Origin of the sequence: Ohessyouella blattaphilus (assembly GCF_024721265.1) — a bacterium.
Taxonomy (GTDB): domain Bacteria; phylum Bacillota; class Clostridia; order Lachnospirales; family Lachnospiraceae; genus Aequitasia; species Aequitasia blattaphilus_A.
In genome coordinates this window covers 1-54,923 of sequence record NZ_JAMXOC010000015.1, presented here as the reverse complement: position 1 = coordinate 54,923, position 54,923 = coordinate 1, and the positions used below count along the sequence as shown (strand labels likewise).

Below are 54,923 nucleotides of genomic sequence, written 5' to 3'. Positions count from 1 at the left end.
ATGGATGTGGGCTATATCACCTATAAAGAAAATAAAAAAAGACGCTTCGCCGTTAGTGCAGGGATTGGCTTTGACGCGGCGGTTTGTCACGAGGTCGTAGTCTCTAGGCTTAAGAAGTTTTTTAATAAGTTAGGGCTAGGGAAGCTAGCGTACACTGGTGTTGCTTTTTCCCAAATCATCAAGTCCAGGCCCACGACGATGACCATCACTGTAGACGGCATCCGACATCGTTATGAGAATGTGCTATTTGCCACAGTGATGAATCACCCCTACGAGGGTGGCGGCTTTAAATTCTGTCCCAAAGCCGATTCTACCGACGGGGAACTAGACGTTATCATCGCCGCTAATATTTCCAAGCTACGGTTTCTAACACTGCTGCCTTTAGCCTTTAAAGGATATCACACCTTTGCCAAAGGAATTTACCTTCTAAAAGGAAAGACCGTGGAGATTGTCAGCGACTGCCCCCTGCCTGTCCACACCGACGGGGAACCCATCTTTCTGCAGCGAGAATTATTCGCAACCTTAGAGCCTAAAAAGCTAAAAGTTGCCCAAAACAAGTAAAGGATGACGGTACTTATGTTGCTTTTAATCGGTCTCTTTCTCGGTCTCTATCTCTTTCTCCTTTGGCCCCGTCTTTCTAAAAGGAAGCAAATGAATAAGTATAAAGGAGTGGGGTTTGCCCACCGAGGTTACCACAATATCCACCAAGGTATTCCCGAAAACTCCCTTCCGGCCTTCACGGCGGCCATTACGGAAGGCTATGGTATCGAACTGGATTTACACCTAACCTGTGATCAACAACTGATTGTTTTTCACGATGATAGTCTAGAACGGGTCTGCGGCGTAGATAAGGCCCCTGAATCCCTAACGTATGCCCAGATACAAGACTTGCGCCTCCTAGGAACGAACGAGCAAATCCCGTTATTTGCCGATGTCTTAGCCCTAGTCGATGGTCAGGTTCCGCTATTAGTGGAGCTAAAGGCGGGCGATCTAGATATCCGCTTGTGTGCGGCCACTTATGAAATACTCAAAAATTACACTGGTGATTATTTAATCCAAAGCTTTAACCCGCTAGTACTCCGTTGGTTTAAAAAGAACGCGCCCCAGATTTTAAGAGGCCAGCTCTCTACCAAAATGAGTGCATCTAAGGTAATTCTTCACGAAAGCTATAAATTCGCGCTAACTAGGCTCCTTACGAACGTGGTGGCAAGACCGGACTTTATTTCCTATAACCTGCGCTATACGAAGCGCTTTACCACCTTTATCTTGCACCGGCTCTTCCATGTGCCTTACGCCGTTTGGACCCTTCGTGACAAGACCAGTTACAAGAAGGGATGCACCAACTTTGAAATGGTCATCTTTGAGGATCCTGAGATAATTATGAAGAAGTGATGAAGAAGTAATGAAGTCTATTGTTGATGAATATTTTTCATGTTATAATCTCAAGATAGCGCAGAAAACGTCAGTTTCATGCAGAGAGAAGGCTTTTTATGCAACTTAAGAGTAGATTAGTAGCACTTTTTCAAAAATATAAACACGCCTGGGTATTTTTATACTTTTTTATTTATATGCCTTGGTTTACGTACCTTGAGCGACGTGAGGGAAGTATGAAGCATTACCTCATTCACTCGCCTCTAGACGATTATATCCCCTTTATCGAGTATTTTATCGTTCCGTATCTACTTTGGTTTATCTTCATGGCGGTTATGGTGCTTTATTTCTTTTTTACGAATAAGAAAGAGTTCTACGACTTATTCTTATTCTTAGCCCTAGGAATGACGATTTTCCTCATTATTTCAACGTTCTATCCTAACGGACTTGAGCTGCGACCAACGACTTTCGCCAGGGACAATATCTTTGTTGATATGGTGAAAGCCCTGTATGCCAGTGATACGCCGACGAACGTGCTACCTAGTATTCACGTCTTTAATTCGGTAGCCATTGCGATTGCCGCTAAAAGGAGTAAGTCCCTTAAAAAACACCCTGTATGGCGCTTCAGTTGCTATATAATCGCCGGATTAATCGTACTATCGACCATGTTCTTAAAGCAACACTCGGTTACTGATGTGGTCGCCGCCTTTGTCTTGATTGGGATTCTTTATCAGGTCATCTACGCCTCTCAAGATCGACGTCACGCGGCAACTCAGAAGCGACCGATTATTACATAAGGTAACTAATGTCTTATTTTACACACCATGAGGAGGTAGAAGCTATGTATGTAGAATTTACTGATGATTTATTAACTGGAAATGAAATGATCGACGAGCAGCATAAGGAATTAATCGGTCGCATTCACAAGTTTCAAGAGGTTCTCGATTCGGATAAGACCGGCGAAGGCCAGCTTACAGCAATCAGTACGTTAGATTTCTTATCTGATTATGTAAACTACCATTTCGACGCGGAAGAAGTTTTACAATGGGAAATTGAATATCCCGGTCTCGATGGTCACTTAAAGCAACACGCCGAATTCAAAAAGACCATCGCCGAGCTGCAAGAATGGCTAAAAGAAGAGGACACGCCTTCTGAAGAATTTGTCAATAAAGTACAGGAAAAAGTTGTAGATTGGTTCTTACATCACATTCAAACAGCGGACCGCTCCGTAGCTGAATATAAGAATATGCGTTTGGATCCAGAGAATATATAATAAGCAAAAAACGGGAGAGAGGCACTTGCCTATCTCCCTTATATTTTATCCCTATAAAAAGCAAACGCGCTAGGAAGAGGGTAATTATCCTGAATTTCTTTCTTCGTCAAAAACAGATAGTCATTCTTCCTACTCACTGGCGCTACCTTCACTTCATATCCCGTCATTTCCCACTCTACGTGGCTAAAGATATGCTTCGCCTCTGGTAACTTCTTGATCTTTAGCACTTCTAGTCCTTGCCCTTCCAGGTAGTGAAGCACATCTTTCCGCGTCAGTTTTCCGTCCACACTGGGGAACTCATACATCCCCGCTAGTAAGCCTTTCTCTTCCCGCTTCGTAATGGCGACCCGTTCACTATCGCGAATGAGAAATACCGTCCTTTTTTCCAGCCGACGCTCTTTCTTTTTCCCCACCTTCGGATAGACAGCTACCGCCCCTGTTTGATAGGCCTCACAGTAAGTAGCAAGAGGGCAAATTTGACACTGAGGTTCCTTATTCGGGCCACAGATAGTCGCCCCTAATTCAATTAATCCTTGATTAAAGTCGCTGGCTGCCTCCTCGGGAATAACAGGCTTTAACAGCCTTTCCACATAAGTCTTCGTACTTGCCTTCTTGATATCCCCTTCTAAGCAGATCAGTCTTGCTACCACCCGTAATACATTGCCGTCTACGGCCGGATAGGCCTTATCAAAGGCAATGGCACTAATGGCTCCTGCCGTATAACTGCCAATCCCTGGTAGTTCTCTAATCTGGTCATAATCAGCCGGAAACTGGCCTTCATACTGGCTATCAATCACCTGAGCCGCTTTTCTTAAATTACGGGCACGGTTATAATACCCTAAGCCTTCCCATAGCTTAAGTAACTCCTCATCTGTCGCCTGGGCTAAGTCGTGAATATGAGGCAATGCCGCGAGAAAGCGACGGTAATACTCTTTCACAGCCTCCACTCGCGTCTGCTGCAGCATAATCTCCGAAAGCCAGATACGATAAGGCTCCTTGGTTCTTCGCCAAGGTAGATCCCGGGAATTTTCTCGGTACCAAGTCACTACCGGTTTCCCGATTTCGTAAAGCTTAGGAGCTTCCAGGCGCACAGGCACCTCCTGATTAATGGCTAGCGTATCTGCTGTCACTTGGCAGTCGTAGGCGCGGATATTAACTCCTGCGGCTACCGCTTCTACAAGGGCCTTCGCAAACTCTGGGTGCATCTTTTTATTAGGCGTAAAATAGCGCACTCCCTCCATCTGAATCACAAAGATAATATACGTTTCGTACCCAGCTTTATGGGCCTCTATAAGTTCCCGGACATGCTTAACGGCCCGTTCAGACGGTGCATCGGGAAAGAGGGTTCTATTATCCTCTTCTAAGGTAACGCCTTTTACTTCGATTAGTATTTTCTCATTGGCACCCTCAGCGTAAAAATCAAACCGGGATTTGCCGTAGGTATACTCTGGGTGAATCCGATTTAGCTCTTTTCCCAGTCCACCTGCCACGAGCCACTCCTTCACAACCATATTTGGCGCATTTGCATCCATATTAATTAATCGCTGCCCTTTATAGACAGCGATTAAATCCCACTTTGTTTTGCGGTTTTTATTTTCCGGAATATCCAAAATCACCTTGGCTCCGGGCACTAATAGCTCTTTGCAGCGCCCTGTGTTCTTCACGTGAACCGTCTCTTCTCGCCCCTCAATTTCCACTTTAGCGATAAAGCGGTTGGGGCGTTCTTTAAAGACGCCTGGCACCGTTTCTTGATACTTCATAACTCACCTATAATACTTTCGAAAGGAAATCCTGCAAGCGAGGTTCCTTCGGGGATCCGAAGAAGCCTTCCGGTTCTCCCTGTTCTTTGATCTGGCCTTCATCCATAAAGATAACTCGAGTAGCCACCTCTTTGGCAAAACCGATTTCGTGGGTTACCACCGCCATCGTCATGCCTTCTCTGGCTAGCTCTTTCATTAGCTCTAACACTTCGCCTACCATCTCGGGATCAAGGGCCGAAGTGGGTTCATCAAAAAGCATAACGTCCGGTTCCATCGCTAGCGCTCGCACAATAGCGATTCGCTGTTTCTGACCGCCCGATAGCTTGGCTGGATACGTAGTCGCTTTATCCTCTAAACCAACTCTCCTAAGAAGATCCAGACCTTGTTTTTCTGCCTCTTCTTTACTGAGACCTTTTAACTTAATCGGTCCTAACGTAATATTTTCTAAAATTGTCTTATGGGGAAAGAGGTTGAAATGCTGGAACACCATCCCCATTCTTTGGCGGTGAGCATCGATATTCACCTTTTTATCGGTGATATCCACACCTTCAAATAAGACCTGGCCTTTATCGGGAACCTCTAAAAGGTTAAGGGAGCGCAAAAAGGTCGACTTTCCTGAACCTGATGGGCCAATCACCACCACCACTTCCCCGGGATAGATTTTCTCCGAGATACCGTTAAGAGCGTGCAGTTCGCCGTAAACCTTATGCAGATCCACCACTTCTATAAGGGGTAACTTATCGTTCATTGCTGCGCAACCTCCTTTCCAGAATACTTACAAGCTTGGTGAAAATAACCACCATCACCAGGTAAATTGCCGCAGCGATAATCAGCGGCGGAAAGGCGTCATACGTCTGGCTCCGGATAATGTCCGCCCCTCGCGTTAGATCCTGAAGGGCGATGTAGCCAGCCACAGAAGTCTCTTTTAAGAGGACGATAAATTCATTACATAGAGCCGGTAAAACATTTTTAAAAGCCTGAGGCATAATAATCAAGCGCATCGTCTGGGAATAGGTAAAGCCGAGACTTCTACCAGCTTCAAACTGACCCGCGTCAACAGCCATAATTCCCGAGCGGAAAATCTCCGCCACATACGCTCCTGAGTTTAACCCAAAGGCAATAATCGCTGCTAAGACCTTCGGGATGTTAACACTGGCAAAAACCACGTAAAAAATAATCATCAATTGGAGAACCACTGGGGTTCCCCGTACCACTGTTAAGTAGATACGACAGATTAAATCCGGTAAAAAACCTTTCCCAGTACGGTCGTAAGTGGCACGAACCATCGCTACGATAAAGCCGATCAAAATACCGATTAGTACCGCAAAGAAGGTGATAAATAGAGTATTGCCTAGACCCGATATAATGTATTTATAACCACCACCGTCAATCAAGGCGTCATATAATCGTTCTCCCATAGTTTCGTCTCTTCCTACTCAGCACTGATGTATTTGGCGATAATCTTATCTAGTTCCCCAGATTCCTTTAACGTCTTAAGCGCTTTGTTTACTTTATCTAGTAACTCCGTGTTACCTTTTTTGATGGAAATTGCATACTCTTCATCAGCAAATTTCTCGTCTAAGATAACTAAGCCTTCATTCTTTTCCACGAATACTTTCGCCGGCTGGTTATCGATAATCACGCAATCGATTTTTCCTTGAGCTAATGCCATAACCGCTTCTGTACCTTTATTAAAGCGTTCCATCGTCACGTCTTCAATATCCGCTGCTAAGATATCCCCTGTGGTACCTAACTGAACGCCTACAGACTTCCCAACCAGATCATCAACGCCTTTGATATCGCTACCCTCTTGAACGATGATCACTTGAGTGGCGGTGGCATATGAATCACTAAAGTCTACATTCTTTAAGCGCTTTTCCGTTACTGTCATGCCCGCTGCCCCAATGTCAGCTTTTCCGCTATCAACAGCTACGTTAATCGAATCAAAAGCCATATCCTCAACCTTAAGCTCTAAGCCTAATTCTTTAGCAATCGCTCCGGCAATCTCCACATCGATGCCCACAATCTCGTCACCATCATAGTACTCATACGGTGGGAACTCCGCATTTGTGGCCATTACTAGCTCTTTACTCTCTTTCTTTCCGCAAGCGGCAAGCGACATCGTCATCATCACAACCAATAATACATACACTACTTTTTTCATTTTCTTCTCTCCTTTTCCTTTTAGCCTACAATAACAGAGGCCAACATAGATAGTAAAATTATCACGCCCAAGATGATTCGGTAATAACCAAATACTTTAAAATCGTGGGTCTTTATATATTTCATCAGGAACTTGATGGCAAAAATTGAAACGGCAAAAGCCACCACCATGCCCAGAATTAACAAACCAAACTCGCCGGCCGTAAAGTGAAAACCGTACTTAACTAGCTTTAAAAGACTGGCGCCAAACATAACAGGTATCGCCAAAAAGAAGGTAAACTCAGCCGCCGCGGCCCGGGATACGCCGATCATCAAGGCTCCCACAATGGTCGCACCAGAACGGGAAGTCCCTGGTATCATCGCCAGCATCTGGAACACCCCAATAATCAGGAGCATTTTTGGCGTAAGCTGGGAGATATTTGTTGCAACCGGCTTATGTCCCTGGTTGCGAATCTCCACCAGGATAAAAAGGATACCATAGATAATCAGCATCAAGGCCACAACGCCCTTTTTGAAAAACACCCGGTCGATAAAATCATCAAAGAGAATACCGATTACGGCTGCCGGTAAACAAGCGATTACTACCTTAATCCAAATCTGCCAAGTCATCATCTTTTCCCGCTGACTCTTCTTAGGCGAAAAAGGATTAAGCTTGTGGAAATAAAGCACCACCACGGCCATAATCGCCCCTAGCTGAACCACCACGTTAAACATCTCCATAAAGGCATCTGAAAGATTCGGCTGTAATAGATCGCCGACGAGAATTAAGTGCCCTGTACTACTTACCGGTAGCCACTCCGTTATTCCTTCTACTATTCCTAGTATTATTACTTTTATCACATCTAACATCTTCTACCCCTCCATTAAAAGCTGCTGAACTAGCACCTTGGCTACGCCGTCCTCATTGTTCGTCACTGTCACATAATCGGCTTTCTCTCGGAGCTCAGGAATTCCGTTTTCCATAGCGACGCCTGTGCCTACCATGGCAATCATTTCCAAATCGTTATCGCCGTCTCCAAAGGCCATAATCTCGTCTCTAGCAATGCCTAGTCCTTCGGCAAACTCGCACAAGACACTACCCTTTGTCACGTCCTTAAGATTAATTTCCAAGTTATTGACTAGGGAGGTAGTAATGGCTATCTCCGGTATCTGGGCTAGTTCTTCATATGCCCGCGCTTTTTCACTTATTTCTCTAAAGACCCCTTGGACCTTATCCACCGGTCGGTTTTCCTGGTAGAATTTATCCCACAAATCCGGAACGGGTTGACGGGAACCGAGAAAATACTGAACCACTGCTGGCGAGCGATGGTACTGGGCCACTCGGTCATACCCGGCTTGCCCCACTACGCCTTCGCCGTCATAGTAGAGTTCTCTAAGGCAATCATACTTATAAAAAATCTTTAGCACCCGCTCAGCTAACGGTACAGGTATTAACTCTTCCCGGAGAACTTTCTTCTCCTTTACATCTACTACCCGAGCACCATTGGCGGAAATCAAGTATCGAACCCCTGGAAACTGAACCAGCTCCTCAGGAATGCCACTCAAAGGCCGTCCCGTACAAGGTACCAAAAGAACCTCTCTTTTAGCCAGCTCCTTAAGGGCTTCCCAAGTTGCCTCGGTAATCTGCTTATCATCTGTTAAAAGCGTGCCGTCTAGATCAAAGGCGACCAGCTTAATATTCTTCTTCATAGGACTCTAGCACCTCTTTTTCTCGGCTAAACACGTATAGTTGCAAGCTAATCTTCTGGGCACTCAAATCATACACGCTCTTCCCGTGATCTAACATATCTTGCAAAAGCCCTTGCCCATTTTTCGGAATAAATAACACCGTATTATTAGCCGGCACTAACACCAAGAGGTCATCGGCTAATTTTTCCGCGCACATCGTCCAAATCTGTTTAAATAAAAGAGCACTTGCTTCAAACTCATCATCGCTAAAAATGGCAAACCCACCATAGGGGGTGTGGACAATCGAATAATCGATAATTTCACTCAAATTCTGTAGAGAAGCTTGGTACATTAAAAGCCCATCTGCATCACTTGGCAAATCCTTATCCCGTAAATACTCGTACACGCCGCCCTGTTCTCTAACAAACAAGACATCTAGACCGGGGAGAAATTTTACCACTGGATATTCTTTGGCAGAAAAGCTATTTTCCTTACGGACAACTGGATATATCCCATTATATTTCGTCATCTTTTCTTCCTTTCTCTAACAACCTTATCCATTGTACCAAATCTTGCTTTTGTTTGCAATTTGTAGTATAATTCAAAAGCATTTTTTGGTTGCCACCTAGCCATGTAAAGCGATGTATAATTTGCCTTTGGGAGCTTGCTCACTAAAGACAAATTATACATCGCTTTATAGGGCGAAGCCCGTGCAGCTCGGTTTCGCTACCTGAGTAGCGAAATCGAGCTACATGGTTAGGTGATAACCATCTACAGGAAAGGAAAACTGTATGATTATCAAAAAACGTTTCGCACTTCCACTAACAGCCCTAATTTTAGGTCTTGCGTTAGCCCTCGGAAGTATCTCTGTTACTGCCGCTCCTAGCGGTGAAACCACCTCGAGCATTCAGAGTCTTTCTACGGATTTAGAAACCCTGAAAAATCAGCTCCAAGAAATCACGACTGAGCTAGAAGGCTTAAAAGCAGAAACTGAGCAAGCCCAGATTAATCTGGCTTCAGCGAAGCTTTACGAGGAACAGCAGCTACAAGCGATGGAAGCTCGCGCTAAAATCGTTTACGAAACCGGTGATTTTGGTTACTTTGAACTTTTAATGAATTCCCAAAGCATTTCTCACTTTTTAGCTAATGCTGAGTACGTCAATTCGGTTACCACCTATGATAAGGAAATTCTCGATAACTGTAAGAACGCCCGGGAACTAGTCGAAACTCGTCAGCAAGAGGTCGATGTGAAGCAGGAACACCTCACTCAGGCACAAGCTGATTTAACGACACAAATTGCGGATTTAGAGAGCCAGTTAGAAAGTGCTAGCACCGAACTCCAAGGGGTTATCGGCGAAGCTAAAAAGGCCAGTGATCCTGTCCAAGTACCTGGGGATGAGTTAATTCTCTTTGCTGCACTTTTAGAAGCTGAATCTGGTCAAAACTACGATGGCAATCTCGCTGTTGGTACTGTAGTTATGAACCGGGTAGCCCATCCAAGTTATGCCAATTCCATTACCGAGGTAATCTTCCAAAGCGGTCAATTTAGCCCCACTTGGAACGGTGCCTTAAATCGTATTTTGGAAAAAGGCCCTGCTGGCGTCTGTCTGCAAGCAGCTAATGACCTAGCCGCTGGTATACGCCACTCGGCGGTTATCAATTGTTATAGCTTCAACTGTGTCGGTTCCGGTGCTGTGGGCATCAATATTGGCGGAAATATTTTTTACTAAAAGTAAATACTGTAAAATCAAAAGCGATAGAGACTATTTATGAACTTAAGATAGTCTCTATTATTTTTAGACTTTTTTAACTTGTAAAACTAAAGGAAACGGTCTATGATATAAGCAAGGAACTAATTGAGAATCAAAATCAAAATCTTTATATAAGGAGGTAACAACATGGATTTTACACAGATTGAAAAAATAATCGGCCGGGAAATCATCGACTCTCGGGGAAACCCTACCGTAGAAGCAGAGGTCCATCTAGTTGATGGCACCGTGGGCTTTGGAGCGGCACCTAGTGGCGCTTCTACTGGCGAATTCGAGGCTTTAGAGTTACGCGACGGCGATGCTAGTAAATTTGGCGGCAAAGGGGTCGAAAAGGCCGTTTCAAATATCAACACGACGATTAATGATGTTTTAGTGGGAATGGATGCGGCGGATACGTACGCTATCGATCAGGCGATGATTCGCGCTGACGGTACGAAGGATAAATCAAACCTAGGTGCCAACGCTATTTTAGCCGTTTCTATCGCGGCGGCAAGAGCCGCAGCCACAGCAATTGGCGAACCTTTATACCGCTTCTTAGGCGGCGTCAATGCCAACCGCTTACCGGTACCGATGATGAACATTTTAAATGGCGGTGCTCACGCGGATAATACGGTGGATGTGCAAGAATTTATGATTATGCCGATTGGCGCGCCGAATTTTAAGGAAGCTTTACGCTGGAGTACAGAAGTCTTTCACGCTCTCGCGAAGCTTTTAAAGGGCAAAGGCCTAGCTACTAGCGTTGGTGATGAAGGCGGGTTTGCCCCCAATCTTGCTAGCGACGACGAGGCCATCGAATACATCTTAGAGGCTGTAAAAGCTGCTGGCTATGAACCTGGCAAAGATTTCTTTATCGCTATGGACGCTGCTTCAAGCGAATGGAAAACTGGTAAGATCGGCGAATACAAGTTACCAAAATCAGGTAAGACTTATACATCTAAAGAATTAGTCGCTCATTGGAAAGCGCTAATCGATAAATACCCCATCTTCTCTATTGAAGACGGTCTAGACGAGGAAGACTGGGAAGGTTGGCAATATATGACCGCTGAACTCGGTAACAAAGTTCAGCTTGTTGGCGACGACCTCTTCGTAACGAATACCACTAGACTACAAAAGGGCATTGAAGAAGGTAGTGGCAATTCTATTCTCATTAAGCTTAACCAAATCGGTTCTGTCTCTGAGACCTTAGAAGCCATTAAAATGGCCGCCAGAGCCGGTTATACATCTATCGCTTCTCACCGCTCCGGTGAAACAGAGGATACTACTATCGCTGATCTCGCGGTAGCCCTTAACACTGGACAAATCAAAACCGGTGCTCCAAGTCGAAGCGAACGCGTAGCAAAATACAATCAACTGTTAAGAATTGAAGAACAATTAGGTGCTAGCGCAACCTACGGCATCTAATCTGATGGGGAGGTCGTTTTTCGCAAGAAAACGACCTCCCAAACGAGAAAAAAGTGTGTCCCCTATGAAAGGTGGCACACTTTTTTCTCATTTAGTCTGTTAGTGAGTGGATGAAGATTCCACTTAGAAGCTTCGGTTCAAACCAGGTTGACTTTGGCGGCATTAATAGTCCGCCATCTGCCACTGCTAGGAGCTCCGTCATCGAAGTAGGATACATGCCAAAAGCACAGAGTGCCCCTTCTTTAACTTGCTTTTCTAATTCCTTAAGGCCTTTGATACCGCCGACAAAGCTGATGTTTTTATCAGTTTTTGGATCTTCAATCCCAAAGATGGGGCCGAGTACTTCCCGCTGTAGATAAGATACATCCATACCATCTACCGGACCTGATAGCACATAGTCGCTCTTTTCTTCTAACAAATACCACTCCTCACCAATAAAGAGCGCCACTTGGCCTTTCTTCTCTGGCTTTAAAGGTGCGCTGGCACTTTTAAGGAGGGTAAACTTCTCTAATAGTTTTGCCATTGTTTCGTCTTCGGTAAGACCGACACTTCGCTTAATCACCCGGTTATAATCCATGATTTCCAGTTCATCGGCAGCGAATAATACGCTTAAGAAATAATTGTATTCTTCTTTTCCTGTATGCTCCGGATTCTCTTCTCTAAGCTTCTTACCAACAGCAACGGCACTAGCTGCTCGGTGATGTCCATCAGCAATATACGTGGCCGGAATTTCCTCAAAGATTGAGGTTATCTTGGCAACCGTCTCTGGTTCGTCTATGAGCCATATGCGCTGTCTAACCTCATCAGCATCGCTAAATTCATAAAGAGGTGTCTGCGTTTGCTTAATCTCTTCTTGTAGTCCTTTCATCGCCTCTACACCCTTATAAGCTAAGAAAATCGGACCAGTCTGAGCGCCTAAAGCAGTAATATGACGAATGCGATCTTCTTCTTTGGCTTTTAGAGTATTTTCGTGCTTTTTAATAATATCGTTTTCGTAATCACTGATCGCTGAACAGGCCACAAGCCCCGTCTGGCTTCGCCCTTTCATCGTTAGTTCGTACAAATAATAAGCTGGTGATTCTTCACTCTGATAATAACCTTCTTTTTGTAGCTTCTTTAAATAATCGGCACCTGACTCATATACTTCCGGTGCGTACATATCCGCATCCGCCGAAAAAGCGGTCTCTGGGCGATCGATATTGAGAAAGGATAGAGGCCTTCCAGCCACCGCTTTCTTCGCCTCCTGACGGGTATATACGTCGTAGGGCAAGGCCGCCATTTCTGCTACATGTTCTACCTGGGGACGTATTGCCTTAAAAGGTCTAATTTCTGCCATCTCTTCATTCCTCCTCTTTGCTATTCGTGCAGTTCTAAGGGCAAACCATCAGGGTCAAAGAAAAAGGTCATCTTCTTGCCTGTGATTTCATCCGTGCGCACATCTTCTGTCTCAATTCCCATTGCCTTTAATTCTGTAATTACCCCTTCAATATTGGTTACAGCAAACGCTAGATGCCTTAGCCCATAGGCTTCTGGATAGCTTGGTCGCTTCGGATTCCCCTTTCCCGAAAAGATTTCCAGCTCACAACCGTCTAACTGTAAATCAAGTTTATAGTCTCCGCGCTCCTGGCGGTAGTTCTCCCTAATAATCTCTAAGCCTAGCTTGTTTACGTAAAAGTCCTTCGACTTCTCATAATCAGAGACAATAATCGCCAGATGATGAATTTTACTTAGTTTCATAAACACCATCTCCTAAGATTGTAAAAAAAATATGCCCACTGGGGACACACTTTTTTCAATTGAGGAGGTCGTTTTTCTAAAAAAACGACCTCCCCAACCAATTAATTATACTAGTTCAATTAGTACTTCCATAGCTGCATCACCTTTACGTTGACCAATCTTAACGATTCTGGTGTAACCGCCATTTCTGTTTTCGTATTTAGGAGCAACCTCATCAAAAAGCTTTGCTACTAAATCTATTTCTTTTGTATTTTTCTTGCGTCCAGCTTGAGCTGTTGGCACATCTTTTACTGGGTAAAGAACCTTAAGCATTTGACGACGAGCATGCAATCTGCTTGGCTTGTCTTTCTTAATGGTCTTTTCAACTTCGTCATAAACGGTTACTTTCTTGCCATCTACAACTTCTTTTACGCGTTTTCCGTCTTTATCTTTTCTTGCTACTTTCACTTTGATAGTAGCTTCTTCATAGTTATCTTTTTCCTTAACTGCCATAGCAATCAACTTTTCAGCTGTTTTTCTAATCTCTTTTGCTTTGGCGTCAGTAGTCTTAATCTTACCATGATTTAATAAAGCGGTTACTTGATTTCTTAATAAAGCTTTTCTTTGGCTAGAAGTTCTGCCAAGTTTTCTGTATTTTGCCATTATTCTTATCCTTTCTTAAACACCCTTTCTGCGCTCTTCGGGCTTACCATGAAAAGGTGCGTCTCCATGCATCTTCGGGCTTACTGGAGGCTCATTTTATTTACGCGTCGCCGTCCTTGTTAAGGCTTAATCCAAGTTCGTCGAGCTTTGCTAACACTTCTTCTAGGGACTTACGTCCTAAGTTTCTTACTTTCATCATATCTTCAGAAGTTCTGTTGGTTAACTCTTCTACAGTATTGATGCCTGCTCTCTTTAAGCAGTTGTAAGAACGTACGGATAATTCAAGCTCATCAATGCTCATTTCCAGTACTTTTTCTTTCTCATCATCTTCTTTTTCAATCATTACTTCCGCAGACTGAGCCACTTCCGAAAGATCAACAAAGAGACGTAGATGTTCACTTAATACTTTTGCAGCTAAGCTAACCGCTTCGTCTGCTTCTAAAGTACCGTTGGTGTATACATCTAGAGTAAGTTTATCAAAGTCAGTAATCTGACCAACACGAGTGTTCTCAACTGCTAAATTCACACGTTCTACCGGTGTGTAAATAGAATCAATTGGGATCACCGCGATCGGTAGTTCATCGTTTTTGTTCTTGTCGGCACTCACATATCCTCTACCACCTGTGATGGTCAATTCCATGTAAAGCTTTGTGTCGGCACCGCCACTTAACGTAGCAATTACGGTCTCGGGATTCATAATCTCGATGTCTGAATCCACCTGGATATCAGCGCCCGTAACCACACCTTCACCCTCATATTCGATGTAAGCAATCTTAGGCTCATCTGACTCAGATGTGTTCTTAATTGCTAAAGACTTTAAGTTCATTACGATTTCCGTAACATCTTCCTTAACGCCTGGAATCGAACTGAATTCGTGTAAAACGCCATCGATTTTAACCTGACTGATTGCCGAACCTGGCAAGGATGATAGCATAATTCTACGAAGAGAATTTCCCAGTGTTGTTCCGTAACCTCTCTCAAGAGGCTCAACAACAAATCTTCCATATTTTTTGTCTTCAGAAATTTCTGCAATTTCTATATTTGGTTTATTAAAATCAAACACTAAAGCCACCTCCTGTGGGGTTTCGGATTATTTAGAGTATAACTCGACGATTAACATCTCATCTACAGGCACATCGATTGCATCTCTAGCTGGAAATTCTTTAATCGTTCCTTTTAAACCTTCTTGGTCTACGTCTAACCACTCAGGTACAAGACGTCCACCTGTCACTTCAGTGATTGCCGCATATCTTGGCGATCCTTTGTGTTTTTCGTTGATTTCGATTACATCACCAACACTTACTAGGTAAGAAGGGATGTTCGTAACTTTACCGTTAATCGTTACGTGCTTGTGATCGACGATCTGTCTAGCTTCACGACGAGTACGAGCAAGACCCATACGGAAAATTACGTTATCAAGACGGGTTTCGAGAAGTTGCATTAAGTTCTCACCTGTCATACCATTCATACGCTTAGCTTTTTTGTAGTAGTTTCTGAATGGTTTTTCTAAAACGCCATAGATAAATTTAGCTTTTTGCTTTTCGCGAAGTTGAAGACCGTATTCGCTCATTTTTCTATTAGCTCTTTTTAACTGTCTGTTAGATTTTTTATCAATTCCTAAGTAGATTGGATCCATACCTAAGGATCTACATCTTTTAAGAACCGGAACTCTGTTCACTGCCATTAAGTTTTCCTCCTATATTTTAAAATCAGATTGAAGTCGTATTAATTTCCTAATAATGAAATTAGACTCTACGACGTTTCGGTGGGCGACAACCATTGTGTGGTACAGGTGTAACGTCCTTGATGCTTGTTACATCGATGCCGTTTGCTGAAAGCGCACGAATCGCTGCTTCTCTCCCTGAACCTGGTCCCTTAACCATAACGTCTACTGATTTCAAACCATGTACTAATGCTGCTTTAGCTGCTGTTTCAGCTGCCATCTGAGCTGCATAAGGAGTAGATTTCTTTGAACCTCTAAATCCCAGACCACCGGCACTTGCCCATGAAAGAGCATTTCCTTGCGCATCTGTTAACGTAACGATAGTGTTGTTAAAAGATGATTGGATATGAGCCTGTCCGCGTTCAACGTTTTTCTTGACACGTTTTTTTGTCACTTTTTTCGTAACTTTTTTTGCTGCCATTAAACTAACCTACTTTCTATTTTCTTCTCTATGTTTCGATTTCTAATAATGTAGTTCGCTTGCGTTCGCTAAGTGCTCTACTTTTTCTTATTGGCTACTGTTCTCTTCGGTCCTTTACGAGTTCTTGCATTTGTCTTAGTCTTTTGACCACGAACTGGAAGACCTCTTCTGTGACGGATACCTCTGTAACATCCAATTTCTTGAAGACGCTTGATGTTAAGAGCGATTTCACGACGTAAATCACCTTCAACCTGTTGCGTTTCGTCAATTACTTTACTAATTTTCTTTTCATCGTCAGTTGTAAGATCGCGACAACGAATGTCTGGATCTACTCCTGCTTCTTGTAGAATACGAGTTGCACTTGCTCTACCAATTCCGTAGATGTATGTAAGTCCGATTTCTACACGTTTGTCTCTTGGTAAGTCGACACCTGCTATACGAGCCATGTGATTTCCTCCACTTTCTTTGTTCTAATTGATATTGTCTCAAATTGGGGTAAGTATTTTTCCCTACCCAGGCATGTCGGTATTCATGCCCTTTCCGACCACTGCTTAGCAGTTAATGACCGGTCGGTATTGTAAGCAATATACGAGGCCATCTAATGCTCCAGTGTCCTTGTATATTAAATATGCTGTGAACACTTAGCGAGGTTTTACCCGAGCTTAGTGTGAAAACACACCTGGTCACTTAACGAGGTTCTCTCGAGTTTAGTGAACACGGTGTTTCATTATAAAGCTGGTGCCTCATCCTTCACAGTCATATCAGCCGCCTAAATTGGTTGCATATTGCAAAGTTCCTCTTATAAGGAAGTTCGATTCACTAAATTCGAACTGCGCGCCTAGCGCTTGTTCTCATTAAGTGCTCTAACCCTGTCTTTGCTTATGCTTTGGATTTTCACAAATAATGCGAACGCTACCTTTTCTTCTGATAACTTTGCATTTTTCGCAAATTGGTTTTACTGATGATCTAACCTTCATGGTGATCCTCCTTTCATCCATTGCAATGCCTTTATTTCTCACGCTTTTCCGTCATTACACACCTATAATTAGACAGAAACACGCTTATCTATTATAAGGCAAACGGCTATGGAAGTCAATCCTTTTTCTCTATTTATCTCGCCAAATAATTCTGCCTTTTGAGAGATCGTATGGAGAGAGTTCTAAGGTAACTTTATCTCCTGGTAAAATCTTAATAAAATTCATACGTAGCTTGCCACTGATATGAGCAAGCACTTGATGTCCATTCTCCAGTTCTACCTGGAACATGGCGTTCGGTAATTTTTCTACTACTATTCCTTCAATTTCAATTACATCGTCTTTAGACATCTTATTTCTCCTTCGTATTTGTACATGTCAGTAATTCTGGTTCACCTTTGGTGATTAATACTGTATTTTCATAATGGGCCGATTTGGAAGAATCTCTTGAGATAACCGTCCAGTCATCGTCAAGCCACTCCACTTCCCAAGTACCGGCGTTAATCATCGGTTCAATCGCTAGGGTCATCCCCGCCTTTAAAGCGAGTCCTCGTCGTGGAACTTCGTAGTTAGGAATCTCTGGTGACTCATGTAACTTCGTCCCAATTCCGTGACCGACAAGATCTTTTACCACGCCGTAGCCAAAACTCTCCGCATAATTGCCGATCGCCTTGCTGATATCAAAAAGATGATTGCCTTCTTTCGCATACTTGATGCCTTCAAAGAAAGATTGACGAGTCACTTCTATCAGTTGGCGATCTGCCGCTGAAATTTCACCTACTCCGTGAGTTCTAGCAGCGTCAGAGTGATAGCCATGATGAATAACCCCGGCATCCAGACTAACGATATCGCCGTCTTGGATAATTCTATCCGCACTGGGAATCCCATGAACCACTTCTTCGTTTACAGAAACGCAGATAGAGGCCGGATAACCGTTATAGTCTAAAAATGACGGGATACAGCCATAGCTTCTGATTAGTTCTTCGCCTAGCTTATCAATATCGAGAGTACTCATCCCTGGCTTTAACGCCTTTGCTAGCTCATTATGCACTTTTTCAAGTATAATTCCCGCCTCGCGCATAAGCTCTATCTCGCGAGGCGACTTTATCGTAACCGCCATTCTATGCTCCTAAAATACTGATGATGTTTGCAAATACATCGTCGATGTCAATAGTTCCGTCAACGGTTTTAAGAACTCCCGCCTTCGTATAATATTCAATTAGTGGTTGTGTTTGCTCATGATAAACGCTCAAACGCCTGGCTACTGTCTCTGGCTTATCATCATCCCGTAAGATTAACTCTTTTCCGCAGGTGTCGCAGATGCCTTCCACCTTCGGCGGATTGTACTCTAGATGGTACGTAGCACCACAGCCAACACAAGCTCTTCTGCCACCCATACGGCGTACGATATTCTCATCAGGCACGTCCACATCAATAGCATAATCAATCTTTTCACCGATGGCATTTAAAGCCGCGGTTAATGCTTCTGCTTGAGGAATCGTCCGTGGGAAGCCATCAAGAACGTAACCTTCCTTCGCGTCATCCTGGCGCAGTCTATCCACAACAAGTTCAACTACTAATTCATCAGGAACAAGAAGCCCCTGATCCATAAAGGTCTTAGCCTTTGCTCCTAGCTCTGTACCCTCTTTAATGTTTGCTCTAAAAATATCTCCTGTTGAGATATGAGGAATATGATACTTTTCCGCAATCTTTTTCGCCTGGGTACCTTTTCCGGCACCAGGAGCACCCAACATAATTATTCTCATCTGATTTCTCCTTATAGCATTTTAACCCGCAGCAAAAACACTGCGAGTCAAAATTCCTAGTTATTCAAAAAACCTTTATAGTTTCGCACAAGCATCTGGGCTTCAATCTGCTTAATCGTCTCTAAGATAACGCTGACGATAATGATGAGCGAAGTACCGGCAAAAGATACGCTAGCACCGAACACACCGTTAAAGAAAATTGGGACCACCTGGATAATTACCAAACCACAAGCACCGATAAATACCATGTAGTGCAAGATGTGTGATAGATAATCTACCGTCGGCTTTCCTGGACGAATACCCGGGATAAAGCCACCGCTTTTCTTCATGTTATTAGCAATCTCTAACGGATTAAAGGTAATCGAAGTGTAGAAATATGCGAATAAAATTGTCAAAGCGATATATACTAACAATCCCCAAGAGTACTTAAGCGTCTCTGGAACAAGCCAATTTCCTTGATTAAGGCCTTTTAAGATCTCGCTACCAATTCCTTTACCCTCACCTTTTCCAAGGAAAGAAGCGATGATAATCGGGAACTGCATCAGCGATGATGCGAAAATAATCGGTACCACACCAGCGGTATTAACCTTCATCGGAATGCTTGAAGATTGTCCACCGTAGGTCTTTCTACCTACTACTTTCTGAGAATACTGCACGGCAATCTTGCGCTCACCACCTTGCAATAGGACCACAAAAAGAACTAAGGCCACGATTATTGCAATAATGATTAGAGCCGCTAGGCCACCTTTAGCAATACTCTTTCCCTTAACAAACTGTTCAAACAACTTAACCATGTCGTTAGGAATACGTGAAAGAATGTTGATCATCAAGACGATGGAAATACCATTTCCTACGCCCTTTTCCGTAATTCTCTCACCTACCCACATCAGGAAGGTAGAACCGGCTGTTAAAGTCAAAACAACAATTGCGGCATTTACGAAGTTGTAGTCCACCAAGAGTCCTTGACGGCCAAACCCGATTGCCATAGCTGAAGATTCCACTAAAGCTAAAATTGCTGTTAAATAGCGAGTCATCTTTTGAATTTTCTTTCTACCATCTTCGCCGTCTTTTTGCATTTCCTCTAATTTAGGAATCGCAATTGTTAAGAGCTGCATAATGATGGAAGAAGTAATGTATGGAGTAATACTTAAAGCAAATACCGCCATTTGTTCAAAGGAACCACCGGTGAACGCATTAAAGAAGTTAAATGAGTCACCGGTTGCGGTTGCAAAAAAGTTCTTAATAAATTCCCGGTTTACACCAGGTGTAGGTAATTCAGAGCCAATCCTTATTACAATTAACATCAAAAATGTATAAAAAATCTTTTTACGTATGTCTTTGATTGTAAATGCTTTTCGGAATGTATCTAACATTAGATCACCTCTGCTTTTCCGCCAAGGGCTTCGATTTTTTCTGCTGCTTTCGCACTGAATGCATTAACTTGAACCGTTAATTTCTTCGTAAGCTCACCGTTTCCAAGAATTTTTACACCATCTTTCGGATTCTTTACGATTCCGGCTTCGATTAATGTATCCACAGATACTACTGCATCATTATCGAAAACTTCTAAGGCGCTTAAGTTAATACCAATGATTTCTTTAGAGTTTCTACAAGTAAAACCTCTCTTTGGTATTCTTCTGTATAAAGGCATTTGACCGCCTTCAAATCCCGGTCTGGTTCCGCCACCTGAACGGGCCTTTTGGCCTTTGTGTCCTCTACCAGCAGTTTTTCCATTGCCAGACGCATGTCCACGGCCTTTTCTGAAGTTGTTGCTTTGCTTAGCACCATCTGCTGGTCTTAAACTTGATAAGTCCATCGTGACACCTCCTTCTATCTAATATTAAGCTTCTTCTACTTTCACTAAATGTTGCACTTGTTTAACCATGCCTCTTGTAGCGGCGTTATCAGGAAGTTCTACAGTCTTGTTTAACTTCTTAAGTCCCATCGCTTCGACAGTCAACTTGTGCTTTGGAATCGCACCGATTGTCGATTTAACAAGTGTAATTTTTAAATTTTTGTCTGCCATTTTATCTGCCTCCCTATCCTAAGATCTCTTCAACAGATTTACCGCGAAGTTTTGCAACTTCTTCCGGGGCCTTTACTTGCTTCAATCCTTCAATCGTTGCAAGTACAACATTTTGTTTGTTGTTTGAGCCTAGAGACTTTGTACGGATGTTTTTAATACCAGCCATCTCAATAACTGCACGAGCCGGTCCACCAGCGATAACACCAGTACCGTCTGGAGCCTTTTTAAGCAATACAGAAGCTCCACCGAATTTACCGATAAAATCATGGGTAATACTACCATTGTCATCTAAGGTTATCGTGATCATGTTTTTAGCTGCATCTTCTTTTCCTTTACGGATAGCTTCCGGAATTTCCGTAGCCTTTCCAAGACCAGCGCCTACATGGCCATTTCCATCACCTACAACCACGAGAGCTGTAAATCTGAAGTTACGACCACCTTTAACAACTTTGGTAACACGTTTAATTGATACCACTTTTTCTGCTAACTCCATTTGGCTAGCATCAATACGTTCTTGTTTCACAATCGTCCTCCTTCTAGAAATTAAGCCCAGCTTCTCTGGCTGCGTCAGCTAATGCTTGAATCTTTCCTTGATATATAAAGCCGCCACGATCAAAGACTACATCCTTAATCCCTTTATCTGCTGCTTTCTTTGCAATCGCTTCCCCTAAGGCAGCGGCTGCTTTAACGTCGTTGGTCTTATCCAGATTTGCGTTCACATCTTTTTGAAGAGTGGATGCAGATACTAAAGTGTTACCAACCGTATCGTCGATGATTTGCGCATACATGTGGCTATTGCTTCTGAATACAGCTAATCTTGGGCACTCAGGAGTACCACTGAAACGGTTACGGATTTTCTTATGTTTTCCAACACGTACTTTTGATCTATTCTTTTTATTAACCATTGTCACACTCTCCTTTCTTATTTCTTACCAGTCTTACCAACTTTACGTCTAATAACTTCATCAGCATACTTAATACCTTTACCTTTGTATGGTTCCGGTCTTCTCTTATCTCTGATCTCAGCTGCGTATTGGCCAACTTTTTCTTTGTCGATACCTTTTACAGTAATCTTGTTTTGTCCTTCAAGGACAGTTTCTACACCTTCAGGATCTTCCATCTCTACTGGATGAGAGTATCCAAGGCTCAGTGTCAATTTGTTGCCCTGCTTAGCTGCACGGTAACCAACACCGTTTACTTCTAATACTTTTTCATAGCCGTCAGTTACACCAACAACCATGTTATTGATTAAAGTTCTAGTCAAACCGTGAAGAGACTTCATCTTCTTCAAGTCGTTTGGTCTAGTAACGAGGACTTCTGCGCCCTCCATTTTAATTTCCATCTCTGTTGGAAGTTCTTTTGCAAGCTCTCCCTTAGGACCTTTAACGGTCACTTTATTATTTGACCCAATATCTACAGTTACGCCTGCAGGAATTGGGATTGGCAGTCTACCTATACGTGACATAACTACCGTTCCTCCTTAAATTAACTTAAATTTTCAGGGATATCCCTGTTTTCAGTTGCATGGTGTTTCCTTATGATAATTTTCCGCAGGGAAATTACCATATAAAGCAAAGAACCTCTCCGCCTACGCCTTTATTTCTCGCCTCTTTATCGGTGATAACACCTTGATTTGTAGAAATAATCGCGGTACCAAGACCACCTAATACTCTAGGAAGTTCAGTACTGTTCGCATATACACGAAGTCCTGGTTTGGAAATTCTCTTCAAACCTGTAATTACTTTTTCATTTTTATCTGCACCGTACTTTAAAGTTACGACAATCTTCTTAAAGTTGCCATCTTCTTTAACTTCGTACTTTGTGATGTAGCCTTCATTTGCTAAAATGTCAGCGATTGCGACTTTCATCTTAGATGCAGGAATCTCTACTGTATCGTGTTTAGCAGTATTTGCATTACGAATTCTTGTAAGCATATCTGCAATTGGATCGCTCATACCCATGTGAATGTCCTCCTTCCTATCTTACCAGCTGGCTTTTCTAACGCCCGGTATTTGTCCTTTGTATGCCAATTCGCGGAAGCAAATACGGCAGATTCCATATTTTCTTAAATATGCATGTGGACGACCACAGATGCGACAACGATTGTATTCTCTGGTTGAGAACTTTTGCTTACGTTGTTGTTTTAATTTCATTGCTGTTTTAGCCATTATTTACCTCCTTATTTAGTGAACGGCATGTTAAACTGAGTCAACAATTCACGTGCCTCTTCGTCTGTTTTAGCAGTTGTTACGAAAATGATATCCATTCCGCGAACTTTATCTACTTTATCGTATTCGATTTCCGGGAAAATAAGTTGCTCTTTAACACCTAAAGAGTAGTTTCCACGTCCGTCGAAAGCGTTCGGGTTGATACCTCTAAAGTCACGTACACGAGGAAGGGCAAGATTTACAAGTCTGTCTAAGAACTCATACATTCTTTCTCCTCTTAAAGTAACTTTACATCCGATAGGCATACCTTCTCTTAATTTGAAGTTAGCTACGGATCTCTTTGCTTTACAGATTACAGCTTTTTGGCCGGTAATTTTTTCCATATCAGCGACAGCTGTTTCAAGAACTTTAACATTATCTTTAGCTTCGCCAACACCCATATTTACGACAATCTTGTCGAGCTTAGGGATTTCCATTTTATTCTTGTAACCAAACTTTTTCATCATCGCATCAGCAATGGTGTTTTGGTATTCTTCTTTTAATCTACTCAAAGCCTATATCTCCTTTCTTCAAATTAGTCGATGATATCGCCAGTTGCCTTAGCGAAACGAACTTTTTTGTCACCATCCATCTTCACGCCAATTCTCGTTGGCTTACCTTTATGTAAGTACATAACGTTTGAAGAATCGATTGGTGCTTCTTTATTGATGATACCGCCTGCTTGGTTCTGAGCACTCGGTTTAGAGTGTTTCGTAACCATGTTAACGCCTTCGACAACTACTTTCTTGTCCTTCGTGTTAACGGCGATAACCTTACCTTCTTTATCTTTATCTTTACCAGCGATAATTTTAACCATATCGCCTTTTTTGATTTTGTGTAATGCCATCTCTTGCTACCTCCCTTAAAGTACTTCCGGAGCTAAGGACACGATTCTCATGAAACTTTTGTCGCGGAGCTCTCTGGCTACAGGTCCGAAGATACGGGTTCCTCTCGGAGTCATATCGTCTTTTAAAATTACAGCAGCATTTTCATCAAAACTAATATATGATCCGTCCTTACGACGAGTACTATATTTTGTACGTACAACAACGGCTTTTACTACATCACCTTTTTTAACAACGCCGCCTGGTGTTGCATCTTTAACAGTTGCAACGATAACATCACCAATTGTGGCATATCTTCTGGTTGATCCACCGAGAACACGGATACAAAGTAGTTCTTTAGCGCCGGTGTTGTCTGCCACTCTAAGTCTGCTTTCTTGTTGTATCATGCAGGTTTCCCTCCTTATACTATTTTGCTTTTTCCATAACTTCTACAAGTCTCCATCTCTTATCTTTTGAAAGAGGTCTTGTTTCCATTACTTTAACTTTATCGCCAATGTTGCAATCGTTATTTTCATCGTGAGCTTTCAATTTATAAGTTTTCTTGATGATTTTCTTATAAAGAGGATGCTTAACGTGATCTACAACAGCAACTGTTATGGTTTTATCCATTTTATTACTAACAACTTTCCCAACTCGGGTTTTTCTTAAGTTTCTGTCCACAGTTTTTTGCTCCTTCCCTATTATTCAGCAACTTTTGACTTCTCAGTAATAACAGTTTGAATTCTGGCAATGTTCTTTCTTACTTCCTTAATTCTACTAGTGTTATCTAACTGATTCGTTGCGTTTTGGAATCTTAAATTGAAAAGCTCTTTCTTTGCAGCTACTAATTCTTCATTCAGCTCTGCGGCTGTTTTTGCTTTTAAACCTTCAACAAATGTATTAATTTTCACTGTTATCACCGCCTTCTAAATCTGCACGAGAAACGATCTTACACTTACAAGGTAACTTGTGAACGGCAAGACGAAGTGCTTCTCTTGCCACTTCTTCGGGTACACCTGCAATTTCAAACATTACACGGCCTGGCTTAACTACTGCTACCCAAAATTCAAGGGAACCTTTACCTTTACCCATACGAACTTCAGCAGGTTTTTTCGTTACCGGTTTGTCTGGGAAAATCTTAATCCAAACTTGACCACCACGCTTGATGTAACGGGTCATTGCGATACGAGCTGCTTCGATTTGGTTGGAACGAATCCAACAAGGCTCTGCAGCTACAATACCATATTCTCCGTAAGTAATTGTATTTCCGCGAGTCGCTTTACCTTTCATGGAGCCACGGAATTGTTTACGTCTTTTAACTCTTTTAGGCATTAACATTATTTATCGCTCCCTTCCTTGTTCGCTTTTTCCGGAAGAATTTCACCTTTATAAATCCATACTTTTACACCGACCTTACCGAAGGTAGTATCAGCTTCTGCGAATCCATAATCAATGTCTGCACGCAGTGTCTGTAGAGGAATATTACCCTCGCTATAGAACTCTGTACGCGCCATATCAGCACCGCCAAGACGTCCTGATACACAAGTCTTAACTCCGTAAGCGCCTGCTTTCATGGTTCTTGCCATGCTAGATTTCATTGCACGACGGAACGAGATACGGTTTTCAAGCTGTGCTGCGATATTCTCAGCAACAAGTTGAGCATCTTTGTCCGGTCTCTTTACTTCTTTAATGTCCACAACTAACTTCTTATCTGTGAACTGTGCTAATTCTTTTTTAACTTTTTCGATCTCAGCACCACCTTTACCGATAACAACACCTGGTTTAGCAGTATAGATCGTGATTTTCACGCGGTCAGACGCTCTTTCGATTTCCATCTTAGAGATGCCAGCGCTGAATAATCTTTTCTTCAGATATTTTCTAATAGCATGGTCTTCAACTAAGTTATCAGCAAAATCTTTTTCTGCATACCACTTAGAATCCCAGTCGTTAATAATTCCGACTCTTAACCCATGAGGATTAACTTTTTGTCCCATGATCTTCCTCCTTATCTTTCGTCCAATACCAAGGTAATGTGGCTCATTCTCTTTTCGATTCTGTAAGCTCTACCTTGTGCTCTAGGTCTGATTCGCTTCATTGTAGGTCCTTTATCTGCATAACATGCTGCAATGTAAAGGTTCTCTCTATTCATTCCGTTGTTATTTTCAGCATTTGCGATTGCTGACTCTAACAGTTTTTTAATTAAGCTTGAAGCGTAACGCGGGTTATATGTAAGTAGCCCAAGAGCGCTTGTCACATCCTTGCCTCTAATGGCATCCAGTACGAAACACGCTTTTTGTACGGAAACCCTGGCATAAGATAATTTCGCAGAAGGTCTGGTATCTTTATTCGCATTTCTTTCTCTTTTGATTTGGGATCTATGTCCTTTTGCCATGGATGAACCCTCCTTTCAACAAATGTTTATTTCAACTTAGATTTTTTATCGTCTTTTCCGTGTCCTCTGTAAGTTCTGGTAGCAACGAACTCTCCCAGCTTATGACCAACCATATCTTCGGTTACGTATACAGGCACGTGTTTTCTGCCGTCATGTACGGCAATTGTATGTCCAACCATCGTCGGGAAAATTGTCGAACGACGAGACCATGTTTTTACAACATTTTTTTCGCCGGCTTCGTTCATAGCATCAATTTTCTTTAGCAAACTTGTGTCTGCAAATGGTCCTTTTTTCACTGAACGTGACATAGGTTTTTCCTCCTTGAAAACTTATTATTTAACGCTTTTACCGTCTCTTCTTCTGACAATCATCTTGTTAGAAGCTTTGTTTTTCTTTCTCGTCTTCAAACCAAGTGCTGGTTTACCCCAAGGAGTACTCGGACCTGGACGGCCGATACCAGTCTTACCTTCACCACCACCGTGTGGATGGTCATTCGGGTTCATTACAGAACCACGAACGGTAGGTCTGAATCCCATGTGACGTTTACGTCCTGCTTTACCGATGTTAATAAGGCTGTGATCGCCATTACCAACTTCACCGATAGTTGCTCTACAGATGATCGGTACCATTCTCATTTCCCCTGAAGGAAGACGAAGGGTTGCATACTTTCCTTCTTTCGCCATTAGCTGTGCTGAGTTACCAGCAGAGCGTACAAGCTGTCCACCCTTACCTGGGTACATTTCGATGTTGTGAATTTGAGTACCAACCGGAATGTCTGCTAGTGGCAAACAGTTTCCAACACGGATTTCCGCTTCTGGTCCATTCATCAGCTTGCTGCCAACCTTAAGTCCTTCTGGAGCTAAGATGTAAGCTTTCTCGCCGTCTGCGTAGCAGATAAGTGCGATGTTAGCTGTTCTGTTTGGATCATATTCAATCCCAACTACTTTTGCTTGAATACCATCTTTTCTTCTCTTGAAGTCGATGATTCTGTATTGTTTCTTAGCGCCGCCGCCGCGGTGTCTAACGGTAATTTTACCTTGATTGTTACGTCCAGCCTTTCTTTTCTTAGGAGCAAGTAAAGACTTCTCTGGAGTTGACTTTGTCACTTCGGCAAAATCAGATCCGGTCATTTGTCTTCTAGAAGGCGTATATGGGCGATATGTTTTGATTCCCATTGTGAATCTCCTTTCGAATCTACTAATTATTTTTATCACGGAATTGCACCGAATATTTTACAGTTTATAACCCCTGGAAAATCTCGATTTCTTTGCTTTCAGCTGTTAGCTGAACAATCGCTTTTTTCGTCTTAGGAGTGGTTCCGTATGCCATCTTACCACGAACTCTTTTCTTCTTACCGTTTTGGTTCATAGTGTTAACATTCTTTACCTTTGTTCCTGGGAACATTTTTTCAACTGCTTCTTTAATCTGAGATTTTGTTGATTCTGTATGAACGATAAATGTGTATTTCTTTTCGCCCATCAGCTCCATGCTCTTCTCAGTTACGATTGGTTCAAGGATTACATCATAATATTTTAAATTAGCCATTATGCGTACACCTCCTCAATATTTGCAACAGCAGCCTTTGTCGCGATAACGGTGTTGTACTTCATTACGTCGTATACATTGATTGTATTCGTCTTAGCCGTCTTAACCTTGCTTAAGTTTCTAGCAGATAATTCAGCGTTTACATTTCCGTCTTCTAACACAACAAGTGCTTTGTTTACTTCTAAGTTATCCAAAATCTTTTTGAATTCTTTGGTCTTTGCTTCGCCGAAGTTCATTTCATCGATAACGATGAACTTGTTATCAGCTACTACTGAGCTAAGTGCAGACTTAAGAGCTGCTCTCTTCTCTTTCTTATTCATCTTAAATGAATAATCTCTTGGAGTCGGGGCGAATACTACACCACCACCTGTCCATTGAGGAGATCTTGTAGAACCTTGTCTTGCATGACCCGTTCCTTTTTGTCTCCATGGTTTTCTACCACCGCCACGAACTTCAGCGCGAGTTTTCGCTTTCTGAGTTCCTTGACGATTATTTGCAAGTTGGTTAACAACTGCCATGTGTACTAAGTGTTCATTAACTTCAACACCGAAAATGGCATCGTTTAAGTCCATAGATCCGACTTCTTTTCCTTCGATATTGTAAACAGATACTTTAGCCATCTGATACGTCCTCCTTCCTATTATGGTATCTAGTTCCCTTTAACCGCTTCTTTAATAGTTACAAGAGACTTCTTCGGTCCTGGTACAGAACCCTTAACCAAAAGTAAGTTATTTTCCGCATCAACGCGAACAACTTCTAAGTTTTGGATGGTAATTCTCTTACTTCCCATGTGTCCTGGCATCTTCTTACCTTTAAATACTTTAGATGGGTCAGATGCAGAACCATTAGATCCAGCGTGACGGTGGAACTTAGAACCATGTGTCATAGGTCCTCTGTGTTGATTATGTCTTTTAATCGCACCTTGGAAACCTTTACCTTTAGAAATCGCCGTCGCATCGATCTTGTCGCCCGCTTCGAAAATATCTGCTTTGATTTCCTGCGCTAATTCAAATTCACCTTCAAGTTTGAACTCTTTAACAAATCTCTTGCTGCTTACGCCAGCTTTCTTGAAGTGTCCTTGTTCTGCTTTTGTAGCTCCGTGACGGTGAACGATTTCTTTACTACCGCTTTTGTCTTTGTTAACTGACTTGTCTTTCTTATCTACGAATCCAACTTGAACTGCACTGTAACCATCGTTTTCTTCCGTCTTAATCTGTGTTACCACACATGGACCAGCCTGAAGTACGGTTACTGGAGTGATGGATCCATCTTCGCTAAAAATCTGAGTCATTCCGACTTTTGTAGCTAAGATTGCTTTCTTCATTATTACTACCTCCTGTAATATACAGCGGAACGCACGAGGCGTTCATCCTACATTAGTTGATAAGGAAGTTCGATTCACTAAGCTCGATAACACCTCGCTAAGTTCCTTCGAACAACCTTCGTACTAAACTCATGTTACACATTCGTTAAGTACTCTAGGTTTACTTATTTTTCATTTTGATGTCGATGTGAACACCAGCGGGAATGTCTAATCTAGACAATGAATCAACCGTTTTTTGTGTTGGTGTCTGAATATCGATCAATCTCTTATGAGTTCTTTGCTCGAACTGCTCTCTAGAGTCTTTGTACTTATGTACCGCTCTTAGAATAGTAACTACTTCTTTTTTAGTAGGTAGTGGCACAGGACCACTCACTTTCGCACCATTCTTCTTTACAGTCTCGATGATCTTCTTTGCGGACGCATCCACCAATTGATGATCGTACGCCTTCAATGTGATTCTCATTACTTGATTTGCCATAAAAAAAGTCGCCTCCTTTTCGTACTTTTTAAAATCAGTACGACAAGCGGTGACTGTACACTCTCCCGTGTGTGTCGTGAGTAACAAACACGTTGTTTCCACTACTTCGGTGGACATTTGATTTGTACAGTGACTTGTCGTCAGTTTCCTAACTTGACATTCGCTCCACGGAACACCTACTATTATAAGTAGCAACCTCACGCTTCAACGCTATCATGTCACAGCCTTGTTATTATATCGTACTGAAACAGTGATTGCAAGCACTTTTTTCATTTTTTTAAAGTCGCTTTTCGGCTCCTCATGCAGGCTCAAAAAGAGTGCTTGTATACCCCCTTAAGATAACTTATAATATTATGAGCAGTATGAATTCATGAGAACGAGCTATTGAGGGGGAAAATTATGACTGTATTATACGAGGTGCATACTGGGCATACCAAAAATGTACTCAAAGGGTTTGCGAAGCTGCTTGCCAAGAACACCGGACGGCGCTTAATGTTTCGTTTTTCGATTTTGGCACTTATCTTATTTACCTTACCACGGGCTTTAAACGCTCCCACCTATGGTTATGCTATCTGCTGGGCGTTTGGCATCTTCGTTATCTTAATCGCACTAGGAAGACCATATTTGACGTACTGGAACCTTTTAGCGAGAGACACTTATTATAGAAACAACACCCCTATTACCATCACCTTCGGCCACTCGCAATTTGTTGTCGACGACGGTAATACGGACACTTACAAGTATTTTTCCATCGAAGAACTCTATGCCGATAACGACCTTTTCTATCTCTATGTCGGCAATGGTGATATTTTTGTTTTTGAAAAAACTTCTTTTACCACCGGCACTGCAGATGATTTCTACCCATTCATGCAGCTATCAACCGGAAAAGAATTTAAACCTGTAAACCCATCCATAAAACAGAGGATCTTTAACCTTCGTCAAGATATGAAAAAAGCAGAACTTGATCACGACGCAAAAGTAGCTAGTCGCAAAAAGAAAAAGAAGTAAAGGCTATATTCTTAAGATTAATTTAAGCATTTCGCACGTATTGATTGACTTTTAACATTATTTTTAGTATGATAAATACAAAGAATTTAGGATGCTCTCTAAAAAAAAATGTGCATCTTGAAAATTCAGTAAGACCATTGTCGGGAGGCACTATTTCATTTCTGCCACGAGCAATATAATGATGGTAATTAACGAATTTTCAAGATGCATATTTTAGTATCGAACTCTATTTATAAAAAACTTATTATATTCGGGGTATAATAAAGACTCTGCAGTTCGTTACCGCATCTTAAAGTTTCAAGAAACTAATTAATCTGGAGGGATGAAGAATGAATGTAGCTTTAATTTTACGTCTTATTATGTTAGTCGGCATCATTGCTATGGGACTCTACTTTATCGTTGACTGCTTCAAGCACAAAGAAGATTTCAAGGGATTGAGCGTAAAGAGGGGAATTATCTTAGGCATAATCGGCTTAGTCGCGAACCTGTTAGACACACTTGGTATTGGTTCTTTTGGACCAACCACCGCCGCTATGAAACTTACAAAAACCTGTGAGGATGAATATATCCCAGGTGTTCTCAATGTCGGCGATGCATTTCCTGTTTGTTTTGAAGCTTGGCTTTTCATTGGTTCAGTAGACATGGACGGTCTTACACTTGCATCAATGATTATCGCCGCTATGCTTGGCGCTGTTATCGGTGTACGTATCCTAGTTGGTTGGGATGTTAAGAAGATTCGCTTAGGAATGGGTGTTTGTCTTATTATTCTCGGTGTACTCATGGTTATGAGACAATTAGGCGTTGGACCTTTCGGTGTAGCTGGTACTGCTCTTGGTCTAAGTGGTGTAAAACTTGTTATCGCTTGTGTTGTTCAGTTTGTACTTGGTGCACTTATGATGATCGGTGTTGGTCTTTACACACCTTGTATCGCTCTTTGTTCAATCATGGGCATGAACATCACCGCAGCTTTCCCAGTTATGATGGGCTCTTGTGCTTATCTAATGATCGCTGGAAGTTTTGCATTTATCAAAGCCGGTAAATACGACCGCTTTGCTGCATTAATGAACGCTACTGCTGGTTGTGTCGGCGTATTCCTTGCCTATACAATTATTACCAACCTTCCACTCAACGTATTGTTCTGGATTTTGGTATGTGTAATGTTCCTCGTAGGTTTCATGATGATCAACGATTCAAGAAAAACCGTGACTTCATAACCTTAAAATCACATAAAAAAGGGAGCCTGCTTGGGCTCCCTTTTCTGTGCTTCAAAAAACATTTTATCAAATTTACGCCTCACCGTAAAAATTTCGGTAAGGAAAGTGTGTTATTCTAGCTGTTTTCTTACGTTACCACGTTAAAGTTTTGTTGTATTACAGTTTTTTACACTTATTTTTATTATAAATGTCATTTTTTGTACTATATATTCTCTTTTTTATCCTGATTATAAATTATCAATTGACAGTATTGCACATAAATGGTATATTTAAGGCGCTTAAAACATTACTTTTTTAAGCACTTTAACCTAACGGTTGTTATTGCAGTGATACTGTTGCCGACAGCTTCCCCCAAGAGCGTCTTGCATCAGTTGACTCCAATTAATATATACATCCTCTTTGTAGGAGCATTCCCCAGCTTTGTATATGTACAAAACTGCAATGCAACAGAAAACCTCTCAATGACATACCAAAAAGAAAGAGCACGACTGCGGTCGTGCTTTTTCTTTTCTAAAAACAAGCGATACTTGTCTGCGCTACTTTTGTTCCCGCATCTTAAGCTTAAGCATCGCCATCGCTTTGCGGCAATCCAACTCCACCACGTTATTTTCGCCAACAACGTTGGTTTCTACGCCTTCCGCGCTTTTATTAATGTCCACAATCGCATCCAAGTATTTATTCGTTACTACGAACTGGCCGACGGTACCGCTAAAATTAAGCCCCGTCACCGGAATGCCGCGAATGCCGAGTTGCTCTACCGTATTGGTAAAGTCCACGTCGGAGTTTCCCCAACCATCCGAAGAAATAATCACGCCGTCCGTCCGCATGCACTCACACCAAATCGCCGTGCGTGTTCCCACCAGCATTTTCTCTTCATTGCCGTCAGGAGTTCCCACAATAATAATTCCCATTAAATCCAAATCGTCATCATTTGCCACCACATCAAGCAAAGGGTCCCGGAAGTGGTGAAGCGATGTTTCTTTAGTCGAAGGACCTATTCCCATCTCTTTTTACCTCCTATTGCTTCGAACGAATAATACCGTCTCGGTATTCATTCGGAGTTACTATAACTGGCATGTTTCCTAAGTCGATAATCGAGCGCCCACCTTCCATACCAGAAGGTTCTTTGGCAAAAAGCTGCATATCGTACATAGCGCCTTGGCCAGCTACCTGCTTAATTATCGCCACCCGCTTCTTTCCGTGCTTAATCTTATCGTAAAATTCGTGACGTTCCGTCGCCAAATCTCCTTTAAACTTTTTCAGCTGATTGCGAAAGATTTGTACAAAACGATCGCAAGCGTTATGGGCCGCATCAACGCCATGGCGTTCCTGTCCCATCCCTGCTTTCAAAGTTACGTCAAAAGAGATTATATAATCATCATCGCCCGGCGTTCCTGCCCGGTTGAGATACAACTGCTCTTTTAGATTTCCTTCCGAAGAGCCAAACTCGTGGGTCTGCTTACCGACCGTGTCCACACCCGTCAGCATTACGTAAACACCTGTTAATGTATGAGTAATCCCCTCACCAATATTTCCCAACACTTTCGTGGAAATCGGGATAATATCCATAATCGTATTCGTGTAGCGGTCGTGATCACCAGGGGCAATCACCTGTAAATCAATGCTTTCTATCTCTGGGTAATCCTTAGATAAAGATGCTAAAACATCCTTATTAACGGTCATCACTCCCGTCGTACCTGCACTGTTTTCTTCACCAACGCTTACCTCATCAATATGAAACGCTTTAATGACCAAACGTCTCAGGATTGTCTCCTTACCGTCCAAAATTCTCGCCTCCTTATACCTAATTAAAATAGAATTTGCCTTGGCAAATTCTTGCGCCTTCGGCGGGTGCATTCGCACAGGATTCATTGCGCCGAAGTGCGCATCCATATGTTTTTCTTGTGTAATAGGATAGTTCGAAGAACTCTCCTATTACACAAGAAAGAGGCAGATGGAATTCATCTGCCTCTTATACGAAAGTGTAAATACTAAACCTTTGCGTGATATTCGAAAGGCAATGGCACAATTTTACCCGGTTGATCAATCGTCTCGAGTAATTCTAATGTTGCTTTTACAATTTCAGTTTGTTGTTCTGGGTTGTTTGGTTCTCCAGCGTTTGCACCCATCGGAACGAGGGGAGCAGAAGCTCTTGGAGTACCTGTTTGCCGTACAACCGGCGGAAGAGCTGCAATAATAATAGTTGGAATTCCAGCTTCTTCAATCGCTCTCTGCACCAATACTGCAGAGCGGTGGCAGGTGCCTCAGCCAGCTGTAAGAAGAACAGCATCAACATCTTCTTCTTTAAACATTTCCGCAATAGCCGGTCCTGTTTCATGCTTGAACTTCTCTTGGTTTCCACCACCACCCATGAAACCTGCGTGTACAGGCGCACAAGCTCTGATAAAACCACTTGCTGCTAATTCGTGGATTCTGTCAATCGGGAACATACAGTTGATGTCCTTATTAACATCCGCATTATCGTAACCACCATGAGATACCATCAAATCGCTTGAAGGTGTGGTGTTTTCAATTTTTCTCCAGGTAAAGTCCCCAGCAAGATTAAATCTTTCCTGCTCTTTTTTATGAACGCCTGCTGCCGTTGCTAGAGCAATCGACATATCTTTAAGCGCTTTTGTAACAGGAGTCCACACCATCGGTGGAGTAATAGGAACGAATATTTCAGATTGCATTCCTTTAACTACTGTTAAACTCATTTTTATACCTCCTTGTTCTTATCCATACGTTTCTTTTGTATGTCTAGGTTGCTGACATATTTCTCGTTGACTTCCGGGCCCTTCTGTTCGATGAAACTCATATTCCATTCCACTTCTTGCCCTACCTTAAGGGGATAATCCGTAATCATCATCCGCATCGGCACCTTCAAATATCCCAGTCTTCCTTTAAGGTCAACGGCTACAGCCCCGTCTTGCACTTCGACGATCACGCCTTCCATCTTAATGATTTTGTCACCGTAATTCATAATGTCTCCTAGCTATATTTTTCTTTACGTTTTTGGCTCATCGGTAATGATTGCTCATTTTCTACTAATTCGATTGGCTTTCCAGTTACATTAGAGATCAACTCAAGGTTGGTTGATTTAACGTTTGGATTCCATGCTTTTTCAGCTTTCTTGATATCTTCCCCAAGCATTGCATCCTTAAGCATCGCTAACGCCCGAATACCATCTTCGTGGCAAAGGGTGTTACAGCCAAGAACTTCATTCTCGATACCAGCTTCTGATTTATTGTTATCTACCATAGCTGTCATGTACTCGTTACCTACAACAAGAGCACCTTGAACTGCACAGAAAGATAAACCAACAACTGGAATACCGCGTTTACCGATTTCTTCATGGTGAGCTGCGAAGTCGATGTGGTTGTTACCAAATCCTTCAGTAGTTACGAAGGCACCATCAGCTCCTAACATCTCAACAGTCATACCAACACGTTTAGAAACGTAGAATTTTTCGGAGTTAATTTGTGGGCTACCAACTAAGATAACACCAGCCAAATCCACTTCTGGATCGTGAAGAGCTTCTAATACTAATGGCTCTCTCCAGTAGTGTCTAGACATCTCTTTAGATGCTGGTCCAATACAGGTAAGTGCATGAACACAACCATCTAATAACTCAAGCGGAGATACACATACCGGTACGTTTCCTAAGTCAACGTTTGGCTTTCCACCTAAGATACCTACTGGCTCAACTGGTAGAAGTAAGTTATCATGCATAGCACCTTGGCCCATGATTTCCTTAACGATAACCACTTTCTTCATGCCCGGTCTTCTAACTTGCTTAAACTCTTCGCTATCTACCACGAGAGACTCGTCTAACTTCTTCATCACTTCACGGATTTCCTGCGTAATGTGGTCCGTTGCTGCATGAGCTGCTAAAGGTCCTGGTCTCTCCATGTTCGTGCCTTCTTTAATCGTCACTTGGGTTTTAATAAAGATTTCACCCTTCTCTGGACAACCTGGACGTCCCCACATGATATTCTCGTCTAAGTATCCTTCTGAAGAACCGAATTCACCAATTTGAACACCATTAGCATCGGTACCTGTTACCATCATAATAACGCCGTCAAGCACGCGAGTCACGCCGCTACCAACCTCTGAATCGCCTTCTTTGGTAGCGATTGGTTGTACGTCCATTACCGTTTCTGAATAGGTATGATACTTATCTGGAGTAATAATATCCACTTTCAAGTCAACAACCAAGTTTTGGCTATCAACAGCTTCTTTCTCAATACCTTCGCGAATGTAAAGAGTTGTTCCTTCGATCTTCGTCTCTGGTCCTCTCTTAACTTCGGTGATGTTAAAGTGTTTTCTAGTTAAGGTTCTAACTACCACTTCTTCACCTGCTACTGCAGCTTCAGCTGCTGCCGCTACCGGTGCCACTGCCCCAGCTACTCCTGGTGCTACTGCGCCAGCTGCACCTATTGCTCCCACTGGAATCTCAAGATCGATATCCTTACCTTCACCAATGTGAATTTTCAGTACGCCACCTGCTGCTGCAACTGGCGCGCCTGCTGGTAATACCGGTGCTGCCACCTCTTCTTCTGGTGCTTCTTCTGCAGGTGCTGCTGGAGCTGAGCTTGCTTTTACTCCATCAAGAACATCTGCTGTCAACGGTTGGAGTGAATCTCTTGTCTCTTTAAGTGTCGCGCCAACTACTTGTTCAATAGTAAGTGCGCCATCCAGATTCAAAAGTCCAGAATCCACTAGATCATCAAAGATCGCCGGATCTTCAAGATCAGACACTGAGATAACCGTTCCCGCTTCTCTTCTACAGCAAAGTACCGCTGGATCATTTGCGTGAGCTTTTGCTGTTTCAGCTGTGATTGACATATTGTTTCCCTCCTTGTACTTTGTCACTACTATACTTCATAGCTAGTATATATACAGTTCTAAGCGAAGATGCAGACCTCTCTTTGTTAGCTCCTGCGCAGGAAGTGAAAGTTTCGGGGACAATCACTTTCTATTATCGCTTAAAACAGTAATACCAAATATTATTTGCCGTTTGGCAGTTGTGGTACCTGTTTGGAAATACGTAATTTCCGGTAAATCGCGTGACCAATCGTCCGCATAACGTGGTCTGTTTGATGAATGACTTTCAGTCCCATTTTAGGTGCTGAGCCCATAACCGTATTAGAACAGTCAGAACAGTTACCAATCACAATGTATTCGGCACCGTCTTTCTTCATCTTCAGAACCTTTTCCGCTTGCCCTGGGCAATTCCCTGGGTCTTCACATTTAAGAGCACCGCTCTTCATCTCTACCGCTTGCTTACACATAGTAACGGAGCACACTTTACCATTATACTTACTAACAACATCGCGCATCCGCTCCTCATTGCCACTACAAGCACAGATTAAGATTCCCGTTGGCGCCTGATGTAAATCCATAAACTCCATGGTTACCACAATACCGCCTGTGGTCTTAGTAATCGGAGTATCAACCGTCGTTGGTTTACCAGTAAAAGGTCCACCTAGGATAATCTCGCCGTAAGGCTCTTCGATACCGCTTGACTTCTCAATCAATTCGCCAACAGATGTACCTACCGGAACATCGAAATATACGTGTGGTTTGTTGCCATCGTTTAAATGGCCGATAACCGTCAAATTCTTACTAAAACAAGGCTTTCTGTCTTCAATCGCCTCAGTAATACGCAAAAGCGTCTCTACGTTAGCGACAGCAGCATTGGCTGCCGAAGGCAACTTATCCACGCCTAGGGTAACTCCAAGACATTCTCTAATGACCGCCCGCTCTTCTCCTGATGGGTAAATATCCGCTAACAGGTGAATGAAAATATTCGGCTCGTCTTTAATGGCTTCGCGAATAACTGCCACTGCCTTTTCGTTCTTCGCCTTAATGGCAAAAATACCTTTCGCCGCTTCGGTAATTTCCATAGCATACTTCAGGCCGCGAAGGGTTCTCGCAAAGTCTTCTTCAATCTGGCGCACATTATGCACAAGACCCGTCTCACACTCTGCCGCGTTTACTAGGAACGCTCCTCCTGGAATCTTGGTATCAAGCTTTACTCCTGTTGGGAATCCAGCACCGCCCATACCTACAAGTCCTGCTTCTTTGATCATCTCTAGAGGTGTTCCCTCTTTGATTTTCACAAAAGCATCCGGTTGTTCTTCGTCCGGTTTAATAATGATCCGGTCCTCCAAAACCTCGACCACTTCGCCGTAGACACTAGAATGGATATTAGCCCCCAGCCCGGTCGGTGTAGCAATCAGAGTCCCCTTTTCCACCTTGTCGCCTACTTTCACAATGGCTGCACAAGGCGCTCCTACATGTTGCCTTAACAACAGTTGCACATTTCCCATGACACGCATTCTCCTTTTCTTTATGTAATTATAATACCTCAAAAACATTACCCAAATTGTAATACTTATATAAATATTCTATAAAAACTTTGTCGTTTAATTAACTACACTCTAAAGTTAAAAATCTTTTTTTGGCGGAGGCATGTGGGAATCGAACCCACCCAGGACGCTCTTAACGCCCTACACTAGTTTTGAAGACTAGGAGGCACACCAGACACCCATCTACCCCCAAAAAATAGACATTTTGTTTATTTAATGTAACATACTTTTTTCAGTATTTCAACACCTAAAAGTTATTTTTAAAATTCTTAAAAAACATTGACTTTTAGGGGATTTTCGGCGATAATGTGATTACAAAACTGAACAAGGGTCTAGAATACGGTCTAATCGTTAAAAAACTAACCATTCTAGAAAAAAATTGGTATGGCTAAAACATCGAAGAAGGGGAAATCTGAGATGTTTAGATAAAGCAACCTATAGATTTTTTCTATAGGAATCAAATCATTTAACTTCAAAGGAGGTATTCAAAATGGAACTGAAACCCAAGTTGAACCTTGATGCGTACGAAGCATCTTTTAAGGCTATCGACACCCACACAGTAGGTGAATTCACGCGAATTCTTTTCTCTGGCTTTCCAGAGCTAAAGGGAGATACACCTATTGAACGCAAGAACTATCTTCACAAGAATTATGACAAGTATCGTCAAGCACTGATGTTTGAGCCAAGGGGACATCACGATATGTTCGGCGCTTACGTAACCGAGCCAATTAGTAAAGAAGCTGATTTTGCAGTTTTCTTTATGGATACTGGAGAATATCTTAATATGTGTGGCCACGGTACTATCGGTACAGTTACCGCTTTAATCGAGAGCGGTCTTGTGGAAGCAAAAGAGCCTTTTACTGAGGTTACTTTAGAAGCTCCTGCCGGCATCATTAAGACAAAAGCCGAAGTTAAGGACGGGAAAGTTCTTAATGTAACTTTAACTAATGTTCCTGCTTTTCTGTACAAAGAAAACTTAAAGACCACCATCGACGGGAAAGAGATTACTTATGACATTTCCTTTGGCGGAAGCTTTTTCGCCCTGGTAAAAGCGGATCAACTGGGCATGGCCATTGAACCAAAGAACATCCCTGCTCTAACCGATTTCGGCATGAAGATGATTGAAGCAGTTAATAAAGAAGTAGAGATGAAGCATCCTACTCTTGATATTACAACTGTTGATTTATGCGAAATTTACTCAGATACAGATACTCCTGGTGCTGATAAGCGCAACGTGGTTATCTTTGGGGATCGGATGGCTGACCGTTCACCTTGCGGTACGGGAACTAGCGCTAAGCTAGCAACTCTTTACGCTAGAGACGAAATCGGCATCGGCGAGCCATTCGTATATGAAAGTTTTATCGGCTCACAGTTTAAGGGTGTGATCTTAGAAGAGACCAACATCGGCGATTTCAAGGCTGTAGTCCCGCAGATTACTGGTAGTGCATATGTAACCGGTGAAGCAACATACGTAATCGACGGAGACGACCCACTTAAGTACGGCTTCGTTGTTGGATAGGAGCAAACATGCCAAAAAAGAGGCAATCAACTAAAAGCAGAATTGTAAAGGCAGCGTGGAACCTTTTTCATAAGAACGGCTACGATAAGACCACTGTTGAAGAAATTATCGTCTCCTCAAAAACCTCAAAAGGGACCTTTTACCACTATTTCAAAGGCAAGGAGAGCCTTCTAAATTCTCTTTCCTACCTTTTTGACGACATGTATAAGGAACTGTATGAAACCATCGATCATAGCCTCTCGGCTTACGAGAAGCTACGGTATTTGAATCATGCGCTCTTTGACATGATTGAACACAAAATCGATACTGAGATTTTAGCTTATCTCTATTCCTCACAGCTTGTGACTAAGGATAAGCGTTCGTTATCCGATAAAAAGAGATTTTATTTCAAATGGATTCTCGAGATTATCGAAGAAGGTATGGCAAATGGTGAATTTAAAAAGACATCTTCCGCCGACTTGCTTTTACACTACTACGCCATGTTTGAGCGTGCTTTGTTGTACGATTACGCTCTCTATAAGGGCAAGTTCTCCCTTACCGAGTACAGTGATCGCTTACTGCCTAGCTTATTGGATAAATTTGTTGAAGGTTTTTAAACGAATAGAATGAAAAAAAGAGCGACTCGCGTCGCTCTTTTTTTATACCATAATTTCATGAATCTCATCTTTTTCTATCTGTAACTCTTCCATTAAGGATAACAGCTCTTCTCTAAGCTCTAAAGGAGATGTCCAGGAGATGCCACAACCTGAAGACAATTCTCTGGGAACCGGTATCATCCGTCCCAAAAGGCTTCTTTCCTTGGCCGCTTTCTCTAAAGCCATTGCTTCTGCCGTTGTATGAAAGGTTACCACCAGTTTTAATTCTTTTTTTCGCATTCTTCTTTACTCGACGATGATTTCGAAGTATCCGTCCTTATCGGTAACCGAGGTTTTCTTGCCTTTTTCACTGGCAAATTTCTCCACATTGGTCTTTTGATGAGCCTCGTCAACTAATACCGTTACCGCGCTTTCGCTTTTTAACGCTTCATTCGTCAGCATAATCGGCTCTGGACAGGATAGTCCTCTCGCATCTACAACTTTCATGATATTTATACCTACCTTCCTATAATACTCCATTTATCCCCTAATTGGAAGCTGCTTTCGTTTGCCGTTTACTTACAAAAGCAATCACCAAAAGCACGACGATACAGATGATACAGGCTACTTTTCCATTCGTAGTAACCGCTCCTTTGATTAGCTCTTTCGTCTCTGGATTGACCGAAGTCCCGCTACTAGCCAAACCGAAGTTATGACAGATTGCGGCGCCTATCAGCATTCCTAGAACCGTGACTGCTGAGTCATTCGAGCCTTGACCTGCGAGAATCAGTTGACGTAAGGGACAGCCGCCAGCTAGTACCGCCGCCAAACCGACCACATACATGCCCAGGATATTCCAGAGGTGCTCCGAGTGAGCGATGATTCCTGGGGTATTCATACCTAAAGCAAAATTCCCCGAGGCGAGGTTGTAGATTAGCATCACCACAAACAACCCAACAACAGCGCTTAAAAGGTCAAAATTGCGAAGCAAAATCACGTCACGAATGCTTCCGGCAAAACAGATTCGTGCCTTTTGGGCCAAGGCGCCAAAAAGCAACCCACCAATAAGAGACATGATAATAGGAGCGTGCATGCTTCCTGGCCCTGCTGTACTTTGCTTTAACAAGTTAGTCCCCACCGCCAAGAGTAGGATAGCTAGCGAAAGTAGGGAAATAACCATGCCGCTAAGCTTGCTGGTTTCATACGCGCGGCCGAGACTAAAGCCGCCTTTTAGAAAGATAACCCCCGTGCCAATTCCCAGGATAAAACCAATAAGAGCAATCCAGGCGGTCAAATCACCTGCCGACATCCGCAAAATCATTCGTAGAGGACAGCCTAAAAAGATGAGCGCACCTACCATCATACAAAAACCTAAGATAAAGCGAATCATCGGCGACGAGCCGCCGGTACTTTTATACTCTTTTGTGGCAAAAGAGATGAGAAACGCCCCGATTACTAAACCGATGGTTTCGGGTCTAGCGTACTGCACCACCTCTGCCTGATGAAGCCCTAAGGCACCAGCGGTATCTCTGATAAAGCAGGCAATACAAAAGGCCATATTGGCGGGGTTGCCAAAAATAGCCAGACATACTGCAATTAAGCCACAAATAGCGCCTATGACTAATAATTTCCATTTCGAATTTGCTACACTCACTTTCTTCTCCTCCTAAAACGACTTATTCTGTTGTGATTATCTTGATGGCCGTTATTGCTTTTGCAACCTCTTCATCGGTGTTAAAGTGAGAAAAACTAAAGCGAATCATCCCTCGCGACTCCGTCCCAAAATGCTTATGTAAAAGAGGGGCACAGTGGCCGCCGGTACGGGTGATAATACCGTACTCTTGCAAAAGCTCATCGCCAACTTCACCGGAGTCATAATCCCCTACATTAAAGCTGACAATCGGACAGCGAAGCTCCTCTTCAAAATCTCCGTATAGTTGTATCCCTGGAAGATCGGCTATTCCCTTTCTAAACATCTGGGCTAGTGCTAGCTCTCGTTCTCTGATCGCCTCAACCCCTCTTTCAAGGACGAAGGTCACTCCCGCTTTCAGTCCAGCAATACCGTGTCCATTAAGGGTCCCTGCTTCAAGGTGAGTGGGCATCTCTGGGGGCTGCTCATGGCGAAAGGTCTGAACACCGGTCCCGCCCACCACCAAAGGACGCATCTTAAGTTGTTCGCTTACATATATCCCACCAGTCCCTTGGGGGCCATAGAGACTTTTGTGTCCCGTAAAGCAGAGCACGTCTATCTTCATCGCCTCCACATCTAGGGGCAGGACACCTGCACTCTGAGAGGCATCCACAATATAAATAAGGCCATTCTCCCTCGCCAAAGCGCCAATTTCGGCCACTGGGAGGGCATTTCCTGTTAAATTAGAAGCATGGGTCGTGATGATATACTTGGTGTTATGCCGAATGGCTTTTTTTATATCGTCAACAGTCGTCTTCCCCTTTTCATCGGCACCCACAATGGAAAGGGAAACGCCTAATGCTTCTAATTCGTATAAGGGCCTAAGGACAGAATTATGTTCCTGGATGGTAGTGATCACATGATCACCAGGAACAAGCAAGCCTTTAATCGCCATATTAAGACTCATGGTCGAATTGCTAGTAAACGCAATTTGCTTGGGATCTTTGACTCCGAAAAGCCTTGCTAGTAAACTACGAGTTTCATAGATTTCCCGAGCTGCTTCTAAAGAAGCATCGTTAACCCCGCGCCCGGCGTTACCGATAGACGTCATCGCCCTTGTAACCGCCGAGGTCACCTCTTTTGGCTTTCTCATACTAGTGGCTGCGTTATCCATATAAATCATCCTAATCACCTTATGAGAGTATTATAGTTTGCTCCCATCCTTTACGCTAATCGTTTTCTTTAATAGATTAATCCACTTATAGATTATCTAAATGACTCTCCACTTTCCTTAACCACCTTAATAAACCGCTGAACCGTCTTGGTTAGTGGATAGTTTTTGTTATACACTAAGTTAATACTTCTGCCACCTGTCGTTCCCGGTATGGTAAACGCCAGCAGTTTACCTGCCTCTACCTCTTCCGTTGCCGCAAGCTTTGACAGAACCGATATCCCCATCCCCTGGGCTACCGAATTTTTAATCGTCTCTTGATTCTCCATACTGGCAATCACCTTTAATTCCTCTAGCGCAATCCCTGCTGCCACCAGTTGCTTTTCTGCCTCTTTTCGCGTCCCTGAGCCCTCCTCGCGGAAGATAATATTCTCTTCCTTAAGCCAAGCAATATCGGAAGCATTCTTTCGTTTCCGGTACTTTTCCGTATTAGGAGTAATAATCACCAGCTCATCTTGATAAAAAGGAATATACGTACAATGCTTCTTTTCTAGTACCGTTCCGGTAAAGCCGACGTCCACCCGGTGGTCAACAATACTCTCCACTACCCCACCAGAATCCGCCTCCATAATCTTAATCTGCTCGCCAGGATACTTTTTACTAAACTCTGATAGTAGCCCTGGGAGCAAATACTGGGAGGGAATGGTGGAGGCAGCGATGGTGATGCCACTACTTCCAGCTTCCTCGTTTCTAGAAAAGCTCTCTTTTATCTTCGCTTCTAAATCCACCATTTCCTTGGCATACTTATAGAGCATCTTCCCTTCATCCGTTAAGTACACCTCTTTCGTACTTCTAATAAAAAGCCGGGTCTCCAGCTCCTTTTCCAAAGAAAAAATATGAGCGCTAACGGTGGGCTGAGTAAGATACATCTGTTTTGCCGCCTTAGAATAGTTCCTAAGCTCTGCCACTTTCACAAACGCCTCTAGTTGTTTTAGATTCATTTAAATGCCACCCTTTCACTCTCACCGCCGGTCTTCTTCGTCACCTTAATTCCGTCCATATACTCAAGAATCGGTTTGGCGCTTTTCCTACTGGTATGAAACAGATCTCGGACCTGAGCAATGGTAATGACTCCATCAGCCGCCAATTGCTGTTCCACGATGGTCTTTGCCCCGTCCATTAAGCTAGCTAAGGTAAAGAAGTCGTCGTTAATCTTCACCACTTCACCGCCCACAACTAGCACCTGCAGGATATCATCTACCACCCCTTCTGAGATTTTGCCAAAATCAAGCTCCCGGTAGCGGATAAAATCATACTTTGCCGCATCAAAAGCGGATAGCAAGCGCTGGCGAACGGTGGTATACGTCTCGTCTTCCTTTATTTCAAAGGCTATCGTAGATAAATATTCCTCTTGGCGCTTAATCTCACCTGCGGCTACCATCCTCTCAATCAAAGCATCAAAAACCCCTGGTTTCATGCCTTTAAAAAGGGCGGTAAGAACCTCTGCCTTTTTCTGTCCGTAACGATAAGGATACTTCTCTTCGTAGGCCGTTAAGCTTGCGATTACTTCTCGCTCCATCTCCCGGCATTGTTCTGCTTCTAGATAGTACTCCTCTTTCGCTAAGCTTAAAATAACTAAGCGCTCTTCGCCCTCTAATTCTTTCGCATATTGCTTCACTTCATCAGGGGCACTACCTAAGGCTTTAGCCAGCTCCTGAAGCCCTAGCGGCCGATGTCCCCGCTCTGCCACCTGCAAAAGCACAACATCTCGGGGATCCCCTGCTTCTTTTTGCTTAAGGGTAGCTGCCACCTTAGCCTTATCCCTTTTCTTGCTTGCTGGATTCGCTTCTAGAATCACCCCGCCGCCAATGGTCTCTAAAGGCGAATAGAAGCGAACCACAAACCGGTCGCCATTTCTAACGGCGATTTTCTCTTCTAGGCGTAGCGTCACGTAAGCAGACTCTCCAGGACCAATTTCCTCCCCTTCAAGCAGCACTGCTCTAGCTAACACCTCACTGGTACCCGTGAAAAAATGCAAGCGCATGTTGGTCGTCAATACCCGCAGGGAACTAGGGAGCATCTCTAGCTTTACATCTAATAAATCCGTAGCCTTCATACTGTTAGGCTTCGCTAGAACTGCACCTCTTTTAATCTCTTTCTTCTTCAGGTTCGAAATATTAACGGCCACTCGCTGTCCGGCCGCCACTTCTTCTGCATTCTCCCCGTGAACTTGCAGACTGCGGATACGACATTCCTGTTCCCCAGGGTAGACCATCATCAAATCTTCTTTTTTAACGTGTCCGGCAATCAAGGTACCGGTTACTACTGTGCCAAAGCCAGAAAGGGTAAACACTCGGTCTACCGGCAGGCGGGGTACTCCTGCACCCGTCGCTTCTCTGGCTACTGCTGTTGTCATCTGGTCGATTTCATCGCTCAGCTGGGGAATCCCCGCTCCTGTCGCCGCAGACACACAAACAACAGGTGCTTTTTCAAGAAAAGTACCTGTAAATTCTTCCTTTATTTCGTCCCTCACAAGCTCTAGCCACTCCTCATCCACCAGATCGCACTTATTCAGCACCACAATGCATTTGTCAATACCAAGAAGATGGAGAATGTCCATATGCTCCCTAGTCTGAGGCATAATCCCTTCATCGGCAGCGATTACTAGGAGAACCAAGTCCATCCCCACCACACCGGCAACCATGTTGCCCACAAACTTTTCATGGCCGGGGACATCAATGATACCCACTCGCTTATCCTTTGCTAAATCAAAATACGTAAACCCTAAATCGATGGTGATTCCCCGGCGCTGCTCTTCTTCTAAGCGGTCCGTATTGCGTCCCGTTAACGCACGAATAAGGGTAGTCTTCCCGTGATCGATATGGCCAGCCGTTCCTACAATTATATGCTTCATTTTCCAAAAGCCTCCATACTCTCTAACATATCACCGATGATGTTATACTGACTCGGTTCAATCGTCCGTACATCGAGAAGGAGCTTATTATCCGCCACGCGGGCAATAATGGGCACTGGTAGCTTTCGCAACCGCTCTTCAAAAGTTGCCACTGAAATCTCCTTTGGAACAATCGCTACACCATAGCCCGGCAAACGCTCTAACGGAAGCGACCCGCCACCGATTTGCGATTCGAGAGAAACTAGCTCTATTTCAGCATTAAAATCGTATTTTTCAAGAACTCCCAGAAGCTTCTGGGCTTCTTTTTTTACCGCCTCGGCAGACTTGGTAATCATCCTAAGGGTAGGGATATTCTGAATAGCCTTTTCCTCCGATAAGTACTCAAGCAAGGTCAGCTCTAGCGCGGCTGCCGTAAATTTATCAATTCGTAGCGCTCTTGTTAGCTGGTTCTTCTTCATCCTATCAATATACTTCTTCTTACCTACAATAATTCCGGCCTGGGGGCCACCCAGGAGTTTATCGCCGCTAAAGCAAACCACATCGGCACCGCTGCGAATGGAATCCTGTACCGTTGGCTCATAGCTTAAGCCGTACTTACTTAAATCGATTAGCACCCCACTTCCCAAATCTTCCACTACCGGAACGTCATGGGCTTTTGCTAGCGGTGTCAATTCGTCAATCGTCACACTCTCCGTAAACCCAACAATGCGGTAATTGCTCGTATGAACCTTGAGAATAGCCGCCGTCTCTTCGGTAATCGCCTCCTCGTAGTCCTCAAGGTGAGTCTTATTGGTCGTCCCCACCGACACCATCGTCGCCCCACTGGCTTCCATCACGTCAGGAATGCGAAACTTCCCGCCGATTTCAATCAACTCTCCGCGAGAGACGATCGCTTCCTTATCTTTCGCCAGACTATTTAGAATCAACAGCACGGAAGAGGCGTTATTATTTACTGCCATCGCCGCCTCAGCCCCGGTGAGTTCACACAAAAGCTTCTCGAAGTGAGCATAACGCTCTCCTCTTTTTCCGGCCGTGATATCGTATTCTAGATTTGAATAACCGCTAATTTTTTGTACCAGCTCCATTACGTGGTTATAGGCGATGGGCGCCCGACCAAGATTCGTATGAAGCACCGTCCCGGTGGCATTAATCACCAGTTCCATCCGCGGCTTCGTCCGCTTCTCCACATTTTTCGCTATTTTGTCCTCTAAGTCTGCTAAGGCCTTTCCTGCTGCCACTTCGTCCTGCACCTTTCCCAGTGCCTCTCGCAGCCGCCCCAACTCTTCTGTAATCCCTGCCATAACGTTCTTGCGTCCGTAATGGTTTACCATTTCGGCAATCTTTTCCTTCTCTAAAAGAACGTCTACTTTAGGAATTTTACGAAATATTTGATTCTTATCCATACTCATACCAACCTTTTACCTCAAATTTATCAACTTCTCCTGCTTATCCTGAACCTCGCCAATCACCGCCACCTTCGTGGAAAGGCCTGCCCCTAGCAAATCGCTCATCAGCGCTTCTTTTTGCGCCCCGGGAACGCTTAAAAGCAAGCCTCCTGAAGTCTGGGGATCGTAAAAGAGATCCAAATAATACTCCGGTAAGTCACCCGCATCCACTTGATTCCTGGTAAACTCACGATTCTTATAGGCACCGGCAGGGATAAAGCCCATTTTGGCATAACTTGCAGCTTCTGCCATCAAAGGAATATCCTGAGCCGTCAGGGAAAACGTTACGTTACTGGCTCCCGCCATCTCCGCGCAGTGGCCTAAGAGCCCAAACCCGGTGATATCCGTGCAAGCCGACACCTGGTACTTTGCTGCCACTTCTTTGGCCTTCTTATTCAGAGCTGCCATCGTCTCCTGAGCCTCTGTTATCGCCTGCTCCGAAGCAATCTCGCCTTTAATAGCCGTATTGATAATTCCACTACCGATTTGCTTCGTGAGAATCAAAGCATCCCCCGCCTGGCAGCCATAGTTTTTAAAAATCTTATCTGGATGGACGAATCCTGACACGCTTAAGCCGTACTTAGGCTCATCGTCTTGTATCGTGTGACCGCCCACTAAGACAGCACCCGCTTCTTTCACCTTATCGGCCCCGCCTTTTAAGATTTCTCCTAAAATCGCCACATCAAGACAGGCCGGAAAAGCCACAATATTGAGGGCCACCTTCGGGTCGCCGCCCATTGCCCAGACATCGCTTAAAGAATTGGCTGCGGCAATCTGACCAAACATATAAGGATCATCCACAATCGGGGTGAAAAAATCCAAAGTCTGAATCATCGCTACTTCGTCATTGATTTTATAAATCGCCGCATCGTCTGAAGTCTCAATGCCCACGATTAAATTGGGATCGGTAAATCCCGGTAACTCGCTCAGCACCTGAGCGAGGGTCTCTGGACCAAATTTGGCAGCTCAGCCAGCGGTCTTACTAAGTGATGTCAATCTAATCTTTTCCACAATTTATCTCCTTACGGTTTCATAATATGGTCAGCGCTATTCATCGCCTCCACAATGCTATACATATTGGTAACCTGGCCCACACTTAGCTCTTCTTTAAGCTTGAAAAAATCAAGGCAGGTGCCGCAAGTCATAATCTCTACGCCCTCCCCTTCCATATACTGTAGATCTTCTAAAGAATCGCTACCCGTACACGTAAGCTTAGCACCGCCATTATAGAAAAGCACTTTATCTGGTAGCACGTCTAATTGGCTAAGGGCGTAAACGAACCCTTTCATCAGGACTTTTCCTAGCTCTTCGCTCCCTTCACCCATCGTCTCCGAGTCGATCACCGCTATGGTCCTCTGATCGGTCTCCTTTTGTGAGCTTCTGCTTTCGCCTAACTCTAAAAGCACCCGAAAATGACCGTCACCTACTTTCTTCGTGGTCACCTTAGCCCCAGCGTCATTACCAAATTTACTAACATTGGCTAAGGAAATCTCATTGTCAACGAGAACCTCTACTACCTCGTCTGTACCGGCCACGTCTAGCGCCTTCTTCGTTCTAATAACGGGCTCTGGACAAGCAAATCCCCTGGCATCTACCGTAATCATCCTTATACCTCCTAGTTTAATTATAGATATATTCTATCACTGATTGTTTGAAAGGTAAATTAGTATTTATCGCCTTTACGTACCGCTCACCGTCGTAATAGGCCGGTTGCAAATTCCCCTCTTTAAAGACCCTGATAAAGTCCGCCATCGTTTTCACCTGCTCAGGAAAATACGTGGCAAAGACTCCCACCTTTTCGGTTGTGTGGCAATCACTCGAGCCCACTGGGGTAAGCTTTAAATACCTAGCATAGGCTTCGGCTTTTTTACACGCTTCATATGACGTACTGCCATTGAGAACTTCAATACCGTCAAGACCATTTACCCTCAGCAAGTGTTCTTCTAGCCCCCGATTGTTATCGCGAAAAGGATGAGCCCCAAAGCAGATCCCGCCCTGGGCCTTCACCAGGTCGATAAACCCCTGGGCGCTCACCCGCTTCTTGGGATACCGGTCAAGCCCAAAGGCCACAATATCCCCTTCCAGAGAATAATACTCAATCCCGACGAATATGGGAAAGTTCTGCTCCCGAGAATAGGCCTTGGCATACTCTTTAAGCCCCATATTATCGTGATCGGTAATACAGATTCCGTCTAAGCCTTTTTCTTTACTAAGACGAACGATTTCTGCCAAACGCAAATGGCTATCTGGCGAAAAGGTCCGCTCGTGCATATGTAAATCGATAAACATCAAAAAACCTCCTTAATAGTTACCCTTATTTACATAATAAATCCATAACTACAGTAGGGCAAATAGACGGTTTTTATAGAATCCATCACTTATAGATAATTTCTATACCTTTCCCCCACCCGCTGATTATGGTATATTAATAGCAATTAGTGAATAATAGAAAGCGAGTAAATTATGTGGTTAGCCGATCAATGGAAAGATTATGAAGTACTAGATTGCAGCGATGGAGAAAAACTAGAGCGGTTTGGAGATTATCGCCTCATTCGTCCCGATCCTCAGGTGATTTGGAACACCCCGAAAACCGATCCCCGCTGGGGACAGATAAATGCCCACTACCACCGCAGTAAGAAGGGGGGCGGCGAGTGGGAATTCATCGATTTGCCAGAACAGTGGCAGATTCACTACGGCGAACTGACCTTCAACCTTAAGCCCTTTAACTTTAAGCACACCGGAATTTTTCCCGAACAAGCCACCAACTGGGACTGGTTTGGGGAGAAAATCCGTAAGAGCGGCCGTAGCATAAGGGTCCTTAACTTGTTTGCCTACACCGGAGGCGCTACTCTAGCCGCTGCCGCTGCCGGAGCTAGCGTAACCCACGTGGACGCTTCTAAAGGAATGGTTGCTTGGGCCAAAGAAAACGCCACCTCATCCGGTCTTATTGATAAACCGATTCGGTGGCTCGTAGATGACTGTCTTAAGTTTGTTGAAAGAGAACAGCGGCGGGGAAATACCTACGACGCCATTATCATGGACCCGCCTTCTTACGGCCGCGGACCCAAAGGGGAAATCTGGAAAATCGAAGATGCCATTCACCCTCTAATTAAAGCCTGTCGGAAAATTCTCAGTAAAGAGCCCCTTTTCTTTCTGATTAACTCCTATACTACCGGCTTAGCCCCAGCAGTTCTTACCTATATGCTAGCGACCGAACTAAAAGACTTTGGTGGTCAGATTACCGCCGATGAAATCGGCTTACCGGTAACGGACACCGGTCTCGTCCTACCGTGTGGTGCTTCTTGCCGCTTCAGCCGCTAAATAAGCTTTGACTTCTCCTAGAGAGGGGAGTACCGCTTCTGTAAGGCGGCGGATTTCCTCACTTGGTTCTACTAAATCAGGCACCATAATGGGCGCAAGTCCTGCTCGGTAAGCGGAGAGAATCCCATTTGGCGAGTCTTCTAGGGCGATGGCCTGGCGTACTTCTACCTTTAGAAGCGCGCAGGCACGCTGATAGATCTCTGGATCCGGCTTGGCTTTTTTCACCATATCGCCAAAGACCATCACCGAAAAGAAGTCGCTAATGCCGCCACTTTTAAGCAGATTTTCACCATAGGCTCGGCGCGAGGAGGAAGCCACGGCCATTTTAAGTCCGTGATTCTTTCCGTACTGTAGAAGCTCTAGGGCGCCTGCTTTTAGAGGAACCCCTTCACGGCTCGCAATTTCACCAAAAGCAATCCGCGTTTTATCAGCAAAGTCATCAAAAGGAAAATCGTCCCCTAGAGCCTTGGCAAAATACGCTCGGCGTCCATTTACATTAAGACCGATGGTCTGATAAATATGTTCACCTAGATTACCCATATTTAGTTCTTCGCCGGCGATATCCCAAGACCGCTTGACGATTCGTTCCGAATCAAAAAGAAGTCCATCCATATCAAATACTATTGCTTTTATCATAACCACAGTATATCACAAGAAAGAGGTTTTTAAAAATGAACATCAGTAAACGTATTCCCTTACAAAAAGTGTACAACACCAGAGACCTTGGTGGTATTACCACCCAGGATGGCGGTCGTATCCGCCACAAGCAGCTCTATCGCAGCGGCCAGCTCTACTTTCTTGGCCACGATGACAAAGAGCTCTTAACTGGTGATTATAACCTCCGGGACATTATCGATTTTCGCACAGAAAAGGAACGAAGGGAACGTCCCGACCCGGCTCTTAACTTAGTGAGAGCGACACCTTTAGAAATCATCAAAGACGAGACCCTTGGCATCACTCACGATGAAGAAAGCGACAAAAAACTCCTGAGCGCCGCCCAGGATGCTCACGAGTCGATGACTAACCTTTATAAAGAAATTATTACAAGTGACTACTCTGCCACAAAATACAGCGAATTTTTGCACCTACTAGCCAAGCCTAGTAACGGCGCCTATCTCTGGCACTGTAGTGCTGGTAAAGATAGAGTAGGCATCGGTACCGCCATCCTCCTCTATACTTTAGGCGTCTCCCTTGACGATATTATGGAAGACTATCTGGCCACTAGCGAATTCTTACAGCCAGAAGTGGAACACATGATAAAAAGTGCCCAGGATATGAACGCTGGCGACGACACTATCGAAGCGATGAGAGTCTTTATGGGTGTTGACGAAGAGTATCTCGCCGCCGCTCTACATACGATGCTTGACCTTGAAGGCAGTATCGATAATTATCTCGAACGCCGGCTAAAGCTTGACGCCCATACAAAGTCTGCTCTTAGAACCCTCTACTTAGACTAGAGACTACTTTCTTTCCAAATATCTATGGATCTGGATTTCGTCAGCGATTTCCAGGTCCTTTTCTCCGGCCAAAGACTCCAGGTGATGGGTTAATTCATGCTCTAGCGTATGCTTTATTTCTCTTTTTAACAACTCCTTAGAAGCCTCTCCATAAACCGCAATAAACGAGCCGTAATAAATATAAATAAGCCTCCCCATGGTTCGGGAATATACGTACTCGCCCATTATTTTAAGCTCGTCACCATTGCTCTTTGGATGGATTTTCACCTCTTCTCGGAGTAGCACACCGCCGTTTAATTCCCCATAATATTCCTCCGGAATCTGCTCGCAGGCTTCATCTAAGTACTCCCGAAACTCTTCCATAGATACCATCTATCTTTCTCCCTTAGACTAGAAATAATTAAATCAAATACTTAATACCCTCGGTAATCTTTCTGGCAATCACCGGATTGTTTAAGGTGTAGATATGAATCCCCTCCACATCTCTGGCAATTAAGTCAATCACCTGAGAAATCGCATAATAAATCCCGGCCTCAAATAGCCCCTCTTTATTATTCTCGTATTTGTTCACAATCCGCTGAAAACGTTCAGGAAACTGAGCGCCGCATAGAGAAACCATCCGCTCTACGCCCGCTTTATTGGTAGCCGGCATAATCCCGGCGGTAATCGGGGTCGTAATTCCCTCTGCGCGCACCTGTTCTTTAAACGCCATGAAATTATCGTTATCAAAAAAGAGCTGAGATACGAGAAAGTCACACCCTGATTCTACCTTTTTCTTTAGGTTAAGTAAATCCTCTTCCGGTCCTTGCGCCTCTGGATGAACCTCTGGATAACAACCGCCACCAATGCAGAAGTAATTCTTTTCTTTTAGATATGCCGTCAAATCCGAAGCGTATTTAAAGTCCGTCTTAGTTCTAACGTTCGGGTTTTGATCCCCTCTAAGTGCCAACACATTCTCAAGACCATTCTCTTTAAGAACTTCGGCAAACTCATCGATTTCCTCTCGGTCGTAGTGAAGGCTAGTTAGGTGAACCACCGGCGACACTCCTGAACGTTCCTTAATCATTTTTGCCAGTTCAATCGTCCGATTATTGTTGGAGCTACCACCAGCCCCAAAGGTCACACTGATAAAATCCGGTCCAAGCTCACTTAAGATGTCTAGCGTCTCCTCCATCTTTTTCATACCTTCAGCCTTCTTCGGCGGGAAGACTTCAAAGGAAACTACCGGTTTTTTCTTTTTAAAAAGCTCATCTATTCGCATCTTTACTTCTCTCCTCGTTATCTTTCGTAATGAATTCGGTACTTGCCCCCGCGAAAATAGTATCTAATAATTCCTAACAGACGATGACACCCATCATAAAGTTTTTGATCTATATTAAGAAGGGAGGTTCCTGCTTGAACCCCAAAGCGTTCGCTAATTTGTTCACTGGCTTCAAAAGGCTCGATTACCAGTTCCGCACCGGCGCCTAAATAGTATATTCCCTTAGAAATAAAGTCGCGAATCTCCTGGGGGGATTCTAAGTCCACTCCGTAAATCCGGAGAATCTGTACGGGAATTTGCAGAAAACTCATGCCTAGAAGCTCTTCTTTGCCGTAATAGCTGATGCGGCTACAAAGAATTTCGCCGTCCACTTCCCCAATATAGCTCTTCCTAGGACACCAAGTACTGACGTCTTCCCCCAGTTCATACTCCACCTTGACCACCTCTTCTAAGGCATCGTCCTTAAGGTAGTTATAAAACCGCGTCTTTTTCTTCGCATTGTAGGTGACAATAGAGCCTTTTCCCTGTTGCTTTCTAATATAACCTTCCGTATTAAGCAGCGTCAAGGCTTGTCTAAGGGTGTTGCGGCTGACATTGTATTTTTCCGACAAAACGTTCTCTGACGGCATTAAGCTATCTGTCTGGTAAATGCCCGAAACGATGTCCTCCCGAAGCCAGTTGTAAATTGAGATGTAAGTGGCCCGTTCTTGCGGACGCCTTCTCGCCACCAACCGGTCCCAGGTGCCGTAGTACTGAAAGCCTAATTCCTGATAACGCTTTTTATCCGCCTTCTGATCGAGAAAGCAGCAGACTTCCTGACCTTTCGCCATTGCTTCCCGTGCCATACAGCTGATAATCTTCTCCCCATACTCCAAGTCCCGAAAGCCACTTTTAGCGGCAACATTATCAATTAAAACAATTCTATCCGTACTAGCAGCTACGTTGCCGTGAGCCACGATTTGACCATCACAGCGGAACACATAATGCTTCGTAAAACCGTACTCGTAACGCTCCTTCATAACCCTTTTCGAAGTATAGAACTTCTTCTCCTTGTCTACCCCTTTCATAAACTCCGCAATCTCTCCGAGAACCTTTTCATTAACCATCTCCACGCCCTCGCAGCCCTCTTTTAGGCGCTTATCGTTTTGCAACAGATAAATCTCCTCTTGGTAATGTTCAAAGCCGACTAGCCCACGCCTCAATTCGTTTACAAGCGCCTCCTTACCAACAATGTAATCCGGTGAATACTCTTCAACCAAAGAAACCACATCTTCTCGGTTGACGTGATTGGCTTGAGAGTAAATATGAAGAGTCTTATAAAAACAGAGATAAACCGCGGCCATCTTTCCTTCTGCTTCGTGGCAGTAGATTCGCTGGGCGCGACTGTCAAACCCGTAATTCACGACATCGGCAATCATTAATAAATTGTAACAGTAATCTTCCTGTAGATACTCAAGTATTGCCTTTTCATCCTTTTTTGTACACTTTCGTAACATATCCTTTATATTCTCCTACATATCGAGTAGGAGGCGGTGACTAACCGCCGTCCTCTCACAGCACCGTACGTACC

At 43.6% G+C, this 54,923-nt stretch carries 73 protein-coding genes and 1 tRNA gene (1 of these 74 running past the window's edge); 12 read left to right on the top strand and 62 right to left on the bottom strand.

The features are described 5' to 3' along the window. The 4 genes from NHH16_RS10285 to NHH16_RS10270 all read left to right on the top strand — a co-directional run. Positions 1–561, top strand: partial view of a diacylglycerol/lipid kinase family protein gene (locus tag NHH16_RS10285; RefSeq protein WP_262069515.1) — the 3' portion only. The gene continues 360 nt to the left of window position 1, outside the view; the window shows 561 of its 921 coding nt (coding positions 361–921); the start codon falls outside the window, past its left edge; it ends in the stop codon at positions 559–561. A 90-nt stretch (positions 562–651) separates the two neighbouring features. Then, on the top strand, positions 652–1,392 hold the full coding sequence (locus tag NHH16_RS10280; RefSeq protein ID WP_262069514.1) for a glycerophosphodiester phosphodiesterase family protein: 741 nt from the start codon (positions 652–654) through the stop codon (positions 1,390–1,392). Between the two features lie 215 nt (positions 1,393–1,607). Continuing rightward, a complete protein-coding gene (locus tag NHH16_RS10275; RefSeq protein WP_316043935.1) occupies positions 1,608–2,168 on the top strand; it encodes a phosphatase PAP2 family protein in 561 nt (186 codons plus the stop codon). A gap of 44 nt (positions 2,169–2,212) precedes the next feature. After that, positions 2,213–2,644: a bacteriohemerythrin gene (locus NHH16_RS10270; protein ID WP_262069512.1), complete on the top strand. Its 432-nt coding sequence runs from the start codon at positions 2,213–2,215 to the stop codon at positions 2,642–2,644. A 38-nt stretch (positions 2,645–2,682) separates the two neighbouring features. Here NHH16_RS10270 and mutY read toward each other — a convergent pair whose 3' ends face one another. The 7 genes from mutY to NHH16_RS10235 are packed head-to-tail and all read right to left on the bottom strand — an operon-like array spanning position 2,683 to position 8,764. Continuing rightward, positions 2,683–4,404: an A/G-specific adenine glycosylase gene (gene mutY / locus NHH16_RS10265; protein WP_262069511.1), complete on the bottom strand. Its 1,722-nt coding sequence runs from the start codon at positions 4,402–4,404 to the stop codon at positions 2,683–2,685. 7 nt (positions 4,405–4,411) lie between these two features. Then, a complete protein-coding gene (locus NHH16_RS10260) occupies positions 4,412–5,152 on the bottom strand; it encodes an amino acid ABC transporter ATP-binding protein (RefSeq protein ID WP_262069510.1) in 741 nt (246 codons plus the stop codon). Then, positions 5,142–5,822, bottom strand: a complete 681-nt coding sequence (locus NHH16_RS10255) for an amino acid ABC transporter permease (protein WP_262069509.1) — start codon at positions 5,820–5,822, stop codon at positions 5,142–5,144. The genes NHH16_RS10260 and NHH16_RS10255 overlap by 11 nt, the downstream gene beginning before the upstream one ends. Positions 5,823–5,836: 14 nt before the next feature. Further along, positions 5,837–6,568 (bottom strand): basic amino acid ABC transporter substrate-binding protein, encoded by a 732-nt coding sequence (locus NHH16_RS10250; RefSeq protein ID WP_262069508.1) that lies wholly within the window; start codon positions 6,566–6,568, stop codon positions 5,837–5,839. A gap of 20 nt (positions 6,569–6,588) precedes the next feature. Beyond that, positions 6,589–7,416 (bottom strand): undecaprenyl-diphosphate phosphatase, encoded by an 828-nt coding sequence (locus tag NHH16_RS10245; RefSeq protein ID WP_262069507.1) that lies wholly within the window; start codon positions 7,414–7,416, stop codon positions 6,589–6,591. Between the two features lie 3 nt (positions 7,417–7,419). Further along, positions 7,420–8,256: a Cof-type HAD-IIB family hydrolase gene (locus tag NHH16_RS10240; protein ID WP_262069506.1), complete on the bottom strand. Its 837-nt coding sequence runs from the start codon at positions 8,254–8,256 to the stop codon at positions 7,420–7,422. Beyond that, a complete protein-coding gene (locus tag NHH16_RS10235) occupies positions 8,240–8,764 on the bottom strand; it encodes a DUF1444 domain-containing protein (protein WP_262069505.1) in 525 nt (174 codons plus the stop codon). The genes NHH16_RS10240 and NHH16_RS10235 overlap by 17 nt, the downstream gene beginning before the upstream one ends. 262 nt (positions 8,765–9,026) lie before the next feature. On the opposite strand from NHH16_RS10235, the gene NHH16_RS10230 reads away from it, so the two are divergent. Further along, complete coding sequence (locus tag NHH16_RS10230) at positions 9,027–9,965, top strand: cell wall hydrolase (RefSeq protein WP_262069504.1); 939 nt, start codon at positions 9,027–9,029, stop codon at positions 9,963–9,965. Positions 9,966–10,133: 168 nt separating this feature from the next. Further along, on the top strand, positions 10,134–11,405 hold the full coding sequence (gene eno, locus NHH16_RS10225) for a phosphopyruvate hydratase (protein WP_262069503.1): 1,272 nt from the start codon (positions 10,134–10,136) through the stop codon (positions 11,403–11,405). 91 nt (positions 11,406–11,496) lie between these two features. On the opposite strand, the gene NHH16_RS10220 is transcribed toward eno, so the two are convergent. The 33 genes from NHH16_RS10220 to rpsJ all read right to left on the bottom strand — a co-directional run bounded on the left by NHH16_RS10220 (position 11,497) and on the right by rpsJ (position 29,464). Continuing rightward, a complete protein-coding gene (locus tag NHH16_RS10220; RefSeq protein WP_262069502.1) occupies positions 11,497–12,741 on the bottom strand; it encodes a DUF1015 domain-containing protein in 1,245 nt (414 codons plus the stop codon). A gap of 20 nt (positions 12,742–12,761) precedes the next feature. After that, entirely contained in the window at positions 12,762–13,142 is a 381-nt protein-coding gene (gene gloA2 / locus NHH16_RS10215; protein ID WP_262069501.1) for an SMU1112c/YaeR family gloxylase I-like metalloprotein, read from the bottom strand. Between the two features lie 105 nt (positions 13,143–13,247). Beyond that, a complete protein-coding gene (locus NHH16_RS10210; protein WP_262069500.1) occupies positions 13,248–13,784 on the bottom strand; it encodes a bL17 family ribosomal protein in 537 nt (178 codons plus the stop codon). 100 nt (positions 13,785–13,884) lie between these two features. Continuing rightward, complete coding sequence (locus NHH16_RS10205; protein WP_262069499.1) at positions 13,885–14,847, bottom strand: DNA-directed RNA polymerase subunit alpha; 963 nt, start codon at positions 14,845–14,847, stop codon at positions 13,885–13,887. 27 nt (positions 14,848–14,874) lie between these two features. Further along, positions 14,875–15,468 (bottom strand): 30S ribosomal protein S4, encoded by a 594-nt coding sequence (rpsD, locus tag NHH16_RS10200; protein ID WP_262069498.1) that lies wholly within the window; start codon positions 15,466–15,468, stop codon positions 14,875–14,877. 61 nt (positions 15,469–15,529) lie between these two features. Continuing rightward, positions 15,530–15,928 carry a 30S ribosomal protein S11 gene (gene rpsK, locus NHH16_RS10195; protein ID WP_262069497.1) on the bottom strand — a complete coding sequence of 133 codons (399 nt, stop codon included), beginning with the start codon at positions 15,926–15,928 and terminating at the stop codon, positions 15,530–15,532. 77 nt (positions 15,929–16,005) lie between these two features. Continuing rightward, a complete protein-coding gene (rpsM, locus tag NHH16_RS10190; protein ID WP_262069496.1) occupies positions 16,006–16,374 on the bottom strand; it encodes a 30S ribosomal protein S13 in 369 nt (122 codons plus the stop codon). Positions 16,375–16,791: 417 nt separating this feature from the next. Beyond that, positions 16,792–16,905, bottom strand: a complete 114-nt coding sequence (gene rpmJ / locus NHH16_RS10185; protein ID WP_074017808.1) for a 50S ribosomal protein L36 — start codon at positions 16,903–16,905, stop codon at positions 16,792–16,794. 129 nt (positions 16,906–17,034) lie between these two features. Then, positions 17,035–17,253, bottom strand: a complete 219-nt coding sequence (gene infA, locus NHH16_RS10180) for a translation initiation factor IF-1 (protein ID WP_262069495.1) — start codon at positions 17,251–17,253, stop codon at positions 17,035–17,037. Position 17,254: 1 nt separating this feature from the next. After that, positions 17,255–18,022 (bottom strand): type I methionyl aminopeptidase, encoded by a 768-nt coding sequence (map, locus tag NHH16_RS10175; RefSeq protein WP_262069494.1) that lies wholly within the window; start codon positions 18,020–18,022, stop codon positions 17,255–17,257. Between the two features lies 1 nt (position 18,023). Then, on the bottom strand, positions 18,024–18,668 hold the full coding sequence (locus NHH16_RS10170) for an adenylate kinase (RefSeq protein WP_262069493.1): 645 nt from the start codon (positions 18,666–18,668) through the stop codon (positions 18,024–18,026). Between the two features lie 56 nt (positions 18,669–18,724). Beyond that, positions 18,725–20,041, bottom strand: coding sequence for a preprotein translocase subunit SecY (gene secY, locus NHH16_RS10165; RefSeq protein WP_262069492.1), 1,317 nt, complete (start codon positions 20,039–20,041; stop codon positions 18,725–18,727). After that, positions 20,041–20,484: a 50S ribosomal protein L15 gene (gene rplO, locus NHH16_RS10160; protein ID WP_262069491.1), complete on the bottom strand. Its 444-nt coding sequence runs from the start codon at positions 20,482–20,484 to the stop codon at positions 20,041–20,043. Before rplO ends, secY begins: the two co-directional genes overlap by 1 nt. Before the next feature lie 24 nt (positions 20,485–20,508). Next, on the bottom strand, positions 20,509–20,694 hold the full coding sequence (gene rpmD / locus NHH16_RS10155; protein WP_262069490.1) for a 50S ribosomal protein L30: 186 nt from the start codon (positions 20,692–20,694) through the stop codon (positions 20,509–20,511). A 13-nt stretch (positions 20,695–20,707) separates the two neighbouring features. Further along, complete coding sequence (gene rpsE / locus NHH16_RS10150; RefSeq protein WP_262069489.1) at positions 20,708–21,217, bottom strand: 30S ribosomal protein S5; 510 nt, start codon at positions 21,215–21,217, stop codon at positions 20,708–20,710. 13 nt (positions 21,218–21,230) lie between these two features. Further along, positions 21,231–21,599 (bottom strand): 50S ribosomal protein L18, encoded by a 369-nt coding sequence (gene rplR, locus NHH16_RS10145; protein WP_262069488.1) that lies wholly within the window; start codon positions 21,597–21,599, stop codon positions 21,231–21,233. Between the two features lie 17 nt (positions 21,600–21,616). Next, entirely contained in the window at positions 21,617–22,159 is a 543-nt protein-coding gene (rplF, locus tag NHH16_RS10140) for a 50S ribosomal protein L6 (protein ID WP_262069487.1), read from the bottom strand. A gap of 94 nt (positions 22,160–22,253) precedes the next feature. Then, complete coding sequence (gene rpsH, locus NHH16_RS10135) at positions 22,254–22,655, bottom strand: 30S ribosomal protein S8 (protein WP_262069486.1); 402 nt, start codon at positions 22,653–22,655, stop codon at positions 22,254–22,256. 21 nt (positions 22,656–22,676) lie between these two features. Further along, positions 22,677–22,862, bottom strand: coding sequence for a type Z 30S ribosomal protein S14 (locus NHH16_RS10130; protein WP_262069485.1), 186 nt, complete (start codon positions 22,860–22,862; stop codon positions 22,677–22,679). Between the two features lie 11 nt (positions 22,863–22,873). After that, positions 22,874–23,413, bottom strand: coding sequence for a 50S ribosomal protein L5 (rplE, locus tag NHH16_RS10125; protein WP_262069484.1), 540 nt, complete (start codon positions 23,411–23,413; stop codon positions 22,874–22,876). A 23-nt stretch (positions 23,414–23,436) separates the two neighbouring features. After that, positions 23,437–23,748 (bottom strand): 50S ribosomal protein L24, encoded by a 312-nt coding sequence (rplX, locus tag NHH16_RS10120; protein WP_262069483.1) that lies wholly within the window; start codon positions 23,746–23,748, stop codon positions 23,437–23,439. 15 nt (positions 23,749–23,763) lie between these two features. Beyond that, the gene (gene rplN / locus NHH16_RS10115) at positions 23,764–24,132 is read right to left on the bottom strand and encodes a 50S ribosomal protein L14 (RefSeq protein ID WP_262069482.1); all 369 of its coding nucleotides are present in this window, start codon (positions 24,130–24,132) and stop codon (positions 23,764–23,766) included. A 19-nt stretch (positions 24,133–24,151) separates the two neighbouring features. Next, on the bottom strand, positions 24,152–24,406 hold the full coding sequence (gene rpsQ / locus NHH16_RS10110) for a 30S ribosomal protein S17 (protein WP_262069481.1): 255 nt from the start codon (positions 24,404–24,406) through the stop codon (positions 24,152–24,154). 20 nt (positions 24,407–24,426) lie between these two features. Beyond that, the gene (gene rpmC / locus NHH16_RS10105) at positions 24,427–24,636 is read right to left on the bottom strand and encodes a 50S ribosomal protein L29 (protein ID WP_262069480.1); all 210 of its coding nucleotides are present in this window, start codon (positions 24,634–24,636) and stop codon (positions 24,427–24,429) included. Continuing rightward, on the bottom strand, positions 24,626–25,063 hold the full coding sequence (gene rplP / locus NHH16_RS10100) for a 50S ribosomal protein L16 (protein ID WP_262069479.1): 438 nt from the start codon (positions 25,061–25,063) through the stop codon (positions 24,626–24,628). Before rplP ends, rpmC begins: the two co-directional genes overlap by 11 nt. Beyond that, the gene (gene rpsC, locus NHH16_RS10095; RefSeq protein ID WP_262069478.1) at positions 25,063–25,719 is read right to left on the bottom strand and encodes a 30S ribosomal protein S3; all 657 of its coding nucleotides are present in this window, start codon (positions 25,717–25,719) and stop codon (positions 25,063–25,065) included. Before rpsC ends, rplP begins: the two co-directional genes overlap by 1 nt. Positions 25,720–25,730: 11 nt before the next feature. After that, positions 25,731–26,117, bottom strand: coding sequence for a 50S ribosomal protein L22 (rplV, locus tag NHH16_RS10090; RefSeq protein ID WP_262069477.1), 387 nt, complete (start codon positions 26,115–26,117; stop codon positions 25,731–25,733). Positions 26,118–26,143: 26 nt separating this feature from the next. Beyond that, the gene (gene rpsS / locus NHH16_RS10085; RefSeq protein WP_262069476.1) at positions 26,144–26,425 is read right to left on the bottom strand and encodes a 30S ribosomal protein S19; all 282 of its coding nucleotides are present in this window, start codon (positions 26,423–26,425) and stop codon (positions 26,144–26,146) included. 24 nt (positions 26,426–26,449) lie between these two features. Next, complete coding sequence (gene rplB / locus NHH16_RS10080; RefSeq protein WP_262069475.1) at positions 26,450–27,292, bottom strand: 50S ribosomal protein L2; 843 nt, start codon at positions 27,290–27,292, stop codon at positions 26,450–26,452. 64 nt (positions 27,293–27,356) lie between these two features. Continuing rightward, entirely contained in the window at positions 27,357–27,662 is a 306-nt protein-coding gene (rplW, locus tag NHH16_RS10075; RefSeq protein WP_262069474.1) for a 50S ribosomal protein L23, read from the bottom strand. Then, positions 27,662–28,282: a 50S ribosomal protein L4 gene (gene rplD, locus NHH16_RS10070; protein WP_262069473.1), complete on the bottom strand. Its 621-nt coding sequence runs from the start codon at positions 28,280–28,282 to the stop codon at positions 27,662–27,664. Before rplD ends, rplW begins: the two co-directional genes overlap by 1 nt. 29 nt (positions 28,283–28,311) lie before the next feature. After that, positions 28,312–28,986, bottom strand: a complete 675-nt coding sequence (gene rplC / locus NHH16_RS10065) for a 50S ribosomal protein L3 (RefSeq protein WP_262069472.1) — start codon at positions 28,984–28,986, stop codon at positions 28,312–28,314. Positions 28,987–29,146: 160 nt separating this feature from the next. Further along, a complete protein-coding gene (rpsJ, locus tag NHH16_RS10060) occupies positions 29,147–29,464 on the bottom strand; it encodes a 30S ribosomal protein S10 (protein WP_262069471.1) in 318 nt (105 codons plus the stop codon). A 399-nt stretch (positions 29,465–29,863) separates the two neighbouring features. Between rpsJ and NHH16_RS10055 the strand changes: the two genes are divergently transcribed. Together NHH16_RS10055 and NHH16_RS10050 are read left to right on the top strand one after the other, a co-directional pair. Continuing rightward, on the top strand, positions 29,864–30,472 hold the full coding sequence (locus NHH16_RS10055; RefSeq protein WP_262069470.1) for a YcxB family protein: 609 nt from the start codon (positions 29,864–29,866) through the stop codon (positions 30,470–30,472). Between the two features lie 434 nt (positions 30,473–30,906). Further along, positions 30,907–31,686 carry a permease gene (locus NHH16_RS10050; protein ID WP_262069469.1) on the top strand — a complete coding sequence of 260 codons (780 nt, stop codon included), beginning with the start codon at positions 30,907–30,909 and terminating at the stop codon, positions 31,684–31,686. Positions 31,687–32,222: 536 nt separating this feature from the next. On the opposite strand, the gene NHH16_RS10045 is transcribed toward NHH16_RS10050, so the two are convergent. The 8 genes from NHH16_RS10045 to NHH16_RS10015 all read right to left on the bottom strand — a co-directional run bounded on the left by NHH16_RS10045 (position 32,223) and on the right by NHH16_RS10015 (position 38,251). Further along, a complete protein-coding gene (locus NHH16_RS10045; RefSeq protein WP_262069468.1) occupies positions 32,223–32,690 on the bottom strand; it encodes a glycine/sarcosine/betaine reductase component B subunit in 468 nt (155 codons plus the stop codon). 13 nt (positions 32,691–32,703) lie between these two features. After that, positions 32,704–33,471, bottom strand: a complete 768-nt coding sequence (gene prdD, locus NHH16_RS10040) for a proline reductase cluster protein PrdD (RefSeq protein ID WP_262069467.1) — start codon at positions 33,469–33,471, stop codon at positions 32,704–32,706. 206 nt (positions 33,472–33,677) lie between these two features. Further along, positions 33,678–33,923, bottom strand: a complete 246-nt coding sequence (locus NHH16_RS15820) for a hypothetical protein (RefSeq protein WP_465223424.1) — start codon at positions 33,921–33,923, stop codon at positions 33,678–33,680. 27 nt (positions 33,924–33,950) lie between these two features. Next, complete coding sequence (locus tag NHH16_RS15815) at positions 33,951–34,403, bottom strand: glycine/sarcosine/betaine reductase selenoprotein B family protein (RefSeq protein WP_465223423.1); 453 nt, start codon at positions 34,401–34,403, stop codon at positions 33,951–33,953. A 2-nt stretch (positions 34,404–34,405) separates the two neighbouring features. Further along, complete coding sequence (locus NHH16_RS10030) at positions 34,406–34,669, bottom strand: CBO2463/CBO2479 domain-containing protein (RefSeq protein WP_262069465.1); 264 nt, start codon at positions 34,667–34,669, stop codon at positions 34,406–34,408. Between the two features lie 8 nt (positions 34,670–34,677). After that, complete coding sequence (gene prdA, locus NHH16_RS10025) at positions 34,678–36,534, bottom strand: D-proline reductase (dithiol) proprotein PrdA (protein WP_262069464.1); 1,857 nt, start codon at positions 36,532–36,534, stop codon at positions 34,678–34,680. 161 nt (positions 36,535–36,695) lie between these two features. Continuing rightward, a complete protein-coding gene (gene prdC / locus NHH16_RS10020; RefSeq protein ID WP_262069463.1) occupies positions 36,696–38,021 on the bottom strand; it encodes a proline reductase-associated electron transfer protein PrdC in 1,326 nt (441 codons plus the stop codon). A gap of 132 nt (positions 38,022–38,153) precedes the next feature. Beyond that, a tRNA-Sec gene (locus NHH16_RS10015) sits at positions 38,154–38,251 on the bottom strand. Between the two features lie 299 nt (positions 38,252–38,550). On the opposite strand from NHH16_RS10015, the gene NHH16_RS10010 reads away from it, so the two are divergent. Then, positions 38,551–39,579 carry a proline racemase family protein gene (locus NHH16_RS10010; RefSeq protein ID WP_262069462.1) on the top strand — a complete coding sequence of 343 codons (1,029 nt, stop codon included), beginning with the start codon at positions 38,551–38,553 and terminating at the stop codon, positions 39,577–39,579. 8 nt (positions 39,580–39,587) lie between these two features. Then, on the top strand, positions 39,588–40,175 hold the full coding sequence (locus NHH16_RS10005) for a TetR/AcrR family transcriptional regulator (RefSeq protein ID WP_262069461.1): 588 nt from the start codon (positions 39,588–39,590) through the stop codon (positions 40,173–40,175). 42 nt (positions 40,176–40,217) lie between these two features. Here the strand turns inward: NHH16_RS10005 and NHH16_RS10000 are convergent, their stop codons facing one another. The 10 genes from NHH16_RS10000 to NHH16_RS09955 all read right to left on the bottom strand — a co-directional run bounded on the left by NHH16_RS10000 (position 40,218) and on the right by NHH16_RS09955 (position 49,603). Next, positions 40,218–40,454, bottom strand: coding sequence for a putative Se/S carrier protein (locus NHH16_RS10000; protein ID WP_262069460.1), 237 nt, complete (start codon positions 40,452–40,454; stop codon positions 40,218–40,220). A 6-nt stretch (positions 40,455–40,460) separates the two neighbouring features. Continuing rightward, positions 40,461–40,661, bottom strand: coding sequence for a sulfurtransferase TusA family protein (locus NHH16_RS09995; protein ID WP_262069459.1), 201 nt, complete (start codon positions 40,659–40,661; stop codon positions 40,461–40,463). Positions 40,662–40,701: 40 nt separating this feature from the next. Continuing rightward, positions 40,702–41,808, bottom strand: coding sequence for a YedE family putative selenium transporter (gene yedE / locus NHH16_RS09990; protein ID WP_262069458.1), 1,107 nt, complete (start codon positions 41,806–41,808; stop codon positions 40,702–40,704). Between the two features lie 22 nt (positions 41,809–41,830). Further along, the gene (locus NHH16_RS09985) at positions 41,831–42,967 is read right to left on the bottom strand and encodes an aminotransferase class V-fold PLP-dependent enzyme (RefSeq protein WP_262069457.1); all 1,137 of its coding nucleotides are present in this window, start codon (positions 42,965–42,967) and stop codon (positions 41,831–41,833) included. 83 nt (positions 42,968–43,050) lie between these two features. Next, a complete protein-coding gene (locus NHH16_RS09980; RefSeq protein WP_262069456.1) occupies positions 43,051–43,956 on the bottom strand; it encodes a selenium metabolism-associated LysR family transcriptional regulator in 906 nt (301 codons plus the stop codon). Beyond that, the gene (selB, locus tag NHH16_RS09975) at positions 43,953–45,869 is read right to left on the bottom strand and encodes a selenocysteine-specific translation elongation factor (protein WP_262069455.1); all 1,917 of its coding nucleotides are present in this window, start codon (positions 45,867–45,869) and stop codon (positions 43,953–43,955) included. Before selB ends, NHH16_RS09980 begins: the two co-directional genes overlap by 4 nt. Then, on the bottom strand, positions 45,866–47,272 hold the full coding sequence (gene selA, locus NHH16_RS09970; RefSeq protein ID WP_262069454.1) for an L-seryl-tRNA(Sec) selenium transferase: 1,407 nt from the start codon (positions 47,270–47,272) through the stop codon (positions 45,866–45,868). Before selA ends, selB begins: the two co-directional genes overlap by 4 nt. A 15-nt stretch (positions 47,273–47,287) precedes the next feature. Continuing rightward, positions 47,288–48,325, bottom strand: coding sequence for a selenide, water dikinase SelD (selD, locus tag NHH16_RS09965; RefSeq protein WP_416389389.1), 1,038 nt, complete (start codon positions 48,323–48,325; stop codon positions 47,288–47,290). Positions 48,326–48,336: 11 nt separating this feature from the next. Continuing rightward, the gene (yedF, locus tag NHH16_RS09960) at positions 48,337–48,918 is read right to left on the bottom strand and encodes a sulfurtransferase-like selenium metabolism protein YedF (RefSeq protein ID WP_262069453.1); all 582 of its coding nucleotides are present in this window, start codon (positions 48,916–48,918) and stop codon (positions 48,337–48,339) included. A 16-nt stretch (positions 48,919–48,934) separates the two neighbouring features. Beyond that, positions 48,935–49,603, bottom strand: coding sequence for a PHP domain-containing protein (locus tag NHH16_RS09955; protein ID WP_262069452.1), 669 nt, complete (start codon positions 49,601–49,603; stop codon positions 48,935–48,937). Positions 49,604–49,777: 174 nt separating this feature from the next. Here NHH16_RS09955 and NHH16_RS09950 point away from each other — a divergent pair, with 174 nt between their 5' ends. Continuing rightward, complete coding sequence (locus NHH16_RS09950; RefSeq protein WP_262069451.1) at positions 49,778–50,635, top strand: class I SAM-dependent methyltransferase; 858 nt, start codon at positions 49,778–49,780, stop codon at positions 50,633–50,635. Here NHH16_RS09950 and NHH16_RS09945 read toward each other — a convergent pair. Continuing rightward, on the bottom strand, positions 50,600–51,271 hold the full coding sequence (locus NHH16_RS09945) for an HAD family hydrolase (RefSeq protein ID WP_262069450.1): 672 nt from the start codon (positions 51,269–51,271) through the stop codon (positions 50,600–50,602). The two genes, NHH16_RS09950 and NHH16_RS09945, sit on opposite strands and share 36 nt — an antisense overlap. A 35-nt stretch (positions 51,272–51,306) precedes the next feature. On the opposite strand from NHH16_RS09945, the gene NHH16_RS09940 reads away from it, so the two are divergent. Further along, entirely contained in the window at positions 51,307–52,092 is a 786-nt protein-coding gene (locus NHH16_RS09940; RefSeq protein WP_262069449.1) for a tyrosine-protein phosphatase, read from the top strand. Positions 52,093–52,095: 3 nt separating this feature from the next. On the opposite strand, the gene NHH16_RS09935 is transcribed toward NHH16_RS09940, so the two are convergent. Genes NHH16_RS09935 through NHH16_RS09925 form a run of 3 tightly spaced genes read right to left on the bottom strand, consistent with a single transcriptional unit; the run spans position 52,096 to position 54,849 of the window. Further along, positions 52,096–52,464, bottom strand: a complete 369-nt coding sequence (locus NHH16_RS09935; RefSeq protein WP_262069448.1) for a metallopeptidase family protein — start codon at positions 52,462–52,464, stop codon at positions 52,096–52,098. 28 nt (positions 52,465–52,492) lie between these two features. Beyond that, positions 52,493–53,353 (bottom strand): methylenetetrahydrofolate reductase [NAD(P)H], encoded by an 861-nt coding sequence (gene metF / locus NHH16_RS09930; protein ID WP_262069447.1) that lies wholly within the window; start codon positions 53,351–53,353, stop codon positions 52,493–52,495. Positions 53,354–53,370: 17 nt separating this feature from the next. Then, positions 53,371–54,849 carry a GntR family transcriptional regulator gene (locus tag NHH16_RS09925; protein ID WP_262069446.1) on the bottom strand — a complete coding sequence of 493 codons (1,479 nt, stop codon included), beginning with the start codon at positions 54,847–54,849 and terminating at the stop codon, positions 53,371–53,373. Positions 54,850–54,923 lie beyond the last annotated feature (74 nt).

Bases quoted from the DNA above. Each gene is read 5' to 3' on its own strand.
- mutY (WP_262069511.1), bottom strand. From the start codon at position 4,404: ATGAAGTATCAAGAAACGGTGCCAGGCGTCTTTAAAGAACGCCCCAAC.
- rplO (WP_262069491.1), bottom strand. From the start codon at position 20,484: ATGGACTTATCAAGTTTAAGACCAGCAGATGGTGCTAAGCAAAGCAAC.
- rplX (WP_262069483.1), bottom strand. From the start codon at position 23,748: ATGGCATTACACAAAATCAAAAAAGGCGATATGGTTAAAATTATCGCT.
- rplV (WP_262069477.1), bottom strand. From the start codon at position 26,117: ATGGCAAAAGGACATAGATCCCAAATCAAAAGAGAAAGAAATGCGAAT.
- NHH16_RS09945 (WP_262069450.1), bottom strand. From the start codon at position 51,271: ATGATAAAAGCAATAGTATTTGATATGGATGGACTTCTTTTTGATTCG.
- NHH16_RS10255 (WP_262069509.1), bottom strand. From the start codon at position 5,822: ATGGGAGAACGATTATATGACGCCTTGATTGACGGTGGTGGTTATAAA.
- NHH16_RS10230 (WP_262069504.1), top strand. From the start codon at position 9,027: ATGATTATCAAAAAACGTTTCGCACTTCCACTAACAGCCCTAATTTTA.
- rpmD (WP_262069490.1), bottom strand. From the start codon at position 20,694: ATGGCAGACAAAAATTTAAAAATTACACTTGTTAAATCGACAATCGGT.
- rpsJ (WP_262069471.1), bottom strand. From the start codon at position 29,464: ATGGCAAATCAAGTAATGAGAATCACATTGAAGGCGTACGATCATCAA.
- NHH16_RS10280 (WP_262069514.1), top strand. From the start codon at position 652: ATGAATAAGTATAAAGGAGTGGGGTTTGCCCACCGAGGTTACCACAAT.
- map (WP_262069494.1), bottom strand. From the start codon at position 18,022: ATGGCGGTTACGATAAAGTCGCCTCGCGAGATAGAGCTTATGCGCGAG.
- rpsM (WP_262069496.1), bottom strand. From the start codon at position 16,374: ATGGCTCGTATAGCAGGTGTCGACTTACCAAGAGACAAACGTGTAGAA.
- NHH16_RS10240 (WP_262069506.1), bottom strand. From the start codon at position 8,256: ATGAAGAAGAATATTAAGCTGGTCGCCTTTGATCTAGACGGCACGCTT.
- eno (WP_262069503.1), top strand. From the start codon at position 10,134: ATGGATTTTACACAGATTGAAAAAATAATCGGCCGGGAAATCATCGAC.
- NHH16_RS10220 (WP_262069502.1), bottom strand. From the start codon at position 12,741: ATGGCAGAAATTAGACCTTTTAAGGCAATACGTCCCCAGGTAGAACAT.
- NHH16_RS09950 (WP_262069451.1), top strand. From the start codon at position 49,778: ATGTGGTTAGCCGATCAATGGAAAGATTATGAAGTACTAGATTGCAGC.
- NHH16_RS10275 (WP_316043935.1), top strand. From the start codon at position 1,608: ATGAAGCATTACCTCATTCACTCGCCTCTAGACGATTATATCCCCTTT.
- NHH16_RS10235 (WP_262069505.1), bottom strand. From the start codon at position 8,764: ATGACGAAATATAATGGGATATATCCAGTTGTCCGTAAGGAAAATAGC.
- NHH16_RS10170 (WP_262069493.1), bottom strand. From the start codon at position 18,668: ATGAGAATAATTATGTTGGGTGCTCCTGGTGCCGGAAAAGGTACCCAG.
- NHH16_RS10030 (WP_262069465.1), bottom strand. From the start codon at position 34,669: ATGAATTACGGTGACAAAATCATTAAGATGGAAGGCGTGATCGTCGAA.
- NHH16_RS10270 (WP_262069512.1), top strand. From the start codon at position 2,213: ATGTATGTAGAATTTACTGATGATTTATTAACTGGAAATGAAATGATC.
- selB (WP_262069455.1), bottom strand. From the start codon at position 45,869: ATGAAGCATATAATTGTAGGAACGGCTGGCCATATCGATCACGGGAAG.
- NHH16_RS09955 (WP_262069452.1), bottom strand. From the start codon at position 49,603: ATGTTTATCGATTTACATATGCACGAGCGGACCTTTTCGCCAGATAGC.
- rplW (WP_262069474.1), bottom strand. From the start codon at position 27,662: ATGGCTAATTTAAAATATTATGATGTAATCCTTGAACCAATCGTAACT.
- yedF (WP_262069453.1), bottom strand. From the start codon at position 48,918: ATGATTACGGTAGATGCCAGGGGATTTGCTTGTCCAGAGCCCGTTATT.
- rplF (WP_262069487.1), bottom strand. From the start codon at position 22,159: ATGTCACGTATAGGTAGACTGCCAATCCCAATTCCTGCAGGCGTAACT.
- rpsD (WP_262069498.1), bottom strand. From the start codon at position 15,468: ATGGCAGTGAACAGAGTTCCGGTTCTTAAAAGATGTAGATCCTTAGGT.
- NHH16_RS15815 (WP_465223423.1), bottom strand. From the start codon at position 34,403: ATGAGTTTAACAGTAGTTAAAGGAATGCAATCTGAAATATTCGTTCCT.
- prdA (WP_262069464.1), bottom strand. From the start codon at position 36,534: ATGTCAATCACAGCTGAAACAGCAAAAGCTCACGCAAATGATCCAGCG.
- gloA2 (WP_262069501.1), bottom strand. From the start codon at position 13,142: ATGAAACTAAGTAAAATTCATCATCTGGCGATTATTGTCTCTGATTAT.
- NHH16_RS10045 (WP_262069468.1), bottom strand. From the start codon at position 32,690: ATGGGAATAGGTCCTTCGACTAAAGAAACATCGCTTCACCACTTCCGG.
- infA (WP_262069495.1), bottom strand. From the start codon at position 17,253: ATGTCTAAAGACGATGTAATTGAAATTGAAGGAATAGTAGTAGAAAAA.
- rpsH (WP_262069486.1), bottom strand. From the start codon at position 22,655: ATGGGTATGAGCGATCCAATTGCAGATATGCTTACAAGAATTCGTAAT.
- secY (WP_262069492.1), bottom strand. From the start codon at position 20,041: ATGTTAGATACATTCCGAAAAGCATTTACAATCAAAGACATACGTAAA.
- metF (WP_262069447.1), bottom strand. From the start codon at position 53,353: ATGCGAATAGATGAGCTTTTTAAAAAGAAAAAACCGGTAGTTTCCTTT.
- NHH16_RS09940 (WP_262069449.1), top strand. From the start codon at position 51,307: ATGAACATCAGTAAACGTATTCCCTTACAAAAAGTGTACAACACCAGA.
- NHH16_RS10010 (WP_262069462.1), top strand. From the start codon at position 38,551: ATGGAACTGAAACCCAAGTTGAACCTTGATGCGTACGAAGCATCTTTT.
- NHH16_RS10130 (WP_262069485.1), bottom strand. From the start codon at position 22,862: ATGGCTAAAACAGCAATGAAATTAAAACAACAACGTAAGCAAAAGTTC.
- rpsS (WP_262069476.1), bottom strand. From the start codon at position 26,425: ATGTCACGTTCAGTGAAAAAAGGACCATTTGCAGACACAAGTTTGCTA.
- rplD (WP_262069473.1), bottom strand. From the start codon at position 28,282: ATGGCTAAAGTATCTGTTTACAATATCGAAGGAAAAGAAGTCGGATCT.
- prdC (WP_262069463.1), bottom strand. From the start codon at position 38,021: ATGGGAAATGTGCAACTGTTGTTAAGGCAACATGTAGGAGCGCCTTGT.
- rplB (WP_262069475.1), bottom strand. From the start codon at position 27,292: ATGGGAATCAAAACATATCGCCCATATACGCCTTCTAGAAGACAAATG.
- NHH16_RS09935 (WP_262069448.1), bottom strand. From the start codon at position 52,464: ATGGTATCTATGGAAGAGTTTCGGGAGTACTTAGATGAAGCCTGCGAG.
- NHH16_RS10000 (WP_262069460.1), bottom strand. From the start codon at position 40,454: ATGCGAAAAAAAGAATTAAAACTGGTGGTAACCTTTCATACAACGGCA.
- NHH16_RS10245 (WP_262069507.1), bottom strand. From the start codon at position 7,416: ATGTTAGATGTGATAAAAGTAATAATACTAGGAATAGTAGAAGGAATA.
- rplN (WP_262069482.1), bottom strand. From the start codon at position 24,132: ATGATACAACAAGAAAGCAGACTTAGAGTGGCAGACAACACCGGCGCT.
- selA (WP_262069454.1), bottom strand. From the start codon at position 47,272: ATGGATAAGAATCAAATATTTCGTAAAATTCCTAAAGTAGACGTTCTT.
- NHH16_RS10055 (WP_262069470.1), top strand. From the start codon at position 29,864: ATGACTGTATTATACGAGGTGCATACTGGGCATACCAAAAATGTACTC.
- rpsC (WP_262069478.1), bottom strand. From the start codon at position 25,719: ATGGGACAAAAAGTTAATCCTCATGGGTTAAGAGTCGGAATTATTAAC.
- NHH16_RS09980 (WP_262069456.1), bottom strand. From the start codon at position 43,956: ATGAATCTAAAACAACTAGAGGCGTTTGTGAAAGTGGCAGAGCTTAGG.
- NHH16_RS10210 (WP_262069500.1), bottom strand. From the start codon at position 13,784: ATGGCAAAATACAGAAAACTTGGCAGAACTTCTAGCCAAAGAAAAGCT.
- NHH16_RS10260 (WP_262069510.1), bottom strand. From the start codon at position 5,152: ATGAACGATAAGTTACCCCTTATAGAAGTGGTGGATCTGCATAAGGTT.
- rplP (WP_262069479.1), bottom strand. From the start codon at position 25,063: ATGTTAATGCCTAAAAGAGTTAAAAGACGTAAACAATTCCGTGGCTCC.
- rpmJ (WP_074017808.1), bottom strand. From the start codon at position 16,905: ATGAAGGTTAGATCATCAGTAAAACCAATTTGCGAAAAATGCAAAGTT.
- NHH16_RS09925 (WP_262069446.1), bottom strand. From the start codon at position 54,849: ATGTTACGAAAGTGTACAAAAAAGGATGAAAAGGCAATACTTGAGTAT.
- rplR (WP_262069488.1), bottom strand. From the start codon at position 21,599: ATGGTTAATAAAAAGAATAGATCAAAAGTACGTGTTGGAAAACATAAG.
- rplC (WP_262069472.1), bottom strand. From the start codon at position 28,986: ATGAAGAAAGCAATCTTAGCTACAAAAGTCGGAATGACTCAGATTTTT.
- NHH16_RS10005 (WP_262069461.1), top strand. From the start codon at position 39,588: ATGCCAAAAAAGAGGCAATCAACTAAAAGCAGAATTGTAAAGGCAGCG.
- NHH16_RS10250 (WP_262069508.1), bottom strand. From the start codon at position 6,568: ATGAAAAAAGTAGTGTATGTATTATTGGTTGTGATGATGACGATGTCG.
- NHH16_RS09995 (WP_262069459.1), bottom strand. From the start codon at position 40,661: ATGAAAGTTGTAGATGCGAGAGGACTATCCTGTCCAGAGCCGATTATG.
- rpsK (WP_262069497.1), bottom strand. From the start codon at position 15,928: ATGGCAGCAAAAAAAGTTACGAAAAAAGTGACAAAAAAACGTGTCAAG.
- NHH16_RS09985 (WP_262069457.1), bottom strand. From the start codon at position 42,967: ATGATTTATATGGATAACGCAGCCACTAGTATGAGAAAGCCAAAAGAG.